Raw genomic sequence first — 57,671 nt, forward strand, 5'->3', positions numbered from 1 at the left:
TTACCGCTTTTTAGCCATCCGCTCTGTGTGCTGGTCCCCCGCTCCGGTCAGTGGACAACGTGTGAATCCATTTCCCCCGAGGCGTTAGCGGAGCATCCCCTGCTTATCTATAACGAAGATTTCGCGTTGAGCCGTCAGTTGCTTGAGCTGTTTAACCAGCACAACGTCAAACCCCGCATCGCGGTACGCAGTGGGCAGTGGGATTTTCTGGCGGCGATGGTGCAAGCCGGAGTCGGGATCGCCATTTTACCGGAGCCGATTTGCCAGCGATTGGATAAGCAGACGCTGCGCTGGATCCCTTTGGAGAGTGATTTACGCTGGCAGTTGGGCATGATTTGGCGCGAAGGTGTGTATCTGTCGCACAGCGCCCAGGCGTGGCTCAAATGCTGTGAAGGGTTCTGGCTAACGCAAGAGTCGTAACATGCCGGATGCGGCTTAACGCTTATCAGACCTACAATTGGATTCCGTAGGCCTGATAAGCGTAGCGCCATCAGGCACAACCGTTTATTCGTTCTCGATCAACAGCGCTTCCAGCAAATCCAGATCGTGCAGCAGTTTTTGCAGCGTCTCATTGCTGATTTCCCGCGTGGCGCGCAGGTGATAAAGTTCCGCGCGCTCGGAGCGCAGGGCCGCCAGACGGAAACGCCGCTCGAGGTTTTCTTCCTGCATCGAGCTTTCTGCGTCGTTGCGTCCGTCGACGCGTCGACGCAGGTTACCGATGACGCGTGAACTCACCTCGGTGAGCAACTGATTGTCGATGTTCTCTTCGGTATCTGCGGCCAGACGCTCCTCCATTTTCTGGATAGCGACAATCGCCACTTCCGCCGTGGCAGCGCGGGCAATTCGTTCCTCTTTCTGCTGCTGCGAGTGGTCTGCCACTTCCAGGTGTTGCAGCAGAAGCGGCAGCATCACCACGCCAACAAACAGCGAGAACAGAATCACGCCCGCGGCAAGGAAGATCAGCTCATATCGCGCCGGGAAGCCGCTACCATCCGGTAACAGCAGCGGAATGGAGAGCACACCGGCAAGAGTAATGGCCCCACGCACGCCCGCAAAGGAGGCGATCATGATTTCACGCGTCGTCCAGGAACCAAACTCCATCGGCTTTTTCTTCAGGAAGCGCAGACTAAACTTCTTCATCGTCCACAGCCAGCCAAAACGTACCAGCATCAGCGCCACGTAAATCAGCACGATATCGGTAAACAGCATCCAGATTTCAACATTCGGATCGGCTTCTGCCGCCGCCAAAGAAGACTCCAGAATCCCCGGCAACTGCAGTCCTAACAGCAAGAAAACCATGCCGTTAAACACAAACTCCAGCATCGCCCAGGTGCTGTTAGCACGTAAACGCATCGCCAGCGGCGCCCGGCGCATTACCCCGGAACGGGTGATGGTCATCCCGGCTGCGACCGCCGCGAGGATGCCGGAAACACCGATGTGTTCCGCAATCAGGTAAGACGCAAACGGCAGCAGGAACAGCAGAACGATTTGCGTTGCCGGTTCATCACCACCCCAGCGGCTGAGAAAACGCAGGGAGCGCCCGTACAGCCAACTGACGACAAAACCGGCCAGGATACCGCCAATTGCTACCTTGAAGAATTCAAGCGTTGCGCCACCAACTGTAAACACCATCGTGCCCATCGCCACGGCGACGGCAAATTTCAGTGACACCAGGCCGGAGGCGTCGTTCATCAACGCTTCGCCCTGCAGGATACCCATGATTTTCTTCGGTATGCGTCCCTCCCCCACTATGCCGGAAAGCGCAACGGCATCGGTTGGCGACAGGACAGCGGCCAGCGCAAAGGCCGGGATGAGAGGGATCCCCGGCACCAGCCAGTAAATCATAAAGCCAATCCCGACCACCGTGACCAGAACCAGCGCCAGCGCAAGGCCGAAGATCTCTCGCCCGTGCTCCAGAAACTCACGGGTTGGCGTCTTCCAGCCATCGGCGAAAAGCAGCGGCGGGATGAACAGAACCAGAAAAAGCTCAGGATCGAATTCCACATGCAAACCAAACGTCGGCCACGCCAGCAAGGCGCCGATGGCGATCTGCATAAGGGGTAAAGGGAGTTGGAATGGCAATACGCGAGTAAAAACCCCCGACAGCGAGACCACAAGGGTCATGATGAGTATGGTGAAAAAGATTTCCATGCGTTCCCTGTTTGCGATGTTTCTTATGATCAGTGATGAGAGGCGTCGTGCCTCAATTCTATCTACTTGAGAGTAACGCAAAAGACAACGAGAGTGTTGTGAAAATAAAAACGGGCGGCCAAAGCCACCCGTTTTCAGAATCTTCATCAAATGAGGATTAGATAGCCCAACCACCAGCGTAGAAGGCCACCAGCGCGATGGCGATGACCACTGTGCCGATGTTCAGTTTGCGCCATTCGCCAGAGACGATACGGCCAATCACCAGGGTAGCAAAGCCAATCATAATGCCGGTCACGATGTTACAGGTCAGCACGATAAATACGGCCGTTACCAGCCCCGCCATAGCGTCGACAAAGTCAGCAAAGTCGATTTTCGCTACGTTGCTCAACATCAGCAGGCCCACATACATCAGCGCAGGTGCCGTTGCATATACTGGTACAAGATAAGAGAGCGGAGACAGGAACAGGATCAGCAGGAACAGTACGCCAACGGTGATCGCCGTCAGGCCAGTTTTGCCGCCTGCCGCCGTACCCGCTGCGGATTCAATATAAACCGCCGCCGGTGCAGCGCCCACCAGGCCAGAGAACACGCTGCTCAGGGAGTCGGTGGTCAGCGCTTTGCCGCCGTCAATAATCTGTCCGTCTTTATCCAGCAGATTCGCCTGTCCGGCTACCGCACGGATGGTTCCGGTCGCATCGAAGACAGCGGTCATGACCAGCGCCAGCACGCTCGGCAGTACGATCGGGTTTAGTGCGCCCATAATATCCAGGCTACCGATCAGCGAGTTACCGTTTTCGTCGCTCAGAGACGGCATGGCAAAAATACCGGAGAAATGTACGGCCGGGTCGAAAATCAGACCCACTACGGAAATACCGATAATAGTCAGCAGGATACCGCCCGGTACTTTCAGTTTTTCGAGGCCAATAATCACCGCCAGACCTACCAGCGACATAATCACCGGGAAGGTATCGAAATCGCCCAGCGCAACCGGCAGGCCGTCCAGCGGGTTTTTAATAACCAGACCCACGCCGTTTGCCGCAATCAGCAGCAGGAACAGGCCGATACCAATCCCCGTACCGTGCGCAACACCCTGCGGTAGATTGCGCAGGATCCAGCTACGAATACCGGTCGCGGAAATGATGGTAAACAGGACACCCATCAGGAACACCGCACCCAGCGCAACAGGCACGCTGATATGTTGTCCCAGTACCAGGCTGAATGCGGTAAACGCCGTCAAAGAAATGGCGCAGCCAATCGCCAGCGGCAGGTTTGCCCACAGGCCCATCACAATAGAACCGACGCCCGCGACCAGACAGGTTGCCACAAATACAGCGGCAGGCGGGAATCCGGCTTTACCCAGCATCCCCGGAACCACGATAACGGAGTAGACCATGGCCAGGAACGTCGTTAATCCGGCAACGACTTCCTGACGAACGGTACTGCCGCGGAGCGAAATTTTAAACCAGGCGTCGAGTGAACCGCCGGTACGCGCTGAAGGCGTAGACATAGAAAACATCCCCTGAGAGTTTATTTTTTCGTCATTATGCGTGCTGGACAATCCACTGCCTGCTAAACGTTTTCTCCATGTGCCAGGTTTGCGTCAATAGGGGTGTCGCAAAAAAGCAAACGTTTAGCTCCGCGCATAAAAAACGGGTGGTAAAAAAAAGCAAACGATTATCCAGCGATCATACGCTGGTTTTCAACTGAACTTTGCCGCTTTTTACTCATTTCTTCTTATAACGCGCAATAAATAATCAGTCGATGCGCAAACGTTATCGTCAATGCGCAGTCTGGCAACAAAATTTGCGGAGTTATTACAACATTGGTGTTCCTTTTTCACGCAAACTTGCGCAAGAAAACCGGTGAAGATGCGGAAAATTTTTTGGCTAAAAAATCACCATTTCACTGGTAAATGGAGAGAGGTGGCTTACAATTACATTATCAACACAGACCGGAACCTCACCTAATGTGCTCGACTGAGGGGTGTTGATGTCGGGGGAAACCCTCCCGTGAACCAGCGGGATAGAGTGAAAGACAAAGACCGGAACCAAACTAAAGCGCCCTCTGTGGCGCTTTAGTTTTATATCCGTCAATCCATCAGATATTTCACATCAATCATCTTCCAGCAGACGCGCCCCGGTCCCCTTCTCGCCAAGCTGATCGCCTGGGTTACGCAACGGGCAATCGCTGCGCGACAAACAACCGCAACCAATACACCCATCCAGTTCATCGCGTAGCGCCACTAAAGTATGAATGCGTCGATCCAGCTCTTCACGCCATTGCGAAGAGAGCTGCTTCCACTCTTTAGCACTGAGCGAATGTCCTTCAGGTAATACGCCGAGCGCGTCACCGATCGTTGCCAACGGGATCCCGATGCGTTGAGCAATCTTGATAATCGCCACATAACGTAACACATCACGTCTGTATCGGCGCTGATTGCCGCTGTTGCGCATACTGCTGATTAACCCTTTGCTTTCATAGAAATGCAGGGTTGATACCGCTACGCCGCTACGCTTTGCGACTTCACCTGGCGTGAGCAGCGCTTTTATTCGGGGTAATTTCTTTTCCATAAATCGCTTTACCTCAAGTTAACTTGAGGAATTATACTCGCCCACAGACAAAACGACGAATCGAATACTGAAAAAGAGGCAGCCCTATGTCCCATCAGCAGATTATTCAGACCCTTATTGAATGGATTGACGACCATATCGATCAGCCGCTGAACATTGAGGCGGTGGCGAAAAAATCAGGTTACTCGAAGTGGTATTTACAGAGAATGTTCCGCACGGTGATGCGCCAGACGTTGGGTGACTATATCCGCCAGCGTCGACTCCTGCTGGCTGCTGTTGAACTGCGGACGACCGAGCGACCTATTTTCGATATCGCGATGGATCTTGGTTATGTATCACAACAAACCTTCTCCCGCGTGTTTCGCCGCGAGTTTGATCGTACCCCCAGCGATTACCGCCACCGCCTGTAAGATTATTGCCCGCTCTGCGTCAGTATGGCGGGCGACCGTTGTATCCAGTGCATGAACTCCTGTGGCGGCAGCGCCTTCGCAAAATACCAGCCCTGACAATACTGTACGCCACGTTCGCGCAGCCACTCGATTTGCTCAACCGTCTCTACCCCTTCCGCAATCATCTTCAGGTGTAAGCTTTGCGCCATTTCGATGATATGTTCGGCAATCAGGTGACTGGTGCTGTTGGTGGACAACGTACTAATAAATGATTTGTCGATCTTCAGGATATCGATATTCAACGCGGATAAATTGTGTAGATTGGAATATCCCGTCCCAAAATCATCAAACGCCACTTCATAACCCGCCTGACGAAACGCCTGGATTACCGCGGTCATTTTATCTACATCAATAAACCCGCGTTCCGTCACCTCGACTTTAATTTGCTGGGCCGCCACAGAGTACTCACGGTTTTTGTCGGTAATCAGGGCAATAAGTCGGGATGAATGAAAGTCAGAAGCAGAGAGGTTTATCGAGATATAAAGCTGAGGATGCGCCGAAAGAAAATATCCTAAATCGTTGAATACCTCTTCAATCACGTAATCCGTGATCCGCTCAATCATTCCCTCTTTTTCAGCCAGCGGAATAAACTCGGTTGGGCTCATTACTTCACCATCACAGCCCGGCCAGCGCAGCAGAGCCTCAGCCCCTACGCACTGGCCGTTTTCGATATCAATGATCGGCTGGTAGTGCAGACACAGTTGACGTTTTTTGATTGCTCGTTTTAACAAGCGGCGGGGAGATAAGTATTCCTGACGCGTGCGCCACCACATTAACAGCATCAGGATGCTGCAGATAATCCCGAAAGGAATCGTTAACGCAGCCTCATGATAGAAAATCGAATGTATGCGTTTATCCGAGGTCGACACAATAATCGCAATCGGGCGTTTTTCTGAATGCACTTTGGTGTAAAAGCGATCGTCCAACTGGAAGGTTGAGGCTTCACCGTGCACCAACGGCAATAACTGCGCAATAGGCGCCCCTTCGCTGGCAGAGAAAAAAGTACCCGTTACCGTGTCATACACGCCCCAGGACAGGTCCGGGTCATCTGACATAACTTCGCTGTAAGATAATGGGTTGATGACGACAACGTAGTTTCCACGTTGCATATACGTCATTCTGTAGCCAGCGAAAAAGGGGGTATCGCGATAGTAATAGATGGAGATGTCCGGCGTACGTTTATAGTCGGCGGTCGGCATAATATAGGCGACTGGCGGCGCCATCGACGTAGAGCACAAAAAATGATCGCCCTGCGCATAAATTAGCTCGCTGATATATAAACGACCACGAATAATATCTAGCATATTTTTCTGATGTGCCGGGGTACACATCTTACCTTGATACAACAGGGCCATATCTCGCGCTAAATCGGCTTGTTGGATCACCAATTCAGTTTTATTTAACACCAGTTGCGCAAAAGAGCGAAGTTGATTACGGGTTTCGGACATTGCCCGGATTTGAGCAAACCATAACGCCAGCACCACGGGGAGCAATACCACCATGAATGTTCCGAGGAACTTCAGTATCTTGCGTCGCGCACTGTGATTCATGTCAGCCCTGTTTCCCTGTTTCGTATATGCCAGAACCCATTAAGGCAAGATGCTATAAACACCGACTGATTAAGTTGCATGAATCTATCAGTATTAGCAACAGACTTCTCTATGTAAAAGTCTGATAATAGTTGATGATGATATTATTTTTCCGTAAGGCAAACTTAAAGTTATGCTTATTTCATAACGTTATTATCCCCAAGGAGTAATTTTTTATAAGCACTATCCTGGCTTTATTTAAGAAATTCATTAGATTTTTTTAACGATGAATTTAGGATAAATAAAACAGGTAATAAAAATACATCTTTAAGATTGATTATTTAGTATCGTTGCTTCCTTGAATATAACCACATATTTAACATGGTTATCGTCCTGCAAAAAATACGCCCAACACTGGTGAACAAACGAGCATATGTGATATAGTTCACAAAAATCATGTAACAGAAACGATGTTTCATTCATGTTATTGCCCGTCGATAGCCAGAGTACTACACCCTCGGTGAACACCCCCGCGCTGTCCTGGGCATCCAGACTTTCTGAGGACGTTTTTCATGGCAACGATAACAACTGGCGTGGTTCTTCTGCGGTGGCAATTACTCAGTGCAGTGCTGATGTTTTTAGCCAGTACGCTCAATATCCGTTTTCGTAAATCAGATTATATTGGCCTGGCCGTCATTAGCAGCGGTTTAGGGCTGGTTTTTGCCTGCTGGTTTGCGACCGGATTACTCGGCATAACCCTGGTGGATATGTCCGCAATCTGGAAGAACATTGAAACCGTAATGGTTGAAGTGATGAGCCATACACCGCCAGACTGGCCGATGGTGTTGAACTGATAACAGAATTGCATATGGCTACCCCAGTTCTGAGGTAGCCATAATTTTCAGCGAAAAGCAGAAGGATTAGAACGGAATATCGTCGTCGAAATCCATCGGCGGCTCATTAGACGGCGCTGCCGGAGCCGACTGCTGCTGCGGGCGAGACTGCGCGCCGCCGCTGAACTGATTGCCACCTTGCGGCTGCTGAGGCTGACCCCAACCACCCTGCTGCTGGCCGCCACCTGCCGGAGCCCCACCACCCTGACGACCGCCCAGCATTTGCATGGTGCCGCCAACGTTAACCACAACTTCAGTGGTGTACTTTTCTACGCCGGATTGATCGGTCCATTTGCGGGTACGCAACTGACCTTCGATATAGACCTGGGAACCTTTACGCAGATATTCGCTGGCAACTTCCGCCAGTTTGCCGAACAGCACCACACGGTGCCATTCAGTCTGCTCTTTCATTTCGCCGGTCGCTTTATCACGCCAGGATTCGGAAGTAGCCAGCGTAATGTTGGCAACTGCGCCACCATTCGGCATATAGCGTACTTCCGGGTCCTGGCCCAGATTACCGACGAGAATCACCTTGTTTACGCCTCTGCTGGCCATGATCGTGTCTCCTGAAAAACGTTACTGAATAAGTGTAAGCGCGGGATTGTAGCATTTCCAATAGCGCTTTTACTACGTTGCGAGATCGATTCCAGTAAACAACCCCAGACAGACATTGTTGCACAGGCATCTGCGTTTTGCATTCCAATACTGTATATCCATTCAGGTCAGGTTGTGTCATAATTAACCGTTTGTGATCGCCGGTAGCACCATGCAGCCAGGCAAAAAAGCGTTTAATCCGGGAAAGATGAATGGATAAGATCGAAGTTCGGGGCGCCCGCACCCATAATCTCAAAAACATCAACCTCGTCATCCCGCGCGACAAGCTGATTGTCGTCACCGGGCTTTCGGGCTCAGGCAAATCTTCGCTCGCTTTCGACACCTTGTACGCCGAAGGGCAGCGTCGTTACGTTGAATCGCTTTCCGCGTACGCGCGTCAGTTTCTGTCGCTGATGGAAAAGCCGGATGTCGACCACATTGAGGGGCTGTCTCCCGCCATCTCAATTGAACAAAAATCGACATCCCACAACCCGCGATCCACGGTAGGTACGATTACCGAAATTCACGACTATCTGCGTCTGCTGTTTGCCCGCGTTGGCGAACCGCGCTGCCCGGATCACGACGTTCCCCTGGCGGCCCAGACCGTTAGCCAGATGGTGGACAACGTTCTGTCGCAGCCGGAAGGCAAACGTCTGATGCTGCTGGCGCCGGTGATTAAGGAGCGTAAAGGCGAGCATACTAAAACGCTGGAAAACCTGGCAGGCCAGGGCTATATCCGCGCCCGTATCGACGGTGAAGTGTGCGACCTTTCCGATCCCCCCAAGCTTGAACTGCAAAAGAAACACACTATTGAAGTGGTGATTGACCGCTTTAAAGTCCGCGACGATCTCACCCAGCGACTGGCAGAATCCTTTGAAACCGCGCTGGAACTGTCCGGTGGTACGGCGGTGGTCGCCGATATGGACGATCCGAAAGCGGAAGAGTTGCTGTTCTCCGCCAACTTCGCCTGCCCGATCTGCGGCTACAGCATGCGCGAGCTGGAACCACGTCTGTTCTCGTTCAATAACCCAGCGGGCGCATGCCCGACCTGTGACGGTCTCGGCGTGCAGCAGTATTTCGATCCTGACCGGGTGATCCAAAATCCGGAACTGTCGCTGGCCGGTGGTGCTATCCGCGGCTGGGATCGCCGTAACTTCTATTACTTCCAGATGCTTAAGTCACTGGCGGAACACTATAAATTCGACGTCGAAGCCCCATGGGCCAGCCTGAACCCTGCCGTGCATAAAGTGGTGCTGTACGGTTCCGGCAAAGAGAATATCGAATTTAAATACATGAACGATCGCGGCGATACGTCCGTACGCCGCCATCCGTTCGAAGGCGTATTGCACAATATGGAGCGCCGTTATAAAGAGACGGAATCCAGCGCAGTACGTGAAGAATTAGCCAAGTTCATTAGCAACCGACCGTGCGCCAGCTGTGAGGGGACGCGTTTACGCCGGGAAGCCCGCCACGTATTTGTCGAAAATACGCCGCTGCCCGCGATTTCCGACATGAGCATCGGTCACGCCATGGATTTCTTCAACAACCTGAAGCTTGCGGGTCAGCGAGCGAAGATTGCAGAGAAAATTCTCAAAGAGATTGGCGATCGTCTGAAGTTCCTGGTCAACGTCGGCCTCAACTATCTGACGCTGTCGCGTTCAGCAGAAACGCTCTCCGGCGGCGAAGCCCAGCGTATTCGTCTGGCAAGCCAGATCGGCGCAGGTCTGGTCGGCGTAATGTATGTGCTGGATGAACCGTCTATCGGTCTGCATCAGCGCGATAACGAGCGTCTGTTGGGCACGCTTATCCACCTGCGTAATCTGGGCAATACCGTCATTGTGGTTGAGCACGATGAAGATGCGATTCGCGCCGCTGACCACGTCATCGACATCGGCCCCGGCGCGGGCGTTCACGGCGGCCAGGTGGTTGCCGAAGGTACGCTAAAAGATATCATGGCCGTGCCTGAGTCGCTGACCGGCCAGTACATGAGCGGTAAGCGCAAGATTGAAGTGCCGAAACAGCGCGTGGCGGCAGACCCGGAAAAAGTGTTGAAGCTGACCGGCGCGCGCGGTAACAACCTGAAAGATGTCACGCTGACGCTGCCGGTTGGTTTATTTACCTGCATTACCGGTGTTTCCGGTTCGGGTAAATCGACGCTAATTAACGACACGCTGTTCCCGATTGCACAGACGGCGCTGAACGGCGCCACGCTGGCTGAACCCGCGCCATATCGTGATGTTCAGGGCCTGGAACATTTCGACAAAGTGATCGACATTGACCAAAGCCCGATTGGCCGTACGCCGCGCTCTAACCCGGCAACCTACACCGGCGTGTTTACGCCAGTGCGCGAACTGTTTGCCGGCGTGCCGGAGTCGCGTGCGCGCGGTTATACTCCGGGTCGTTTCAGTTTTAACGTCCGCGGCGGACGCTGTGAAGCTTGTCAGGGCGACGGCGTGATCAAAGTCGAAATGCACTTCCTGCCGGATATCTACGTGCCGTGCGATCAGTGTAAAGGCAAGCGCTATAACCGCGAAACACTGGAGATTAAGTACAAGGGCAAGACTATCCACGAAGTGCTGGATATGACGATTGAAGAAGCGCGTGAGTTCTTCGATGCCGTTCCGGCGCTGGCGCGTAAGCTGCAAACGCTGATGGACGTGGGTCTGACGTACATTCGACTGGGTCAGTCCGCCACCACGCTCTCGGGCGGTGAAGCGCAGCGCGTGAAGCTGGCGCGTGAACTGTCCAAACGCGGTACCGGTCAAACGCTGTATATTCTCGATGAACCGACCACCGGTCTACATTTTGCGGATATTCAGCAACTGCTGGACGTGCTGCATCAACTCCGGGATCAGGGCAACACCATCGTAGTGATTGAGCACAATCTGGACGTGATAAAAACCGCTGACTGGATTGTCGATCTCGGTCCGGAAGGCGGCAGTGGCGGCGGGGAAATTCTGGTTTCAGGCACACCAGAAACGGTCGCTGAGTGTGAAGCCTCACACACGGCCCGTTTCCTCAAACCACTGTTGTAATCATGCCGATGGCGCTACGCTTATCAGGCCTACAAAATATGCATAATTGCTTGTAGGCCGGATAAGGCGCTGGCGCCTCATTGCGGAAAACAGATCAGGACTGCGCCAGTATCCGGCGTTTATCTTCCGGCAGCGTGTTTACGGCCTGCTGATAAGAGGCGTCTACCAGGTAGTAGATTTGCGAATCCGGCAGCGAGCCGTCCAGATACACCGTACTCCAGTGCGCCTTATTGAGATGCCGGCTTGGCCGTACATCGCTATGCTGCTGACGTAACAACTCTGCCAGTTCCGGGCTGGTTTTCAGTGACACCGCCGGGCGTTCTTCCACCTCTTTTACCATGGCAAAAAGCACATCTTCGACTTTGATTTGTGTGGCCTTCCAGTCACTGTGTACGCTCTGCTCGGCGCCCATTTTTGCCATGCAGTATTGCAGCAACTCCGAATTCGTCATCTTAATTCCCCTTACCAGCATATTGCCTAATGAGAACATCTTTTATTCAGTGTGCAGCAAGTCCGCAAAAGGTAAAAGCAGGTAACGCAAATTTGTTTAAAAAACCAACAATCGCAAGCAACGTCCTCAATACTCCGAGTTGACGATCACCTCTTCACCAAACGCGCCGGCCTGTGGCAACGGTTTATAAGTGGAGTTAGAAGCGCGTAAAATACGAATGCCGCGAATACCCACGTCTCGGGCGGCGGTAATGTCATTATCAGAGTCGCCGTAGAACATACGGATATTTTTATCCTGCAGCCACTGCGTTTTCGTATTCTGGCCCGGCTTATCACCGGCAAAAATGACCGGGTTCATATTGCCGGCCGGGATGTGAAAGTTATCGGACAGCGTTTTCGACACCGTTTCGGTCTTCGTCTGGCTACGCCCGGTTACGAAAAAGATGCTGTCGCCGCGACGCACGTGCATATCAATCAACTGACGCGCCACTTCTTTCGGAATGCTGAATTCGTCCCAGCCATTGTTCATTTTTTCCCAGAAGGCCGGATTTTTCAGGTAATCCTCACTGTCCGGAGAATACGTTTTTTTTCCGCGCCAGAAGCCTGGGCTGGAAAAGAGGACGGTGTCATCGATATCAAACCCGACGGCCATCGGCGGGCGTCCGGTCAGGCTGTTTTCAATTTGTGCCACGGAGACCCAGTGAATGGGTGCCTGCTCAGCGAGTTTTGCAACGTTGGTGCCTGGATTAAGCTGAGAGGGAGAGGAAACTAACGCCTGGGCCGGCTGATTTAGCGTGAACAATAAACAAACGGCACTCAGTGCCAACGTAAACTTGCGCATATTTTTCCCTAAGTAGTCAGTTAGTTATCATTTTTTTATTAACAACTGGTCAAAAAACTATCTGACCTTACCCCTTAGGGGGAGGGAAAGGAAGGATTTTCTCTGGTTTTGTCCTGGAAAAAGAGCATGATCACATTGGAAAACAGGCCAATAGCACGGTGAAAGAAAGTAGGCCGGATAAGGTGATTACACCGCCATCCGGCAATACAATGCCTGATGGCGCGACGCTTATCAGGCCTAAAAACCCGGTTACATGACGGCGGCAAATGCCTTCGCCACGCGTTGCACGTTACCGTGATTCAACCCGGCCACGCACATACGACCGCTGGCTATCAGGTACACACCGAACTCATCGCGCAGGCGATCGACCTGAGCAGCGCTGAGCCCGGTATAGCTGAACATCCCGCGCTGTTGCAGCAGGTAATCAAAGTTACGACCAGGGATCTCCGCATTCAATACGTTAACCAGCGCCTGGCGCATCGCCAGAATACGGGTACGCATCTCTTCGACTTCCGCCAGCCAGCTGGCTTTCAGCGCGTCATCACCCAACACCGCGGCCACGACCTGCGCACCAAAGTTTGGCGGGCTGGAATAGTTACGACGCACCGTCGCTTTTAGCTGCCCCAGAACGCGGCTGGCGGCATCAGCGTCTTCACAGACTACTGAAAGTCCGCCGACACGTTCGCCGTACAAAGAGAAAATCTTCGAGAATGAGTTGCTGACCAGTGCAGGTAATCCGGCGCTGGCAATGGCGCGGATCGCATAGGCATCGTCTTCCATTCCGCCGCCGAAACCCTGGTAAGCAATATCCAGGAACGGGATCAGATCGCGAGCTTTCAGGATCTCAATGACACCATCCCACTGCGCGGGGGTTAAATCCGCACCCGTCGGGTTATGGCAGCACGGATGCAGCAGTACGATGCTGCGCGCCGGTAAGGTGTTCAGCGTGGCCAGCAGGTCGTTGACACGCACGCCATTGGTGGTGTCGTCATACCAGGGGTAAGTACTTACTTCGAATCCAGCACCTTCAAAAATCGCGATGTGGTTTTCCCAGGTCGGATCGCTGACCCACACGGCAGAATCAGGGAAATAGCGTTTCAGGAAGTCTGCGCCAACCTTTAGCGCACCGGAGCCGCCCAGCGTCTGAATCGTTGCGACGCGCTGCTGCTGGAGAACCGGATGCTCTGCGCCAAACAGCAGCGGCGCAATAGTATGGCGATAAGTGTTCAGGCCTTCCATCGGCAGATACAGCGAAGCGCCATGCGGTTTGGCATTCAGTCGGGCTTCCGCTTCTGCCACCGCTTTAAGCTGAGGAATAATGCCGTCTTCGTTGTAGTACAGACCGATGCTGAGGTTCACTTTGTCGCTACGTGAATCTTCTTTGAAACGCTCCATGAGCGATAAAATCGGGTCGCCGGCGTAGGCGTCAACTTTTTGAAACACGTGTGGTTCTCCAGGTTTACAGGCAGGGGTTAAGAACACAATAAACCGGAAGCGGGAGAAGATCGAGAGGATGTTGAGAGGAATATTGCCGGATGGCGGCGTAACCGCCTTATCCGGCACATCATGAACTTAATCGATATACTTCATTGCCACCCTTGAGGTCAGGCGCGTGATAAGTTCGTAAGCACTTACTTTCGTCATTTCAGCAATGCGTTCAACGGGCAGGCCTTCACCCCACAGGATAACCGAATCGCCGGCTTTATCCTGCGCCTCAGGACCTAAATCGACGCAAATCATATCCATCGCGACGCGACCGACGATCGGCACTTCACGGCCATTGACCAGTACCGGTGTCCCAGACGGCGCAGCGCGCGGATAACCATCGCCATAGCCCATCGCCACCACGCCCAGACGCGTGTCGCGCTCGCTCAGCCAGGTTCCACCATAGCCAACCGGCTCGCCCGCTTTGTGTTCACGCACCGCAATCAGGCTGGAAGTGAGCGACATCACCGGCTGGCAGCCAAAATCGGCACCGATAGAGTGGTTTTCCAACGGCGATACGCCATACAGAATCAGCCCCGGACGCGCCCAGTCGAAGTGAGACTGCGGCCACAGCAGAATACCACCCGACGCGGCGATCGAACGCTGACCCGGTTTGCCTGCGCAAAAGCTATTGAAGATATCGAGCTGCTTTTCGGTCGCGCCGCACTCAGGCTCGTCCGCGCGCGCAAAGTGGCTGACGATATTGACCGGCTGGCGCACGTTTTCACATTGCGTCAAGCGCTGATAAAACGCCTCGGCCTGCTCCGGACGCACGCCCAGACGGTGCATTCCCGTGTCGAGCTTCATCCAGACGGTGACCGGTTCAGCCAGTACCGCGGCTTCCAGAGCTTCAAGCTGCTCCTGGTTGTGTACGGCAGTATGCAGACGCTGCGCGGAGATAGTCGGCAGATCGGAAGCATCAAAAAATCCTTCCAGCAGCAGGATGGGCTGCGTGATCCCTCCCGCTCGCAACCGCAGGGCTTCTTCAAGACGAGCGACACCAAAAGCGTCCGCATCGGGGAGCGTTCGCGCGGTCTCTAACAGACCATGGCCGTAAGCGTTCGCTTTCACGACCGCAACCAGTTTACTGGCTGGAGCCAGTTCACGCAGACGTTGCAGGTTGTGTCGCAGAGCGCGGCGGTTAATGACTACAGTTGCCGCTTGCATTTGTATTCCTTGATAAGTATTTGCTTGAGTAACCTGATTCAGTGTTGTTATTCGTCGTCGTACTGCGGGCCAGCATAGTTATCGAAGCGCGACCACTGACCGTTAAACGTCAGGCGCACCGTACCGATCGGGCCGTTACGCTGTTTACCGATAATGATCTCGGCGATGCCTTTCAGGTCGCTGTTTTCGTGATAAACCTCATCACGATAGATAAACATGATTAAATCGGCATCCTGCTCGATGGAGCCAGACTCACGCAGATCCGAGTTGACAGGACGCTTATCGGCGCGTTGTTCCAGAGAGCGGTTAAGCTGCGACAGCGCCACCACCGGCACATGCAGTTCTTTCGCTAACGCTTTCAGCGAGCGGGAAATTTCAGCAATTTCCAGCGTACGGTTGTCGGAGAGCGACGGCACGCGCATCAGCTGCAGGTAGTCGATCATGATAAGTCCGATACCACCGTGTTCGCGGGCGATACGACGGGCACGTGAGCGCACTTCCGTTGGCGTCAGGCCGGAGGAGTCATCAATATAGATGTTTCGTTTCTCCAGCAAAATACCCATTGTTCCGGAAATTCGCGCCCAGTCTTCATCATCCAGTTGACCGGTACGGATTTTGGTTTGGTCTACACGTGAGAGTGAGGCCAGGGAACGCATCATGATCTGTTCTGAGGGCATTTCAAGACTAAAGATAAGAACCGGCTTATCTTGCAGCATCGCCGCATTTTCGACGAGGTTCATTGCAAATGTCGTTTTACCCATCGACGGACGCGCGGCGACGATAATTAAGTCTGACGGCTGCAAACCAGCAGTCTTTTTATTGAGGTCGTCATAACCGGTGTTGACCCCGGTGACACCATCGTGTGGTTGCTGGAACAGTTGTTCGATACGCGCGACGGTAGCGTCGAGCACATCGGTAATATTTTTCGGACCTTCGTCTTTATTGGCGCGACTTTCAGCAATTTTAAAGACGCGGGATTCCGCGAGGTCCAGCAGATCTTCACTGGAACGGCCTTGCGGATCAAACCCGGCTTCCGCGATCTCGTTCGCCACCGAAATCATGTCACGTACAACGGCACGTTCGCGGACAATATCCGCATAGGCACTAATGTTCGCTGCACTTGGCGTATTTTTAGATAACTCAGCCAGGTAAGCAAAACCGCCGACGCTGTCCAGTTGTCCCTGAACTTCCAGCGATTCTGCAAGCGTGATCAGATCGATGGGTTTTCCCATCTCCTGCAGGCGATGCATTTCGGTGAAGATGTGCCGGTGCGGTCGGGTATAAAAATCTTCCGCCACCACACGCTCGGCCACATCGTCCCAGCGTTCGTTATCCAGCATTAAACCGCCCAACACCGACTGTTCCGCTTCAATCGAGTGCGGCGGTACTTTCAGCCCGGCGACCTGGGGATCGCGCTCACGAGCATCAGTCTGTTGTTTGTTGAAGGGTTTATTTCCTGCCATAGTGAATGGAGTTACCGAGATAATGATTGGGTCGAAAGATTACCACATTTCTTTTGGAGGAAGCATGGCAACACGTATTGAATTTCACAAGCATGGTGGCCCTGATGTACTCAAGGCTGTGGAGTTTACGCCCGTAGACCCGGCGGAAAATGAAATCCAGGTCGAGAACAAAGCGATTGGGATCAACTATATCGACACCTATATCCGCAGTGGTCTTTATCCGCCGCCTTCTCTGCCCAGCGGTCTGGGTACCGAAGCCGCAGGCGTGGTCAGTAAAGTCGGTAGCAAAGTGACGCACATTAAAGCCGGCGATCGCGTGGTTTACGCGCAGTCTCCCCTGGGCGCCTACAGTTCAGTGCATAACGTCCCGGCTGATAAAACCGCTATTTTGCCCAACGCTATCTCGTTTGAACAAGCTGCCGCCTCATTTCTTAAAGGGCTCACCGTTTTTTATCTGTTGCGTAAGACCTATGAAATTCAGCCCGATGAACCATTTTTGTTCCATGCGGCAGCAGGCGGCGTCGGTATGATTGCCTGCCAGTGGGCAAAAGCATTGGGTGCGAAGCTGATTGGCACTGTCGGTAATGCGCAAAAAGCGCAAATTGCGCTGCAGGCCGGCGCATGGCAGGTCATTAACTATCGTGAAGAGAGCATTGTAGAACGTGTAAAAGAGATCACTGGCGGTAAAAAAGTGCGGGTGGTGTATGACTCGGTGGGGAAAGATACCTGGGAAGCCTCACTGGATTGCCTGCAGCGCCGGGGGCTCATGGTCAGCTTTGGTAATGCTTCCGGACCGGTGACTGGCGTTAACTTAGGCATTCTGAATCAGAAAGGTTCGCTGTACGTGACTCGCCCTTCACTCCAGGGTTACATCACCAACCACCATGAATTAACCGAAGCCAGCAATGAGCTTTTCTCGCTGATTGCCAGCGGAGTGATCAAAGTGGATGTCGCACCGGGCCAGATGTTCGCACTGCACGACGCGCAGCGTGCTCATGAAGTGCTGGAAAGCCGGGCCACACAGGGGTCGAGTTTGTTGATCCCGTAACGCCCTCATTTCCGCTAAATAATTCAAGCCGCCAACAAACCTGCGGTTTGAATTATGAAGGGGGAAGAAAGAATTAGGGCTCCCCGTAGGAAGCCCTTTCTTTTTTTAGTTCGGCTGTATGTAGGGTACAGCTCGATGAATTCGTTAACCTGGCAATAGTGACAGATTTGATAATCAATTCCTATTTGCTTCTAAAGGCAATGTTGCAGGTTGTGACACACCGCTCAATACCTTAGTAAAATCGGCGGTTATTGCGCTGATACTGTGGGACTTTTGGCGCTTTTATCGCCTTGATAACCCACACCACGGCAACGGCCAATAACAGCCAGGGCAACAGTTTAATCATCAACGCAAATAGTCCGCCCAAAAACATCACCACAGTGGCTACCACCAATGCGGCCAGCACTCCCAGCAAAGATACGCCGGTGACCATCAGCATGATAAAAAATCCAATCACAAAAAGTAGTTCCAGCATGGCTTTCTCCCGAAATGAAATACTCTCCACAGCTTTACAAGAAACATGCCAAAATTAATATATTGATTTATAAAGCAAACGCCCCGCGACGAAGCGCAGGGCGTGGTGAAATTCACTAACTTTTGGCGAAAACTTAACGTTTGTCTGCCACCAGCTTCAGCGCATGTTCCAGAACCTCAATATCTGCCCCGGCTTTATGCGCATTTTCGCTCAGATAGCGACGCCACTGCCGTGCCCCAGGAATCCCCTGAAACAGTCCCAGCATATGGCGCGTGACATGCCCCAAATAGGTTCCTTTACTCAGTTCACGCTCAATATACGGATACATCGCACGCACTACGGCGACCGGATCGGCATCTTCGCTGGTGACAGCAAAAATCTCGCGGTCAACGGACGCCAGAATACCTGGGTTTTGATAAGCTTCGCGCCCCACCATCACGCCATCCATATGTTGCAGATGGATTTTCGCTTCTTCCAGCGATTTTATGCCACCGTTGATCGACATTGTCAGATGCGGAAAATCGCGCTTTAGCTGATAAACACGGTCATAATCCAGCGGTGGGATTTCGCGGTTTTCTTTCGGGCTTAGCCCGGACAGCCAGGCCTTGCGGGCGTGGATGATAAACATCTCACATTCACCGTTACCGGAGACCGTGTTGATGAAATCGCACAGGAATTCGTAGCTGTCCTGGTCATCAATACCGATACGGGTTTTCACCGTTACCGGAATCGATACCACATCGCGCATCGCTTTGACGCAATCAGCGACCAGTTGCGCATTTCCCATCAGACAGGCACCAAACATTCCATTCTGTACACGGTCGGAAGGGCAACCCACGTTGAGGTTAATTTCGTCATAGCCCCGTTGTTCAGCAAGCTTTGCGCACTGCGCCAGCGCAGCCGGATCGCTCCCGCCCAGTTGCAAAGCGACCGGATGTTCTTCTTCGCTATACGCCAGATAATCGCCTTTACCATGAATGATCGCCCCGGTGGTTACCATCTCCGTATAGAGCAGCGTCTGGCTGGACAGTAAGCGCAAAAAGTAGCGGCAATGTCTGTCCGTCCAGTCGAGCATCGGCGCGATAGAAAAACGATGAGCGGGAAAAGCGGTAGACTGAGATTCAGGCAGCATGGCGAATATTCAAGCATCCGGTTAAAAAAGGGGCGCTACTATAGCATAGACCGTTACGATAGTGAGCCACATCCTCGCAGTTCCCCCTCCCTGCTCCCCGACAAGCGCTATTTACGCCCCGGTTTTCCGTCGTGAGATCCAAAAAACTGCGGCGGATGGTCGACCCAACGATCCTCACGTGTGGCGGCATAAACCGGATTAAGCGGATAATAAATACGATTGTATTTTTTGTTCGCCTCACCCACGACCAGCAGACGTACCTCTTCACTGGTGTTATTGATAAAGGTGTGACACACGCCGGTGCCCGCCGGGAAACCGACGCTGTCGCCCGGTTCCAGCCTCCATAAATAACCGTTAATCCAGGCCTCAGGATATCCTTCCAGCACATAGATAAACTCTTCCTCATCGCTTTCAGCGTGCGGATACGAGGTGCGTCGGCCCGGCGGCAGGCGCTCATGATGAATGCCGAGTCGCCCTAACCCCAGCTTGCGGGCAAGCGGCGCACCTATGGAAAACAGCTCATCGCTATCGGGATAGGTGGAGTCATCAGCCCCCTCAACTTCACGCCAGTGACGAATACAATCGGGTCTTTTCATGATTATTTTCCAGTATTGCGATGGGTCAGGTATAGCACACCGCGGTGGATCTCGGTGTTTTAAACAGAACATGTTAAAGTAAGGGATTAACCTTGCACGCAAATCGAGGCGCCAAATGGACAAAACCACCACGCAGGAGTTATTGGCTCAAGCTGAAAAACTCTGTGCGCAACGCAACGTACGGCTTACGCCACAACGCCTCGAAGTGCTGCGCCTGATGAGCCTGCAGGAAGGCGCAATCAGCGCTTACGACCTACTTGACCTGTTGCGGGAAACCGAGCCGCAGGCCAAGCCGCCGACCGTGTATCGTGCGCTTGATTTTCTGCTGGAACAAGGGTTTGTGCACAAGGTGGAATCCACCAACAGCTATGTGCTTTGCCATCTGTTCGATCAGCCAACCCACAGTTCCGCAATGTTCATTTGCGACCGCTGTGGTGTGGTAAAAGAAGAGTGCGCGGAAGGCGTGGAAGACATCATGCATACGCTGGCAGCCAAAATGGGTTTTGCCCTGCGACATAACGTTATTGAAGCCCATGGACTGTGCCCGGCCTGTGTGGAGGTTGAGTCATGTCGTCACCCTGGCGAATGCCAGCATGACCATACGATTCAGGTGAAGAAGAAAGTTGGGCGTTAAGCGGGTGGGAGAGCGTACATCCTTGTACTCTCAGGAGGGAAGGGTTAATTACCAGCGGTAATCATTACGTTTTTCCCAATCGGTCACTTCTTTCTCCGCCTGATCTTTCGCGTAACCGTAACGCTCCTGGACTTTACCGACCAGTTGGTCACGTTTACCTTCAATGACCGTCATATCATCATCGGTCAGTTTGCCCCATTGCTCTTTCACTTTACCTTTAAACTGCTTCCAGTTACCGCCGACTTCGTCTTTATTCATCATCAAGTCCTCATCGTTAGGTTGTGAATAGCGAGAGTGCCATGTCCAGACACATGCTGTTTTTGCTGGACGTGAGAATAAGTGTAGTCAGGGATTCTGGGTTTTATTTACTATTCGGAATTTTTAACCATCCGCTCAGGCAAACCAGGTTCCATTACGCCAGTGACGCCGCCAGATAAAGGCCAGGGAAAGCCCACGCAGCGCGAGAAAAACGGTTAACGCCAGCCACAAACCATGATTTCCCAGCAACGGTAAAGCCAGTAGCGTTAATGCGAACCCTGCTGCGGCAACGGCCATACTGTTGCGCATTTCTGCAGCCCGTGTCGCTCCAATAAACATACCGTCGAGCAGATAACACCACACCCCCACCAGCGGCAAAACCACCTGCCAGAAAAGATAGCGATCGGCCAACTGTTGGATTTGCGGCAGCGAGGTCAGCAGCGCAACAATCTGCTCGCCAAACAGGGCATAAACCAGCGAAAACAGAATAGCCACAATACCGGACTGTCGACAGGCCGCCCGCCAGACATCAAGCAACTGGCTGCCATCCCTCGCCCCATAGGCCTGACCCGAATGCGCTTCCACAGCATAGGCAAATCCATCCAGCGCGTAGGCGGTAAACGTCAGCAGAGTCATCAGAACGGCGTTAACCGCGATGATGTCGCCTCCCAAACGCGCGCCCAGAACCGTAATGGCCCCAAAGCAGAGCTGTAGCAGCAGCGAACGCAGCATGATGTCGCGGTTGAGCGCCAGCAAACGACGGAAGTTACCACGCCACGCCAGCTTCAACATTGCCAGCGAAATTCCACGCATATGCAGGACTTTGCGTACCATCATCAGGCCAATCAGCAGCGTGGCATATTCGGCAATCACCGTCGCTAACGCCGCTCCCTGCACGTTCATATGCAGGCCCATTACCAGCCATAAATCGAGCACAATGTTAAGAATATTGCCGACAATCAACAGGATAACTGGCGCGCGCGCATACTGAACGCCAAGCAACCAGCCGAGCAGCACCAGATTCGCCAGCGATGCGGGTGCGCTTAACCAGCGGATTTCCAGGAAACGTCGGGCCTGCTCCAGTACCGCCTCACTTCCGCCGACAATATGCAGAGCCAGCTCGATAATCGGCGTCCGAAACAGTGCGATAAGCAGCCCCGCGCCCAGCGCCAGCAATAGCGGCTGCACCAACGCGCGCGCCAGCGCCTGCGGATTTTTCGCGCCAAATGCCTGCGCGGTAAGGCCGGTGGTACTCATGCGCAAAAAAAGCAGCAGCATAAAGAGAAAGCTGGTCGCCGTGGCGCCAACAGCAACGCCGCCAAGATAGACCGGACTATCCAGATGACCAATCACCGCGGTATCCACCAGTCCCAACAGGGGAACGGTGATATTGGAGAAGATCATCGGTAAGGCGAGGTACCAGAGTGCTTTATCAGAAGAGGTAAAGAAAGGCATACAGGAGAGCCTGAGAAGAAGTTAGATGTACTGAAAAAAGATGCAGTGTAGGCCCGGTAAGCGTAGCGCCACCGGGCAAGTTGCCGGATAGCGATATAAACGTCTTATCCGGCCTACAGGGAATCAACAGAAAATTACAACCATTCACCGTTACGAATGACGCCTACCGCCAACCCTTCAATAGTGAAGTTTTGCTCGCGCAGGTCGACAACAATAGGTTTAAATTCGCTGTTTTCTGGCAGGAGTTCAACCTTGTTGCCCTGCTTTTTCAGGCGCTTAACGGTGACTTCGTCGTCGATACGGGCAACAACAACCTGACCGTTACGCACATCCTGAGTTTTATGCACAGCCAGTAAATCACCGTCCATAATACCGATGTCTTTCATCGACATACCGCTAACGCGCAGCAGAAAATCGGCGTTCGGTTTGAACAGTGAAGGATCGACCTGATAGTGGCCTTCGATGTGCTGCTGCGCCAGCAGTGGCTCGCCTGCCGCTACGCGTCCGACAAGCGGTAACCCTTCTTCTTCTTCCTGCAGCAGTCGAATACCGCGCGATGCGCCGGATACAATTTCAAGGACGCCTTTACGCGCAAGCGCTTTCAGGTGTTCTTCAGCGGCGTTTGGGGAACGGAACCCCAAACGCTGCGCGATCTCCGCACGCGTCGGTGGCATACCTGTCTGGCTGATGTGATCCCTAATGAGATCAAACACCTCTTGCTGCCTGGCCGTTAACGCTTTCATTCCGCCCCCTGGGTGTATATACAGTTATGCTGTGAGTATATACAGCTAAAGGTGATTTTGGAACCGCAAACTGCACAAAAAACAGGAGATTTATGCAGTTGTGGAATCTTTATCGCAAATGCGACCACAACAGGATGCCCCAGGTGATCAGAGCGACAAAAATAGACAGCAATACCGCTGCCGAGCCCATATCTTTCGCCCGACCGGAAAGTTCGTGATACTCAGAGCCAATACGGTCAACCACCGCCTCAATCGCACTGTTGAGGATTTCAACGATCATCACCAGCATCACGGAACCAATCAACAGCACGCGGGTAATGGCGTCGACGTCCAGCCAGCAGGCGATGGCTACGCCCAACAGTACGGCAACGCTTTCCTGGCGGAATGCCGCCTCATTGATCCATGCGGCGCGAAAACCTTTCCAGGAATAGCCTGCAGCTTTGATAATTCGGGTGAATCCAGTGGTATTATTGGCCATCAAAAAGAACCTTTTTACATTATTAGCGTCAATGTCATTGTAACGTTACCCCGTTTGTTTCAGGGTGTGGCAAAGCAGCGCGAAGTATGACCGGATACACCAGAAATTCACTAAACTTTCTGATATCCTTGCAGCGCATTTGCATTATTAACCAGAGGCTTTACATCGTTTATGTCCGGCTGGCCACGAATTTACTACAAATTACTGAATTTACCATTAAGCGTCCTGGTAAAAAGCAAGTCTATTCCGGCAGAACCTGCCCCGGAATTGGGGCTCGATACTTCTCGTCCCATTATGTACGTCCTACCGTACAATTCAAAAGCAGACTTGCTGACGCTGCGTGCCCAATGTCTGGTGCACGATCTCCCGGATCCCCTGGAACCGCTGGAGATAGACGGAACTCTGCTGCCGCGCTACGTGTTTATTCACGGCGGCCCGCGCGTGTTCACCTATTACACGCCGAAAGAAGAGTCCATTAAGCTGTTCCATAACTATCTCGACTTGCACCGCAGCAATCCAGACCTGGATGTGCAAATGGTGCCAGTTTCGGTGATGTTTGGCCGTGCGCCTGGGCGTGAAAAAGGCGAGGTCAATCCGCCGCTGCGCATGCTGAACGGCGTACAGAAATTCTTTGCTGTGTCCTGGCTGGGTCGCGACAGTTTTGTCCGCTTCTCCCCGTCGGTCTCCCTGCGTCGCATGGCGGACGAACACGGTACGGATAAAATCATCGCTCAGAAGCTGGCTCGCGTGGCGCGCATGCACTTTGCTCGTCAGCGTCTGGCCGCAGTCGGCCCGCGCCTCCCTGCCCGCCAGGACCTGTTCAATAAACTGCTGGCCTCAAAAGCTATCGCTCGCGCGGTAGAAGATGAAGCGCGCAGTAAAAAAATCTCCCACGAAAAAGCGCAGCAAAATGCCATTGCGCTGATGGAAGAGATTGCCGCCAACTTCTCCTACGAGATGATTCGTCTGACAGACCGTATTCTGGGCTTTACCTGGAACCGTCTGTATCAGGGGATTAACGTTCACAATGCGGAGCGTGTACGTCAGTTGGCGCACGATGGGCACGAAATCGTCTATGTTCCGTGCCACCGCAGCCATATGGACTATATGCTGCTGTCGTACGTTCTGTACCACCAGGGGCTGGTTCCGCCGCACATCGCTGCCGGTATCAACCTGAACTTCTGGCCAGCAGGTCCGATTTTCCGTCGTCTGGGCGCGTTCTTTATTCGTCGTACCTTCAAGGGCAACAAGCTCTATTCCACCGTTTTCCGCGAATACCTGGGCGAGTTGTTCAGCCGCGGCTACTCGGTTGAATACTTTGTCGAAGGAGGCCGTTCACGCACCGGGCGTCTGCTCGACCCGAAAACCGGCACGCTGTCGATGACCATTCAGGCGATGCTACGCGGCGGTACGCGTCCGATTACCCTCGTACCCATCTACATCGGCTACGAGCACGTAATGGAAGTGGGCACGTACGCGAAAGAGCTGCGTGGCGCGACGAAAGAGAAAGAGAGTCTGCCGCAAATGCTGCGTGGCTTGAGCAAGCTGCGTAATCTGGGTCAGGGTTATGTCAACTTTGGCGAACCGATGCCATTGATGACTTACCTCAACCAGCATGTACCGGAGTGGCGTGAATCGATCGATCCTATCGAGTCCATCCGCCCGGCCTGGCTGACGCCGACGGTGAATAGCATTGCCGCCGATCTGATGGTACGCATTAACAATGCAGGCGCGGCCAATGCCATGAACCTGTGCTGTACCGCGCTGTTGGCCTCCCGCCAGCGCTCTCTGACCCGTGAGCAACTGACTGAACAGCTCGACTGCTATCTGAGTCTGCTGCGCAACGTGCCGTACGCGGCGGATGCTACGGTTCCTGCGCAGAGCGCCAGTGAATTGATCGACCATGCCTTACAGATGAATAAGTTTGAGGTCGAGAAAGACACCATCGGTGACATCATCATTCTGCCGCGCGAGCAGGCGGTATTGATGACGTATTACCGCAACAACATTGCGCATATGCTGGTTCTGCCTTCGTTGATGGCAGCCATTGTGACTCAGCATCGTCGTATTTCACGCGCCGCGCTACAGCAGCATATTGATGCGCTGTACCCGATGCTGAAAGCAGAGCTGTTCTTACGTTGGGAGCGTGATGAACTCGCCGGAGTGATTGACGAACTGGCCAGCGAAATGCAGCGCCAGGGACTGATCGCCCTGAACGATGACGAACTGCATATCAATCCGGCCCGCTCCCGTACGCTACAGCTGTTGGCGGCGGGTGCTCGCGAGACGTTGCAACGCTACGCCATTACCTTCTGGCTGCTGAGCGCGAACCCGTCTATCAACCGTGGCACGCTGGAGAAAGAGAGCCGCACCGTGGCGCAACGCCTCTCCGTACTGCACGGCATTAACGCGCCGGAATTCTTCGATAAAGCCGTGTTCAGCTCTCTGGTGCTGACGCTGCGTGACGAGGGATTCATCAGCGATACCGGAGATGCCGAACCGGAAGAGACGATGAAAATCTATCAGATGTTGGCCGAACTGGTCACGTCAGATGTGCGTCTGACCATCGAGAGCGCCACACAAGGCGAGTAAGCATAAAAAAACCGGTCGAAATGAAATGACCGGTTTTTTATTTTGCAGGCTAAGCCAAACTCAAAAATGCCAGTAGCTCATCGCCAGCCCTAAGAACAGCACCAGACCGACGTAGTTATTGTTCATAAACGCTTTAAAACAGGCATCACGCTCGCGATTGACGATCAGTTTCTGCTGATATACAAACAGCGCGCCAGCCACCAGCAGAGACCAGTAATAACCCAGTCCCAGCCCGTTTAGCCAACCCACCAGCGCCATCAGCACCAGTACGCCCACCTGCAGGATACCAATAATCAGCTTGTCGTTTTGACCGAACAGAATCGCGGTCGATTTAATGCCGATCTTCAGGTCATCATCGCGGTCAACCATCGCATACTGCGTGTCGTAGGCCACCGCCCAGAGAATATTGGCGAGGAACATCAGCCAGCAGCTCAGCGGTACGGACTCGCTCACGGCGGCGAACGCCATCGGGATCGACCAGCCAAACGCCGCCCCCAGCACCACCTGCGGCAGGTGCGTATAGCGCTTCATGAACGGGTAAACCCACGCCAGCGCTAACGCCGCAACGGACAACAAAATGGTCATCGTGTTGAGCGTCAAAACCAGCAGGAAGGCCAGCAGTACCAATACGACGAACAGCGTTCGGGCCTCTTTTTCAGTGACGGCCCCGCTCGGCAACGGGCGATTTGCGGTGCGTTTAACATGTCCGTCAAATTTCCTGTCGGCATAATCATTCACCACGCAGCCGGCGGCGCGCATTAACCAAACGCCAGCGACAAAAACCGCCAGGATCCACAATTGTGGCATGCCTGGGGTTGCCACCCACAATGCCCACAGCGTAGGCCAGAGCAGCAGTAAGGCACCGATTGGCTTATCCGTACGCATCAAGCGGTGAAATGCCAGCAGCTTATTCTGCGTCAGACTCCACTCCATCTTTATCTTCCTCTCAGTACAACGGCGATGCAGGTAGAAAAAGCTCGGTAAGCATCAGCGGCTTACCGCTCAGCCGCAGGCGGGAACGGCGCCCCCACAGAGCTGCATCGCGGCCAATCTCAATAAAATCTCGGGTCAATGTCGATGATGTAAACAGGTAACGTCCGAGCGGGGTTTTTCCCAGATTTTGTAAGGCCAGCTCAGGGCCGCACAAGGTTGATTCAGGCACCACGGTCCGCCCGGCAAGCCAGGGTTCACCATCCGCGCATAACAGGATCTCACGTAACCAATAACGGGACTCTTTAGGCAGCAGCGGCAGCTCTTCAGGCACCTCATTTTGCCCAACGAATGCTTCGCGAATCAACGTTACGGTGACCTGTTTTCCCTGCTGCTCAAAACGTTTAGTCATGGAATCTTCCAGTAACAACCAGTCGAGCAGTTGGGCGTCCAGCGCCGGGATCGCATCAAAATAACGCAGCGCACGCAGTTGCGTTAACGCAGGGTGTGGCATGCCTTACTCTCCGATTTATAACTTGAAGGCATTGTATCGCAGAAAATGCATTACGGGGTGAGCAAACACAATTAAGTGATCGCCAGAGCAACATAAGTGTAACAATTAGCACCGAAGGATAAAAAAAGGTGCGCCAGGAGACGCACCAGTTGTTGCAAAATCAACAATGCGGGGCGATGTTTACCCCTTGCCTTTTACACTGCTGATAAAGGTGGATCGGGCAGATTTGGATCCCAGACGCTCAGCTTCATCAAGCAGCTTCAGCGCTTTATCGACATCGCCTTTCGCAACGGCATCCTTAATGCCCTGGTTAAAATAACTTTCCGTGTCGTTCAGCATCGGCTCACTTTTCTTCACCGGTTGTGGCGCTGGAGCCGCAACGGCTGCTGCCGGAGCCGCATAGGTCACCGCAGGCGCGGCGGTATTGCCCACCGTGACAGGACCAGGGCCGGATGAGCCAAACAGCGGCCCGACCAGAACACTGGAGGAGGAGCTGGTTTTGACTTTCAGTTTCAGTAAACCGTCGGTGGTATGACGGGCGATCGGGTCTGGAATATCCGGAATAGCGTTACCTACGCCCTTGGCATAGGCTTTTGCTGGGTCAAGCAGGGTTGTGGTCTGCTGGAGATCTTTATCAGTGGTAAAGACCAAAACATAGAGTTTTTGCTGACCCAGCGCTGGCGTCAGACGCATTACCCCTTCCAGACGATCGGCACTCATCACGCCGGGCTCCTGGTAGGTAAAATAGCTGCTGGGGAAGAACGCAGATGGCGTCATGTTTTGGTCAAGAATTAATACGTTTGGCGCAAATACGCTGGTTTGTTTATTCACTTCACTGGACAGCGTCAGGGTGAGCTCGCCAATATTCGCCGGGACGCTATACGCAGCGACCGGGCCAGTAATACCGGCGACATCCAGACGCTGACCCGCTGTCGCAAGCGGCGAAGACTGGGTTTTGGATTGATCAACAGGCGTCCAGGTTAACTGCTGCAGCGCAGCAGTGGGAATAGATGGGGCCGCGGTGGTGTTCTGCGGAACAATATTCACATCGGCCAGGCTGATGCCAGGTGCGCTGGCAAATAACCCTGCAGATAAACAAAGGGCAACGAGACTTTTCTTCATTTTCATTGTTATCACCTCAGATAGCATGGGTTCAGCGGTGGCCAGGCAATAGCGCGCTAAACCGTAATCAAGAGGGGCTTGCGCCCCTCTTTCGGTCTTTACGTCAGGTTAGTGCTGAATTACCACCAGATTTCCATCTGGGCACCGAAGGACCACTCATCGTTGTCGCCACGGCTGGTTGTGCTGAGGCCAGAGTTCGTTGCCGCTGCGAATTTGGTTACGTCGTTACCATTTTTGATGTAACCCCACTCTTCATCCCATTTTGCATAGGTTGCGAAGACGCGGATTGCCGGACGAGACCAGATGCTGTCACCCGCCTGCCATTGTTGGGCCAGGGTGATTTTGTACTGGCTGTTGCGATCGCTGGTCTGCTGAGATTTGACGTTGTCGTAACCGACTTCCAGCAGGGTGCTCATGATTGGCGTCCATTTATACATCGGGCGAATACCGACGGTGTACCATTCGGTCCCCAGGTCGTTATCCATGTCGAGGTTCTGGTACATACCGACGTACATCAGGTCCCACTTGTCGCCCAGGGAGATTGCACCGTGGTCCAGCACGCGGAACAGGCTACCGTTGTTATTCACAACATTGTTGGCATAGTTGGTTTTAACGCCAGTAACGGGATCTTCAATGGTCGTAGTGGAAGAACCATAAGAACCCTGGTTCAGGCCTTTGCCCTGGGTGGTCATGGAATCTGTGGCGTACTGAACGACAAACTTGTTGTAGCCCTTGAGCATGCTCTGGGTATGTTCAGCGGTGAACATCCAACCATCTTTAGATGCGCCGTCCGCCAGCCTGTAATCATCGGTGGTATTCGCGCGACCATAGTCAACGCCCAGTTCCAACATCCCATCCGGGTTAGTTGCCAACTGCGCTAAACGAACGTCAAATACATCGTTCGCGGTGTCTTTGGTACGATCATAGATATTCTGGCTGCTGAAAGCGTATGAACCACCCGCTTCCTGTGAACGGCTCGCTGCCAAAGACAGTTTACCGAAGCCCAGATCGATGTTTTCAATACCGGCACCAGGACCTGAAATATCCCAGTAGTAGAAGTCGATCATGTGTACGTCATGACGCTGGTAGAAGCGCTTACCGGCCCAGATAGTGGAGCCTGGCAGCCATTCGATCAGGTTTTTACCCTGCACGTTTGCTTCACGGAATGCCGGGTCTGTGCCTTCCCAGTCATTCTGCTGTGCGACGGAGTAAGCAACGTTGGTGTCGAAGTAGAAGCTCTTATCGCCTTCTTTCCACACTTCCTGACCTAATTTGATTTCCGCATAGGTTTCACATTCGTTACCGAGACGGTATTTACTTTGTGCACCGGTTGCCTGGAAACACTGTTGTTCACCGCCACTCCCTGTCCAGCCAATACCGGAACGAGCGTAACCGTGGAAATCTACAGCCATTGCCTGAACAGACATAATGCCTGCTGCTACAGCAACCGCCAGAGGGAGTTTGCGCAGAGTAATCATCGTTCTATCTCCTGAGATCATTGCTTTTCTTTAAACGCGTCCCCCTTCGGGCTGCCTCTTTGTTGGCTGCGTTCTTTCACCCCAGTCGCGTACTCTTTGTACACTCCCGGGGATTCATTTACTTGCCGCCTCGATGTAGCTTCGAATGGCTTTGCGTTTCGTTTTTTATGGGGACCTTAAACGCCCGGCTCTTGATGCAACCGACGACATGCAGTGCCATCCTCACGGAACAGATGGCAACGCTCTGGCGGCAGGCCGATGGCGAATGTGGCACCCTCTTCTACCAACACCACGTCGTTCTGGCGGTAAACCAGGTTTTGACGGATGGCGGGGATCTGGATATGAATTTGAGTTTCGTGACCAAGCTGCTCGACCACCTGCACTTCACCTTCGAGGGTGACATCGGCGATATCACTGGGCAGCAGATGTTCCGGGCGGATACCTAAAGACATGTTGGCACCAACCTGTACCGCATGGCTGTCCACTGGTAGCCATATTTGCTGGCGGTTGGGCAGTTCAACCTGCACCTGATCGATGGCCGTCCCAGTGACTTTCACCGGCAGGAAGTTCATCTTCGGCGAACCAATAAAGCCCGCCACAAAGCGGTCAGCCGGATAGTGGTATAGCTCCAGCGGTTTGCCGACCTGCGCTACGCGACCGGCATCCAGCACCACAATTTTGTCGGCCAGCGTCATCGCTTCGACCTGATCGTGGGTGACGTAAATCATCGTGCGGCCCAGACGTTTATGCAGGCGGGAGATTTCAATACGCATTTGCACACGCAGAGCGGCGTCGAGGTTCGACAGCGGTTCATCCAGCAGGAATACGCGTGGCTCGGCAACCAGCGTTCGGCCAATCGCCACACGCTGACGTTGTCCGCCGGAAAGCGCTTTCGGTTTACGCTCCAGCAGGTGCGCCAGTTGCAGAACTTCCGCGACCTGATTCACGCGCTGATTCATCACCTCTTTTTTTGCGCCAGCCAGTTTGAGGCCAAACGACATGTTTTCTGCGACGGATAAATGGGGATACAACGCGTAGGACTGAAAGACCATGCCCACGCCGCGTTCGGCGGGGGGAATGTCGTTCATCCGGGTCTCCCCGATAAACAGGTCGCCACTGGTGATGGTTTCAAGTCCGGCGATCATACGCAGCAAGGTCGACTTACCGCAGCCTGACGGTCCGACAAACACCACGAATTCCCCTTCGTGAATGTCGAGATTGATATCTTTCGATACCACCACGTCACCCCAGGCTTTCGTTACATTTCGCAGCTGTACGCTCGCCATGCCCTTCTCCCTTCGTTACAACCTGTCATCGACAGCAACATTCATGATGGGCTGACTATGCGTGATCCCTTGACTGCGTGAATCCTCCACCCCCGGCTTTTTTATGGGGGAGGAGGCGGGAGGATGAGAGAACAGCGTCTGAGACCCGGGCCGTACGCCGCGGAGGAATTTCGTGATGCAGCCTGCAAAAATCAGTGGGTTTTTATGTGCGCCAGTACGCAATACTCACATTTATGTAACACAGATCACATAAAGAGCGGGTGGGGCGTAGGGGTAAGGAGGATGGAAAGAGGTTGTCGTATAAAGAAACTAGTAACCGTTAAGCCACCTCTGCAAAATCACCAAACAGGATGGGAACTATGAAAATCAAAACTGGCGCACGCATCCTCGCATTGTCTGCATTAACGACGATGATGTTTTCCGCCTCGGCTCTCGCCAAGATTGAAGAAGGTAAGCTGGTTATCTGGATTAACGGCGACAAAGGCTATAACGGCCTCGCTGAAGTGGGCAAAAAATTCGAGAAAGACACCGGTATCAAAGTCACCATTGAGCACCCGGACAAACTGGAAGAGAAGTTCCCACAGGTTGCCGCGACTGGCGACGGCCCGGACATCATCTTCTGGGCACATGACCGTTTTGGCGGCTACGCTCAGTCTGGCCTGCTGGCTGAAATCACCCCAGATAAAGCGTTCCAGGACAAACTCTATCCGTTCACCTGGGATGCCGTACGCTATAACGGCAAACTGATTGCCTACCCGATTGCGGTTGAAGCGCTGTCGCTGATTTACAACAAAGACCTCGTTCCGAACCCGCCAAAAACCTGGGAAGAAATTCCTGCGCTGGATAAAGAGCTGAAGGCGAAAGGAAAATCCGCGCTGATGTTCAACCTGCAAGAACCGTACTTCACCTGGCCGCTGATTGCCGCCGACGGCGGTTACGCGTTCAAGTTTGAAAACGGCAAGTACGACGTGAAAGACGTGGGCGTGGACAACGCGGGCGCAAAAGCGGGTCTGACCTTCCTGGTTGATCTGATCAAGAACAAACACATGAACGCGGATACCGATTACTCCATCGCCGAAGCGGCCTTTAACAAAGGTGACACCGCGATGACCATCAACGGTCCGTGGGCGTGGTCCAACATCGATAAGAGCAAGGTGAATTACGGCGTTGCCCTGCTGCCAACCTTCAAGGGTAAACCGTCCAAACCGTTCGTGGGCGTTCTGAGCGCAGGTATCAACGCTGCCAGCCCGAACAAAGAACTGGCAAAAGAGTTCCTCGAAAACTACCTGCTGACCGATCAGGGTCTGGATGAAGTGAATAAGGACAAACCGCTGGGCGCGGTTGCGCTGAAATCCTTCCAGGATCAGTTAGCGAAAGACCCGCGTATCGCGGCCACCATGGATAACGCCCAGAAAGGCGAGATCATGCCGAACATCCCGCAGATGTCCGCATTCTGGTATGCCGTTCGTACCGCAGTGATCAACGCAGCCAGCGGCCGTCAGACCGTCGATGCCGCGCTGAAAGATGCACAAGGTCGTATCACCAAGTAATACGGTTTCCCTTATTTCTTAGGGAATCAGGTTTATTGAATACGTTGTTACGCGAAATCATTCGCGCTACATCGAGGCGGCAAGGAGGCAAATCCCCAGGAGCTTACATAAGTAAGTGACTGGGGGGAGCTTCCGCAGCCAACAAAGAGGTAGTGCGAAGGATAAAGCGTAAAGAGGATTGATCCCCATGGATGTCATTAAAAAGAAACACTGGTGGCAAAGCGACCGGCTGAAATGGTCAGTGATGGGTCTGCTTGGGCTGCTGGTCGGTTACCTTGTTGTTTTGATGTATGCTCAGGGGGAGTACCTGTTTGCCATCATGACGCTGATTTTAAGCTCTGCTGGCCTGTATATTTTTGCTAACCGTAAAGCCTACGCCTGGCGCTATGTTTACCCAGGCGTTGCAGGGATGGGGCTGTTTGTCCTGTTTCCGCTAATTTGTACTATCGCAATTGCCTTTACCAACTACAGCAGCACCAACCAACTGACCTTTGAACGTGCTCAGGAAGTCCTGATGGACCGTTCTTATCAGGCGGGGAAAACCTACAACTTCGGCCTGTATCCGGCGGGTACGGAGTGGCAACTGGCCCTCACCGACGGAGAAACCGGCAAGAATTATCTCTCCGACGCCTTTAAATTTGGCGGCGAACAGAAACTGCAGTTGAAAGAAGCCGAGGCGCTGCCAGCGGGCGAACGTGCGACGCTGCGTGTCATTACGCAAAATCGCCAGGCGTTAACCCAACTCACCGCCATCCTGCCGGATGAAAGCAAAGTGATTATGAGTTCACTGCGCCAGTTTTCCGGCACGCAGCCACTCTATACGCTCGCTGATGACGGCACGCTTACCAACAGCCAAAGCGGCGTAAAATACCGCGCCAACAACGATATTGGTTATTATCAGGCAATTAACGCTGACGGTAGCTGGGGTAACGAAAAACTCAGCCCAGGCTATACCGTTGCCATCGGTTGGGACAACTTCACCCGCGTATTTACCGACGAAGGCATTCAGAAACCGTTCTTCGCCATCTTTGTCTGGACGGTGGTCTTCTCCGTTCTGACCGTGATCCTCACCGTGGCCGTGGGGATGGTACTGGCCTGTCTCGTACAGTGGGAGTCTCTCAAAGGCAAAGCGATTTACCGTGTCCTGCTGATTCTGCCGTATGCCGTACCGTCGTTTATTTCAATTCTGATTTTCAAAGGGCTGTTCAACCAGAGCTTCGGTGAAATCAACATGATGCTGAGCGCACTGTTTGGCATCAAACCGGCCTGGTTCAGCGACCCAACCACCGCGCGTTCGATGATTATTATCGTCAACACCTGGCTTGGTTACCCGTACATGATGATCCTGTGCATGGGTCTGCTTAAAGCGATCCCTGACGACCTGTATGAAGCGTCGGCGATGGATGGTGCAGGTCCGTTCCAGAACTTCTTTAAGATTACGTTGCCGCTGCTGATTAAGCCGCTGACGCCGCTGATGATCGCCAGCTTCGCCTTTAACTTTAACAACTTCGTGCTGATTCAACTGTTGACCAACGGTGGTCCAGACCGTCTTGGTACCACCACGCCAGCAGGCTATACCGACCTGCTCGTGAGCTACACCTACCGTATCGCCTTCGAAGGCGGCGGTGGTCAGGACTTCGGTCTGGCGGCGGCGATTGCCACGCTGATCTTCCTGCTGGTCGGTGCGCTGGCCATCGTGAACCTGAAAGCCACGCGTATGAAGTTTGATTAAGGGAGACAACGAACATGGCTATGGTACAACCCAAATCTCAGAAACTGCGTCTCTTAACAACGCACTTGCTGCTGCTGATTTTCATTGCAGCGATCATGTTCCCGCTGCTGATGGTTATCGCTATCTCGTTGCGTGAAGGTAACTTTGCCACCGGCAGCCTGATCCCGGAAAATATCTCCTGGGAACACTGGAAACTGGCGCTGGGCTTTAGCGTTGAGCATGCGGATGGCCGAGTGACGCCGCCGCCGTTCCCGGTGCTGTTATGGCTGTGGAACTCGGTGAAAGTAGCCACCATTACCGCGATCGGTATCGTGACGCTTTCCACCACCTGCGCTTACGCCTTTGCCCGTATGCGTTTCCCGGGCAAAGCAACCCTGCTGAAAGGGATGCTGATATTCCAGATGTTCCCGGCGGTGCTGTCTCTGGTCGCGTTGTATGCTTTGTTTGACCGCCTGGGCCAGTACATTCCGTTTATTGGTCTGAACACTCACGGCGGCGTGATCTTCGCCTATCTCGGCGGTATTGCGCTGCATGTGTGGACGATTAAGGGCTATTTCGAAACCATCGACGGTTCGCTGGAAGAAGCGGCCGCGCTGGATGGCGCAACGCCATGGCAGGCATTCCGCCTGGTGTTGCTGCCGCTTTCCGTTCCGATTCTGGCGGTCGTGTTTATTCTGTCTTTCATTGCCGCGATTACCGAAGTACCGGTCGCATCACTGCTGCTGCGTGATGTGAACAGCTATACCCTTGCGGTAGGTATGCAGCAGTACCTCAATCCACAGAACTATTTGTGGGGCGACTTTGCCGCCGCAGCTGTACTTTCAGCCATTCCGATCACTCTGGTGTTCCTGCTGGCACAGCGCTGGCTGGTCAACGGACTGACGGCGGGTGGTGTGAAAGGTTAAGTTTTACCGAAGTAACTGCCCGGCAACGGGCAATGCCACTGCAACCCTCAACTTATGTTATCCCAACCTGTGACTGTTATTCGGCGCTCTACGGAGCGCCCTTTTTTTATGTTATTTTGCATTACGCTTACGATTATTTCCTTTCGTGCCCCCCATCACTGCTAATCAATTTTTCGCCTGAAACTCGACAAATTAAACAGAATTAGTTTGGCGCAGGCGTTATCGTCATCGGCGTGATCAACCTAAGCTTTACCGTATTGGCGATCATGACGGTGGATAAATTTGAAGAACTGTGGGAACCCGCGGCGGAGAAAACCCAGCCAGCCTCTGCGCAGTAACCCTGACATGCAACACGCCGCAGCCCGAATGCGGCGAGTTGTTTTTTTACTCTCGCTTCAGCCGTTTGGAATTACACAGCCACAGGGTGATCACCAGCAGCAGGATCGCCGCAGAATAGATCAGCACATCCATCGGCGCTTTATGATCGACAATGATCAGCCGCACAATCGCAGTGATCCCGATATAGACAAAGTAGCGCAGCGGAAAGTGAAAACCTGACTGAAAGTACTTCACAATCAGCGCGATAAATTCAAAGTAGAGAAAGTAAACCACCAGCCCTTCCACCAGTTCATACTTGCTGGTTTGTTCCGGCGCGAACAGCACATCCGCCAGATGCAGCGTTTCTTTCCCGAGGAATACGACCAGGATCAGGCCCAGACTCAGCAACCCCAGATTCAACACGGTCTGTAAAATAGTGGAGATAAACTCCACGCGCGGACGAGATAGCGACGTCATAACAGCACCTCTTACTCAGTGGCAAGGTTCCTGTATAACGCAAAAATGTGACAGAGATCTACATTTTTTGTTTATATTTTGTGCAAGAAAGGTCAGCAGGGAATGATGTATGTCACGACACATTTCACAGGATGAATTATGCAGCTCAGACAATCCGCTGTTCGCAACGTTACCTGCGGTGAGAACGTGGTGATCTATGAACCCGCAAATCTCTACGACTGCACATTAGGGGACAACGTTTTTGTCGGACCATTTGTTGAAATCCAGGGTAATACGCAGATTGGCGCAGACAGCAAAATTCAGTCGCACACCTTCATCTGCGAATATGTCACCCTCGGCGCCCGCTGTTTTATCGGTCACGGCGTGATGTTCGCCAACGATATGTTTCGCGAAGGAAAACCCAATGCCGACCGCAACAGTTGGGGACGTATTACGATTGGCGACGATGTCTCGATCGGTAGCGGAGCGACCATTCTGGCGGTCACTATCTGTGATGGCGTGGTCGTCGGCGCGGGAAGCGTGGTGACCAAATCGATCACCGAGAAAGGCGTGTATGCGGGAAATCCGGCAAAATTATTACGTCGTTTATAGAGCCGGATAAGCGCAGGTCCCATCCGGCCATCTATCAGCGGAAGTTTTCACTCCTGTCGCTGGTCATGTCGTACAGACCAAACTTACGTCCAAGCTGCTGGCCGCCATCGCGTGTTAACGGCGTCCAACCAATCGCCGCACGGCTGCGGGTTGGGCCTGACGAGAACAGATCCAGCGGCACGGAAACGTACACCCCTTTGGTAAAATCACCCTCTCCGTACTCATCCGGCGAGGCGTCGGTGATGGTCGCATAGCCGCCCACCACTACGCCGCTGTCAAAGCGTTTCGCCACTTCCAGCGTTCCGCCCTTATCCCCCGCCAGATACTGCCCCACGCTGGCTTTCACCAGTACATCCTGGGCGAACGAAGGATTCCAGTAAGCCGTCAAATGCCCGGTCTTCACGCTGTAGTCGGTGAACTTCATCATGTCCTGCGCGCTGCGCCAGTCACGCTGTTTCACGTAGTTGGCATCTACACCAAACGCCCAGTTGCTGTCCAGCGGGCGATACAGCACTTCTGCCCCCGCTCCGCCGTACATAGTTTCCAGGTAGCCACCGTAAACCTGTCCGTAGAACCCGTTTCCGAGTGACTGGAAGTAGTTGGCCTGCAGATTATTCACGTAGACATCGTTTTGCACATACTCACGCACATGGGTACGCACGCGTGGTAAATGCGAATCCTGCGGCGGGTTGGTGTAGTTAAACTTGTCATAGTTATTGGCGAGGTTGGCGAACAAACTCCCGGTGGTCAGCAGATGATCGGTAACCCACAAATCCGCCGTTCCCATCACGCCCAACTGATACATATAGAAGTTTTCCGGGCCGCCCACCGACTGATTTAGCACCGGATCGATGTGGAAATTGAAGCGTGACTTATCAATATACCAGCCCTGCTCGGTCGTTTTCGGTACCTCGGGTTCGACGCGTTTTTGTGCCAGTTGAGTTTCATGGCCCAACGGCTCGCCTTCCAGATGGCGCTTGAGGCTGGAAACCTCCGTTTCGGTCGTCACCTGCGGCAAGTTAAGGCGATTTTCCGTAATGCGGATCGTGCGGATCCCATCGGGAAGATCGTTCATCACGATCCGGTTAGCACGCTCGATCCCTTCGCGCGAATCACGGTATTTCACCTGTTCACCCGTCACATACAGCGTATCGCCCTGCACCTGAATTTTAGGATCCGCCAGCCCGGCATTATATTTCAGCAGCGTTAACTGATTCGCCACCACCGAATGTTGCAGGATGGCATCCTGCGGCTGTGGTTGATATTTCGGGCGGGTATTGTCGTTATAGTTTGGTCGCAGATCGTTAAAGTTAGTCCGCAGCGTGACCCCAAACATCAAGGTGTTCCCGCGCTCATAGCTGAGGTTAACGTCGGCCCAATCGGTGACGCGATAAATAGCGCCGACGTTAAACTTGCTCTTCTGATCCAACTTGCCGGCAAAATCCTGCTGGTAATTATTACCTTCATACTCCAGTTTCAGGCGCAGCGGCTGCCAGGGAGTCTGATACTCTACGCCGCCAAACAGCGACGCCGGGCCGTGGAACATCTGGCTACCGTCAATAGAACCGGCCTGCTTGTAGCTGTTATCGCGATGGCAGAATTTATCACTGTATGAGCAAAACGGATTGCTAACGTTACCGCTGGTCCCGAGATATCCCCAACCAAGGCCGAGAGAGAAATCAAATGGGCCCCAGGCTTTGTTCGCCACCACATACTCCGCATCAAACAGGCCGGTACCACCGATATCCCGCGCGCCAACCGCCACCTGCGGCATCCAGTAGCTCTCTTCCCACAGGCGAAGTTTGAGATCAAAAGCCTTATCTTTATAAGTCTGATCGCCAGAAAACGACTCCACGCCGCTGTATTTTTTGGTACGCACATCGGTATAGCGCAGGGTGGTTTCCAGCCAGGGGAAGAGTTGTACCGACGCAGAGTAGTAACGGTATTGATCGTTATCGCGGTAGTTAAGGCTCATTTCGCCTTCACGCGCCATGCGTGCGGTTGGGGTTTGCAGCAGTCCCACGCCGCCAAAATCGGACTGGGAAGGTCCAATGGGCGCGGGCCAGGTTTCACCGTGGCAGGCAACGCTTACGCCCAGCGCCAGTAAGCTGAGCAGATAAGTTTTTCTCATTATTCGGGTATCCGCTGGGTCAGGGTGCGAAGAATGTCGGCATTGATTTCATCCGGGGTGCTGCGCCAGACAGCATCAGAGAGTCCGACAAAAATGATGCTGCCGGGCATCGGCTCAACGTGACGTTTGTTCCAGTAGGCGACCGGGACTTTTTGCGTGCGTCCGTCGGGATAGATGACCCAGGCATAGCTACGATCTGCGCCGCTGAGCCGACGTTGCCCATCGAGATAGCTGGCGATATCGCGCCCGGGCATAAACGGTTGTTTACCCGGATGACTTAGCAGGCCAAACAGCGTTATATCCGTTGGCTGCGGTCCGACCCACAGCGTGTAATTGCCCTGCAACGGCGGGTTGCCTCGCTCACTGACGCGCACAACATCCGGGTCGAGATTAATCTTCTGTCTGCCGGTCACTTTCAGCGCCTGAATTTGTTGGCGTAATGCGTTGATAGCCGCGGCATCGTCACCACTTTCTTCAGCGCTGAGCATCGCCAGACGAGCCAGTAATGCCTGCTGCTGACGCTCTGCTTCCGTCGTTGCCCGCTCTTCGCTGATAACCGCTCCTGGCCACCAGCTATTACTCAACCGCGGCTGCCCAACCAGGTCGAGCAGATGTTCGGCCCCGGTCAGCGTCTTTGGCTCTTCGCTGGCGGAGGTAAAGACCTTAACGCTACCCGCAGCAAAAACTGACGCTGCGCTCAGGCTCAATAGCAGCGCCACAACGGCTCGTTTCATCATGATTTTGCCGCCTTAATCAGCGTGGTTTTCACCGGGAAGTAACGTGCGCCAAGATACTGTTCCGATTGGCGAATCTGCCCTTCGCTGTCGATCCAGTAGCGGTTATGCCAGCGCGTTTGATCGGTGGTGACTTCTTCGTCAAGGATTCGTACTGGCGTATCTTCGCTACCAACCTTAATGGTGTCAGTGCCATCCCATTCGAAAACCGAGCGGGCGGTGGCATAGCGCACCTGCTGATGTTCGGTCCAGCCCATCGTGCGGGTCCACGTTGCCCCATCGACTATCTGGTTTGGTTTGATGAGCGGATCTGCCGCGAGATTATTCACCTCGATCAGGTTATCCCCGCCGAGATGCGTTTTCACCATGCGCCCAGACTGCGTGACGAGAATGGCCCGATCCTGAGTCACCCATTTCTGCTGTCCGTTTTCCGCGAACGCGAGTACCACAAACAGTTGTGGGCCGCCGTTGAGCTGCATGTACTGGCTGGCGTAGGGCATGTTTTTGATTTCATCGTCCGTCATCTGTACGCCGGGAGTACCAAACACGCTATCCCATAGCGAATGACCCAGCCCTTCGGTGGTGGCTGAGCACGCCTGTAATAACAGGCAAACCATTATCAGCGCTGGTCGCTTCACGACATTTCTCCGCAGCGGCAAAATAACCACACCGAAGTGTGGTTAGAATTAAACGTACCGGTATTACTGGGTACTGGTGGTTGTGGTGGTTGTGGTTCCGGTGTTAGAACCATCGCCGCCACCGGTTGCCGCAAGGGCAACCCCCACCGCAGAACTTACGGTGCTCGCGCTGGTTGCGGAGGAACTTCCTGCCGAAACCGACGCGGCAGCCGACCCTGCAGCCTCACCCACCTGAACGGGGGCAGCATAGACAGAAGTCGCCGCAAGCGCAGATATAGCCCAAAGGCCATACAGAACTTTTTTCATCACAAATTCCCTTCATTGTATGAATGGAGATTTACCCAAAAGAATTTCGGGCGAGATCGAGTATACACAAGCCAAAGTGTGCAAATTACGCCAGGCGGGAATTTAGGATAATTAGATAGCAAGAAATAAAATGATTAACGTCAGACAATTAAATCAATACAATCATAAATTTAAAATATAAAAACAAAAACACAACATCCGGTAATTCTGAAAAAACCAGAAACAAGATAACGTTGAATGAATTATTTTAGGATTAAGCTCAATAAAGGTGTAAAGCAAAAGCGTAGATATTCGGGAGCCAGATTATAAAAAAAGCCGATATTAATATCGCCTTTTTTTATAAGTAATCTGCAAATTCATTCGAATTGCAGCAAGGCGGCAAGCTCGTGAATCCCCGGGAGCATAGATAGCTATGCGACCGGGGTTAACGAACGCAGCCAACAGCGCTGCGGCTCGAAGGAAGAAGCAGATTAACGCCAGGACTTATAACGGTTAATCAAACCGTTAGTTGAGCAATCATGGCTGGTGATTTCTTTATCATCATTCAGCTCTGGCAGAATGCGATTCGCCAGCTGTTTGCCCAGCTCAACGCCCCACTGGTCAAAGGTGAAGATATTCAGGATCGCGCCCTGAGTGAAGATTTTGTGCTCGTACAGTGCAATCAGCGCACCCAAGCTGAACGGTGTGATTTCGCGCAGCAGGATGGAGTTAGTTGGACGGTTACCTTCGAACACTTTGAACGGCACAACGTGGTCAAGCGTTGCCGGATCTTTACCCTGGTCGCGGTATTCCTGCTCAACCACTTCACGAGATTTACCAAAAGCCAGCGCTTCGGTCTGGGCGAAGAAGTTAGACAGCAGTTTCGGATGGTGATCCGACAGCGGGTTGTGGGTGATTGCCGGAGCGATGAAATCGCACGGAACCATTTTGGTACCCTGATGAATCAGTTGGTAGAACGCATGCTGACCGTTAGTACCCGGCTCACCCCAGATGATTGGGCCTGTCTGGTAATCCACCGCATTGCCGTTACGGTCAACGTATTTACCGTTGGATTCCATATTGCCCTGCTGGAAGTAGGCCGCGAAACGGTGCATATACTGGTCGTACGGCAGAATCGCTTCGGTTTCAGCACCGAAGAAATTGTTGTACCAGATACCGATCAGCGCCAGCAGCACCGGCAGGTTTTTCTCCGCCGGAGTGGTGGAGAAGTGTTTGTCCATGGCGTGCGCGCCAGAAAGCAGCTCAACAAAGTTGTCGAAGCCCACAGAAAGGATGATGGACAGACCGATTGCAGACCACAGGGAGTAACGACCGCCAACCCAGTCCCAGAACTCGAACATATTGGCGGTATCAATACCGAACTCGCCAACCGCTTTACCGTTAGTGGAGAGCGCTGCGAAGTGTTTGGCAACGTGCTTGTTGTCGCCAGCGGTCGCCAGGAACCAGTCGCGCGCGCTGTGGGCGTTAGTCATGGTTTCCTGAGTGGTGAAGGTTTTGGAAGCGACCAGGAACAGCGTAGTCTCCGGATTCACTTTCTTCAGCACTTCGGCAATGTGCGTACCATCGACGTTAGACACAAAATGCATGTTCAGGTGATTTTTGTACGGGCGCAGCGCTTCGGTCACCATGAACGGGCCGAGGTCTGAACCGCCGATACCGATGTTCACGACATCAGTAATGGCTTTACCGGTATAGCCTTTCCAGCTTCCGGAGATAATCGCTTCAGAGAAGGATTTCATCTTCTCCAGCACCGCGTTCACTTCCGGCATCACATCTTTGCCGTCAACGATGATTGGAGTGTTGCTACGGTTGCGCAGCGCCACGTGCAGCACGGCACGATCTTCAGTGCGGTTAATTTTCTCACCGGAGAACATGGACTTGATGGCGCCTGCCAAATCGGTCTCTTTCGCCAGATCCTGCAGTTTAGCCAGCGTCTCTTCAGTGATGCGGTTTTTGGAGAAATCCACCAGCATCAGATCGTCAAACGTAGCGGAAAATTTAGCGAAACGATCGCTATCTTTCGCGAACAGATCCGCGATAGTAACGTCTTTCATCTCTTCAAAGTGTTTTTGTAGTGCCTGCCAGGCTGAGGTCTGCGTTGGATTGATGTTTTTCATTAGCAATACTCTTCTGATTTTGAGAATTGTGACTGAGATCGATTGTAACGCCAGTCACAGAAAAGTGTGATTGTTTTAATGCCATCGCCCTTGTATCCATCGAACCAGGGTAAAAAGTATAGATGTTATAAGCGCTGTTACTGAACGGAAACGCAGCATGAAAAATCCGCATAATCCCAGCGTTGACAGTGCAAGCTACACATTTTATTTATAAATACGGTATTTGCATTTGCGCCTGCACCGGTTTTCGTTCTGCCTTATGTGCCATGGTCGCTCTATTCATTCCCTGACACGAGGTAGTTATGACTGATGTAGTTGTCTCCAAGTTTGGCGGTACCAGCGTGGCGGATTTTGATGCCATGAATCGCAGCGCTGATGTGGTGCTTTCTGATGCTAACGTCCGTGTAGTGGTACTTTCCGCTTCCGCTGGAATTACCAACCTGCTGGTCGCACTGGCTGAAGGGCTGGAGCCAACCGAGCGCTTCGAAAAACTCGACGCCATTCGTCAAATTCAGTTCAATATTCTGGAACGCCTGCGTTATCCAAACGTAATTCGTGAAGAGATTGAACGTCTGCTGGAAAACATCACCACGCTGGCAGAAGCGGCGTCACTGGCGACCTCAACCGCCCTGACCGACGAACTGGTCAGCCACGGTGAACTGATGTCTACCCTGTTGTTCGTCGAAATCCTGCGTGAACGCAACGTGCAAGCGCAGTGGTTTGACGTGCGTAAAGTGATGCGCACCAACGATCGTTTTGGTCGCGCAGAACCCGACGTCGCGACGCTGGCTGAACTGGCAACGCTTCAGTTGGCCCCGCGTCTGAGCGAAGGTCTGGTAATCACTCAGGGTTTTATCGGCAGCGAAGGCAAAGGTCGCACCACCACGTTGGGGCGCGGCGGTAGCGATTATACAGCCGCCCTGCTGGCCGAAGCGCTGCACGCAACGCGCGTCGATATCTGGACCGATGTTCCTGGCATTTACACTACCGATCCGCGCGTTGTTCCTGCTGCGCAGCGTATTGATGAAATCGCTTTTGAAGAGGCCGCGGAAATGGCGACCTTTGGCGCGAAAGTGCTGCACCCGGCAACCCTGTTGCCGGCCGTACGTAGCGATATCCCGGTATTTGTTGGCTCCAGCAAGGATCCAAAAGCAGGCGGTACGCTGGTCTGCAATAAAACCGCGAATCCACCGCTGTTCCGTGCGCTGGCGCTACGCCGTAAGCAGACGCTGCTGACGCTGCATAGCCTGAATATGCTGCACTCTCGCGGCTTTTTAGCAGAAGTGTTCGGCATCCTTGCACGCCACAATATCTCGGTAGATTTAATTACCACATCTGAAGTCAGCGTAGCGCTGACGCTGGATACCACCGGTTCAACCTCCACCGGCGATACGCTGTTAACGCAGTCTCTGCTGATGGAACTGTCTGCCCTGTGCCGGGTTGAAGTCGAAGAAGGCCTGGCGCTGGTGGCGTTGATTGGCAACGACCTGTCCAAAGCCTGCGGCGTGGGTAAAGAGGTATTTGGTGTACTGGAACCGTTCAACATCCGCATGATTTGCTACGGCGCGTCCAGCCATAACCTGTGCTTCCTGGTGCCCGGTAGCGAAGCCGAACAGGTGGTACAGAAGCTACATCATAATTTGTTTGAATAATATTTCATCACGCGATAAACAATAACTATAGCCGGGCTCGAACCCGGCTTTTTTATAACAACACAACACATTTCAATCGCAAGGAAGATAACATGCTCGCTACTCTCACGCGGCTGTTCCCGTTATGGGCGCTGCTGCTCTCTGTTATTGCGTATTACACGCCCTCCACCTTTACGCCTGTCGGGCCATTCGTACCGTCGTTGCTGATGCTGATCATGTTCGGCATGGGCGTTCACCTGAAGGTGGACGACTTTAAACGCGTACTCTCACGCCCCGCACCTGTCGCGGCGGGTATTTTCCTGCACTATCTGGTGATGCCGCTCGCCGCATGGATTTTGGCGCTGGCATTTAATATGCCGCCGGAACTGTCGGCAGGGATGGTGCTGGTCGGTAGCGTCGCCAGCGGAACCGCATCGAACGTCATGATCTATCTGGCAAAAGGTGATGTGGCGCTCTCCGTGACTATTTCATCGGTTTCAACGCTGGTCGGCGTTGTCGCCACGCCGCTGCTGACACGGCTGTATGTCGACGCGCATATCCAGGTGGATGTGATGGGTATGCTGCTGAGTATTCTGCAGATCGTGGTCATTCCGATTGCTTTGGGGCTGGTCATTCACCATCTGTTCCCACGCGTCGTAAAAGCCGTGGAACCGTATCTGCCGGCGTTTTCTATGCTGTGCATCCTGGCGATCATCAGCGCCGTCGTGGCGGGGTCCGCCTCGCACATTGCGTCCGTCGGCTTTGTGGTGATTATCGCCGTGATCCTGCATAACACCATTGGCTTGCTCGGCGGCTACTGGGGCGGAAAACTGTTTGGTTTCGACGAGTCAACCTGTCGTACGTTGGCTATTGAAGTGGGCATGCAGAATTCAGGGCTTGCCGCTGCGCTGGGCAAAATCTACTTTGGCCCGCTTGCGGCGCTGCCCGGCGCGTTGTTCTCGGTCTGGCATAACCTTTCCGGTTCGCTGCTGGCAGGTTACTGGTCCGGTAAACCGATTAAAGAAAAAGAACGCCGCTAATTGACGGCGGCAGGCCGGATAGCGGCTAACACCTTATCCGGCCTACCCAGCCTCTGCACTTTGCCGTACACTGCGGATATCGGCTAACAGAGGGCACCCTTATGGCACTCCCCCGCATTACCCAAAAAGAGATGACCGAGCGCGAACAGCGTGAACTGAAAACGCTGCTCGACCGCGCGCGCATTGCGCATGGTCGGCTGCTGACCAACGCTGAGACCAACAGCATCAAGAAAGAGTACATCGATAAACTGATGGCCTTGCGCGAAGCAGAAGCTAAAAAAGCCCGCCAGTTGAAGAAAAAGCAGGCTTATAAACCGGATGCGGAAGCATCATTTTCCTGGTCAGCGAATACCCCAACGCGCGGCAGACGTTAACGCCCTTTCTTCTTACGCCCCGGCGAGGTAAAACGCTTCCCGTTTGCCGCCGGGCGCGATTTCTCTTTCTCAGCCGATTTTTCGATTTTCACCACCGGGCGCTTAATGCCTGCGGTTTTTGGCTTCGCTTTCGCCTTCGGTTTGGCTTCTGAGGACGAGTTCTCAATCAGCTTGAACAGGTCGATCAGTTCGTCATCCGTCAGGTCGCGCCATTCACCCAGCGGCAGGCCGGACAGACCAACGTTCATGATACGTGTACGCTCAAGCTTAGTAACTTCATAGCCAAAGTGCTCGCACATACGACGGATCTGGCGGTTCAGCCCCTGAATCAGCGTGATGCGAAACACAAATGGCGCTTCTTTCTTGACCTTACATTTCTTGGTGACGGTGCCAAGGATTGGCACACCGGCACTCATCCCACGGATAAAGTCATCAGTGACCGGCTTATCTACCGTCACCAGATACTCTTTTTCGTGATCGTTACCGGCACGCAGGATTTTATTCACCAGGTCGCCGTGGTTGGTCAGAAAGATAAGCCCCTGGGAATCTTTGTCCAGACGACCGATTGGGAACACGCGCTTGCTATGGTTAACAAAATCAACAATGTTGTCGCGTTCGCTGTCTTCAGTGGTGCTGACAATCCCTACCGGCTTGTTCAGCGCGATAAAAACCAGATCTTCCGCTTCACGCGGCTCAATCAACCGACCATTCACTTTTACGACGTCGCCAGGCATCACCTGATCGCCAATGGTGGCGCGTTTACCATTCAGGAAGACATTCCCTTGTTCGATAAAGCGATCCGCCTCGCGGCGCGAGCAGATTCCGCTTTCACTGATGTATTTATTTAATCGGATGGATGAGTCGGGCAGCATAATTTCTCCTTTGACAGCGAAATATACCCTACCTTGCGGGGGATAAAAAAGCAGAGCGTGAAAATGTGCTATCGCATCTGATTACGTAATGCCTGCGGGCTGATACCAAATCGTTTTTGAAAGTGGTAACGCAAAGAGTTTGCGCTGCCGAACCCGGTTTGCTGCGCGATCTGCTCAATACTGATATGGGATGTATTGAGCGCCTGCTGCGCACGGTTTAGCCGTTCATTCATCAGCCAACGTGCGGGAGTAAGCCCCGTTGACTCCTGAAATCGCCGCATCAACGTTCGGGGACTCATACCGACCTGGCTGGCCAGAGCGTCAAGAGTATGCTTCTGCGCGATATTGTTATGTAACCAGTCAAGCAAAAGACCAAAACGCTGGCTTTCCCGACTGCGGGCGACAGGACGCAATTGTTGCTGAGTCTGGCTGCCATCCCTGTGGGGCTGCAGCACCAGGCGACGGGCCACGTTATTGGCAATCTCAAGTCCAAAATCAGTGCGCACCACATGCAAACATAAATCAATCCCTGCCGCACTACCTGCCGAAGTGAGCACGTCGTGGTCACCGACATACAGGACATCTTCCACGACGTTGATGGCGGGAAAGCGTCGCTGGAGTTCACTGACGTAACGCCAGTGCGTCGTCGCCTTACGGTCATCCAGCAAACCTGCCGCAGCCAGAACAAATACACCAGAACAGATAGAGATGATTCGACAACCGCGTTGATGTGCTTCACGAAGCGCATCGCATAATGCTTCCGGGACCGGTGAACTCACTTCACGCCAGCCAGGAATGACAATAGTGTCTGCTTCCTGCAGCAATTCATATCCACCGTCCACCACGATACGAACCCCGCCAGTTGCCCTTAATTCACCTTGATCAACCGAAGCCACGGCAAAACGATACCAGCTCTCTCCCAGTTCAGGTCGCGGAAGCCCAAAAACTTCCACTGCGACGCCAAACTCGAAAGTACATAGCCCGTCATAAGCGAGTGCAACGACCAACGGGCGAGAAGATGTTGTCATGATCCTGGCGGAATCTGTCATGGTCAGAGGGTGTTTCGAGGTTAATTTTTTGATGAGATAAGAGGTAACACAACAGCTGATTTCACCACAAGAGAAAACAACAATATGAGTACCGTAACTGATATTCCAGCCGCTTCATCTGCACAAGCTATCGCCCATTTCCAGCAACGTCTGAATATGGAGACGGATTGTTCTGACGTTCATTCCGCGATGGCTGCTGACGACAAAGATTTTGTGCTTTTACATGTGGTGGGGAGTGCAGAGAGTTTTTCCCGTTGTCATATCCCTGGCGCGATTCATCTTCCTCATCGACAGATAAATACGGAATCCTTGAAAAAATGGCCACAGGACACACTGTTTGTCGTCTATTGCGCTGGCCCACACTGTAACGGGGCCGATCGCGCGGCGCTGAAGTTGGCGCAGCTAGGTCGACCGGTGAAAATAATGATTGGTGGTATTAAGGGCTGGGAGGACGAAGGCCTGGCGTTTGCCACTACGCAAAAGGACGCTGTTTCAATAGATTGATCGTTGTTAAGTCCGAACGGGCTTTTCCAACAGGAGGTTGTGGTTAACCCGTTCGGCTTTTCCCCCCTTCCAACATCGTGAGCCATATCAGTAAGGCGTTACGCTGATAGTGGTAGCATTAGCGCGGTTTGTAATTTTCTGATTACATGGAGAAATGATGGAACTGCTTTTATTGAGTAACTCGACGCTGCCGGGCAAAGGCTGGATGGAACATGCGCTACCGCTGATTGCTGAGCAGTTGAATGGTCGCCGTACGGCGGTGTTTATTCCGTTCGCTGGCGTGACGCAAACCTGGGATGAATACACGGCGAAAACGGCAGCCATCTTTGCGCCAATGGGCGTCAACGTTACTGGCATTCATACCGTTGCCGATCCGATCGCTGCCATTGAAAACGCAGAACTGGTGATTGTCGGCGGGGGTAACACCTTCCAGTTACTGAAAGAGAGCCGCGAACGCGGACTGCTGGCGCCGATTGTGGATGTCGTCAAACGCGGTGCGCTGTACATCGGCTGGAGCGCGGGTTCTAACCTCGCCTGCCAGACCATCCGCACCACCAACGACATGCCGATTGTCGATCCAAAAGGTTTTGATGCCCTGGGTCTGTTCCCGCTGCAGATTAACCCACATTTCACCAATGCGCTTCCGGAAGGCCACAAAGGCGAAACACGTGAACAGCGTATTCGCGAGCTGCTGGTTGTGGCACCAGAGCTGACGGTGATTGGTTTGCCGGAAGGAAACTGGATTAAGGTGAGTAACGGCCAGGCGGTTCTTGGCGGTCCGAACACTACTTACGTCTTTAAAGCAGGTGAAGACGCGGTTGCCCTCGAAGCAGGTCACTGCTTCTAACCGACGTTGCCGGATAACGGCATAAATGCCTTATCCGGCCAACCGGTCCACCTCACTCAATAATCGTCGCGCTCATCGTCCTCATCCGGCTGTTCCAGCACGCTATAGGCCACGGAACAAAACAGCGAGTTCAGACGCTGCATATCGCCCAGCAGCGCCAGGTGCAAGGAGCTGGTCTCGATGCTCTGCACGTTCTGCTGATGCAGACGGTCAACGTGCGCATGCGAATACCGACGGTTGAGAATACGGAAACGGTGCTTGCTACGGCGCAGACGACGGGCGCTGGTCACGTCACCAGAGAAGAACACCGACATCGCCAGTTGCAGATTGCTGAGCAGTTGATCGAAGAGCGCATCCAGCTCTTTCAATCCTTCCACGGAGAATGCGCGACGGGCAGCCAGCGACTTATCCGCTATCTCACTGCCCATACGTTCGACAATATCGGAAGCCTGCTCGAGGTTAAGCGACATTTCGATAATCTCCGCCCAACGGCGTGATTCCTCTTCCGCCAGTTCATCCTTTGGCATCCGCGCCAGATAGAGCTTGATTGCCGTGTATAGCACGTTAATGTCGTCCGCCATCCTGCGCAGCTCTTTCTCTTCACGCGGCTCGCCGTGCATCACCTTCTTCAGCCCGTCCATCATCTGCTCCATCGCGTCGCCGATGCGCAGAGCTTCACGAGCGGCATTGGCCAGGGCCAGCGTCGGCGTATCCAGCGCACTGACGTCCAGATGCTTGGGCTTCAAATGCGCATCCAGCTCCGGCTCATCGCGGATGATGCGCTTACAAAAACGCGCCATCGGTTCTGCGAACGGCACCATCGCCACGCAGCGCACCAGGTTGTAGAAGACATGGAAGTAAATAACCAGTTCAGATTTCGGCAGCGGCAGTTCATCCATCAGATTTGCCAACGGATGAACAAACGGCAGGATAATCAGGCTTCCCACCAGCTTAAACAGCAGGCTACCGAGCGCCACACGGCGGGCGGCGGCGTTAGCGGCGCTGTTATTAAGCATCGCCAGCAGGCCAGAGCCGAGGTTGGCGCCAATCACCAGACACAACGCCACCGGGAACGAGATAATGCCTGCCGCGGTCAGCGTTGCCGTTAGCAGCACCGCCGCAAGGCTGGAGTAACTGATAATCGCGAACATGGCGCCAATCAGCGCATCCAGCATAATATCGCCGGTGAGCGAGGCGAAAATAACCTGTACGCCGTTAGCCTGGGTGATCGGTGTTACCGCCTGCACAATCAGTTCCAGCGCCAGTAAAATCAACCCCAGTCCAATACCAACCCGCCCCAGTTGCCCCACACGGGACTGCTTACGTCCGAGAAAGAAGATCACGCCGATAAAAATCAGCAGTGGCGACAGCCAGGAGAGATCGAAGGTCAGGATACGCGCCATCAGCGCGGTCCCGACGTCGGCGCCGAGTACAATCACCAGCGCAGGGGTGAGCGCGACGAGGTCCTGAGCGACAAACGAGGTCACCAGCATGGTGGTGGCGTTGCTGCTTTGCACCAGCGCCGTCACGCCGATACCCGCACAAAAGGCGAGCGGCTTCTTTTCAACACTACGGCTGAGTACGGTACGCAAGCGGGCGCCGAAGACGCGCATCACGCCGGTGCGCACAATATGCGTACCCCAAACCAGCATAGAGACAGCAGAAAGCAGGTGTAACAGAGTTAGCACGGAATCAGGTTCTCCTTATCGTTATATGTTCCTGAGGTTCATAGCGATGACATAACACCTGATGACGCCACGCTTATCAGGCCGACAAAAATGTGCCATCCGGCAAGCAGTACCGATGAACGTTCTTTCAGTATAAGGGTTTAAACGTAATAAAGAGACAAGGCACTCATTGAGTGCCCTGTTTGTTGTAAATAAAGATGACAGTTTTGTGAATCAGTCAGCGTCATAGCCCAGATTAGGCGCTAACCAACGTTCGACTTCCGCCACGCTCATGCCTTTACGGAAGGCGTAATCTTCAACCTGATCGCGCTGGATTTGCGCCACGGCGTAGTACTTGCTGTCTGGATGACTGAAATACCAGCCGGAAACCGACGCACCTGGCCACATCGCGAAGGATTCGGTGAGCTTCATCCCGGTGTGCGCTTCTACATCCAGCAGTTCCCAGATGGTGGCCTTTTCGGTGTGTTCCGGGCAAGCCGGATAGCCCGGTGCCGGGCGAATTCCCTGGTAGTTTTCGCGGATCAGTTCCTCGTTACTGAGGTTCTCATTCGCCGCATAGCCCCAGTAGACTTTACGCACGCGCTCGTGCAGATATTCCGCGAACGCTTCCGCCAGGCGGTCGGCGATCGCTTTCACCATGATCTTGTTATAGTCGTCATGCTGGGCTTCGAAGGCGTCCGCCAGTGCATCTTCCTCCAGACCGCCGGTAACTGCGAAAGCACCGATGTAATCCGCTTTGCCGCTCAGTTTCGGCGCAACAAAGTCAGACAGGCAGTAGTTGGCGAAACCGACTTTTTCCGTCTGCTGGCGCAGGTGATGACTGACGTTGATGACGTGCGTACGCGTCTCGTCACGGTAAATCTCGATGTCGTCCCCCACGCGGTTAGCCGGGAACAAGCCCACCACGCCGCGCGGATTCAGGGTCTTCTCAGCGCTGAGTTTATCCAGCAGGTCATTGGCGTCTTTAAACAGACGTTTCGCCTCTTCTCCCACCACCTCATCTTCGAGGATGCGCGGGTATTTCCCGGCCAGCGACCAGGTCATAAAGAACGGCGTCCAGTCGATGTAGTTGCGCAGCGTTTCGATGCTGGCTTCAACGCTCTGTACGCCGAGGCGGTGCGCCACTGGCGGCGTGTAGTTTTCCCAGTCGAAGGCCAGATCGTTGTCGCGGGCAGCCTGTAACGTTACTGGTGGGGTCCGCGGTTTCTTACGCGCATGCTGGATACGCACGGTTTCGTACTCTTTACGCGTACGGGCGACAAAGTCATCGCGCTGAGTGTCAGAGAGGAGTGCGGCAACTACGCCAACGGTACGCGAGGCGTTCTGCACATAAACCGTCGGGCCACTGTAGTTCTGCTCGATTTTCACCGCCGTGTGCGCTTTTGAGGTGGTCGCGCCGCCAATCAGCAATGGAATAGTGAACCCCTGACGCTCCATCTCTTTCGCCACGTTGACCATTTCGTCCAGCGACGGGGTAATCAGCCCGGAAAGACCAATCAGATCGGCATTCACTTCACGTGCCGTTCTGAGGATTTTCTCCGCTGGCACCATCACGCCAAGATCGACGATTTCGTAGTTGTTACATTGCAGCACCACACCAACGATGTTTTTGCCGATATCGTGCACATCGCCCTTCACGGTCGCAATGACCATCTTGCCGTTGCTGGAGCCTTTCTCTTTGCTGGCCTCAATATACGGTTCGAGGTAGGCCACCGCCTGCTTCATCACGCGGGCGGATTTCACCACCTGCGGCAGGAACATTTTGCCCTCGCCAAACAGATCGCCAACCACGTTCATCCCGTCCATCAGCGGCCCTTCAATCACCTCGATCGGACGCGCGGCCTGCTGGCGAGCTTCTTCAGTATCCTGCTCAATAAATTCGGTAATGCCTTTCACCAGCGAATATTCGAGGCGCTTTTTCACGTCCCAACTGCGCCATTCCGCCATCTGGGCATTGGCAGTGTCATCAGTTTTGCTACCGCGATATTTCTCAGCCAGCTCCAGCAGACGCTCGGTGCCATCGTCACGACGGTTGAGGATCACATCTTCAACCGCATCGCGCAGCTCGGCGGGCAGGTCGTCGTAGATCGCCAGTTGTCCGGCGTTGACGATCCCCATGTCCATGCCGTTGCGAATGGCGTAGTAAAGGAATACCGCGTGAATGGCTTCACGAACCGGGTCGTTACCACGGAAGGAGAACGACACGTTGGAGACGCCACCGGAGATCAGCGCGTGCGGTAGTTCGCGTTTGATGTCCTCACAGGCGCCGATAAAGTCCTGGGCGTAGTTGTTGTGCTCATCAATCCCGGTCGCGACCGCAAAGATGTTCGGGTCGAAGATGATGTCTTCCGGCGGGAAGCCTACCTCTTCGGTAAGAATGTTGTACGCCCGCCGGCAAATCTCAATTTTACGCGCGCGGGTGTCGGCCTGCCCCTGCTCGTCAAAGGCCATCACCACCACTGCGGCACCGTAGCGTCGCAGCAACTTCGCGTGGTGGATAAAGGTCTCAACCCCCTCTTTCATCGAGATGGAGTTAACGATGCCTTTACCCTGAATGCACTTCAGCCCTTTTTCGATGACGTCCCATTTCGAGGAGTCGATCATAATCGGCACGCGGGCGATATCCGGCTCACCGGCGATAAGGTTGAGAAAACGCACCATCGCCGCTTCGGCGTCGAGCATCCCCTCATCCATGTTGATATCGATAATCTGTGCGCCGCTTTCCACCTGCTGACGGGCGACATCCAGCGCTTCGTTGTATTTCTCTTCTTTGATCAGTCGCTTAAATTTCGCCGAACCGGTGACGTTGGTACGCTCGCCGACGTTCACAAACAGGCTATCGTCGCCAATATTCAACGGTTCAAGGCCAGACAGACGGCAGGCTACCGGGATTTCCGGCAAGCGGCGCGGCGGCAAACCTTCCACTGCGCGGCTCATCGCGGCGATGTGTTCCGGCGTGGTGCCGCAGCAGCCGCCGACCACGTTGAGGAAGCCCGCTTGCGCCCACTCGCGTATTTGCGCCGCCATGGTGTCTGCATCAAGATCGTATTCGCCAAAGGCGTTCGGCAACCCGGCGTTCGGGTGCGCGGTAACATAGCATTCGGCAATGCGCGACAGCTCCTGCACGTACTGGCGCAACTCGTCCGGGCCTAAGGCGCAGTTCAGACCGAAGGTCAGCGCATCGGCGTGGCGCAGTGAGTTATAGAACGCTTCGGTTGTCTGACCGGAGAGCGTACGCCCGGAAGCATCGGTGATAGTGCCGGAGAGCATAATCGGCAACTCAACGCCCAGCGCTTCGAACTCGGTTTTAACCGCGAAAATAGCGGCTTTGGCGTTCAGGGTATCGAAGACGGTTTCAATCAGGATCAGGTCGCTGCCACCTTCCACCAGCGCTTTGGTGGATTCACGGTAGGCGGCCACCAGCTGATCAAAGGTAATATTGCGGTAAGCCGGGTCGTTGACGTCAGGCGAGATAGACGCCGTACGGTTGGTTGGGCCAAGCACGCCCGCGACATAGCGCGGCTTTTCCGGTGTGCGTGCCGTCCATTCGTCTGCCGCTGCGCGCGCCAGTTTGGCTGCTGCAAAGTTGATTTCCGCCGACAGGGATTCCATCTGGTAATCCGCCATGGCGATCGTCGTGGAGTTAAAGGTGTTGGTTTCGATGATATCCGCGCCCGCCTCAAAATAGGCGTTATGGATGGCGGCGATCACCTCAGGTTTGCTGAGCACCAACAGGTCGTTGTTGCCTTTCAGATCGCACGGCCAGTCGGCAAAGCGTTCGCCGCGGAAATCCTCTTCGCTCAGACGATATCCCTGGATCATGGTGCCCATACCGCCGTCCAGCACCAGAATACGTTCATTTAACTGCTGACGTAATTGTTCAACTTTGCTGCTCACACTCGCTCCCGACAACGCTCAACCAGACCGAAAAAAACTCAACAGACCATACTGGCACAAACCTGAGAGGTGGAAAAGAGAACAACGGCCAACATGAGACATGTTCAGCTTCACTCATCCGATCAGTACAGGAATTCTTGCATTATAATTGAATAAAACGAAAATGATTTCCACGATACAGAAAAGGAGTCCGCCATGGTTGCCACAATCCCCGCGAAACGCGGTAGAAAACCCGCCGCTGCTACTACGCCTGCAACCGGGCAGGTTCAGTCTCTGACCCGCGGCCTGAAGCTACTGGAGTGGATTGCGGAATCCAACGGCAGCGTGGCGCTAACCGAGCTGGCACAGCAGGCCGGCTTGCCAAACTCCACGACTCACCGTTTGTTGACCACCATGCAGCAGCAAGGATTTGTCCGTCAGGTGGGTGAATTAGGCCACTGGGCCGTGGGTGCGCATGCGTTTATCGTCGGCAGCAGCTTTTTGCAAAGCCGTAATTTGCTGGCGATTGTCCACCCGATCCTGCGCAAGCTGATGGAAGACTCCGGCGAGACGGTAAACCTTGCCGTGCTGGATCAAAGCGACCATCAGGCCATTATTATCGACCAGGTGCAGTGTACCCAGCTGATGCGCATGTCCGCGCCTATCGGCGGCAAACTGCCGATGCACGCCTCCGGTGCGGGTAAGGCGTTTTTATCCCAACTGAGTGAAGAACAGGTGACTGGCCTGCTGCACCGTAAAGGGCTGCACGCATACACCCACGCCACGCTGGTGTCGCCGGTGCATCTGAAAGAGGATTTAGCCCAGACGCGCAAGCGCGGCTACTCCTTTGATGATGAGGAGCATGCGCTGGGTCTGCGCTGCGTGGCGTCGTGCATTTATGATGAACACCGTGAGCCGTTTGCCGCTATTTCCATCTCCGGACCCATTTCGCGCATTACCGACGATCGAGTGACCGAGTTTGGCGCCATGGCGATCAAAGCGGCGAAAGAAGTCACGCTGGCATACGGCGGATTTCGTTAAGAAAGGGTTGCCGGACATCAAGCCGCAAATCTGATGCAAAACCGCTGTTTGCGCCGGTAGGCGTAAACATCTTCCACGTGTCCTTCACGGATCCGCGTTTGCAGACCTCGCCAGTAGTCGGCACTGAACAGATCAGCATGCATCTCTTCAAATAGCGGCCCGATACGCGGGTCAGCGCATAGCCAGTGACGAAACTCTTCCGGGAAGACATCCCCCGGCGATACGCTATACCACGGTTCAGCGCTCATCTCATCTTCCGGGTAGCGCGGCGGCGGGATATGGCGGAAATTCACCTCCGTCATGTAGCAAATTTCATCGTAGTCGTAGAACACCACGCGCCCGTGGCGAGTCACGCCGAAGTTCTTAAACAGCATATCGCCGGGGAAAATATTGGCGGCGGCCAGCTGACGAATGGCATTGCCGTACTCTTCAATTGCATCGCGCAGTTGCTGGCCTTCGACCTGCTCCAGCCAGATATTGAGCGGCACCATCCGTCGTTCGATATACAAATGGCGAATGACAATCTGCTCGCCGAGATCGGTAATTTTTTCCGGGGCTTCCTGTAGCAACAGCGCCATCAGCGACGGATCGATTTGCCGTTTATCCAGCACAAAGTTCTCGAACTCCTGAGTATCAGCCATCCGCCCGACACGATCGTGCTCCTTGACCAGTTGATAACAGGCGCGGACGTGGGCAGCCGACATCTCTTTTTGCGGCGCAAATTTGTCTTTGATGACTTTAAAGACGCGGTCGAAGCCCGGCAAGGTAAACACCAGCATCACCATGCCGCGGATCCCCGGCGCTTCGATAAATTGCTCATCGCAATGGGCAAGATAGAGCAGATATTCGCGGTAACTTTCGGTCTTCGCGTGTTTCTGACAGCCGATCGCCATATACAATTCAGCGGTGGTTTTACCGGGCAGGATCTCGCGCAGCCACTCCACTAACGCGGCGGGCAGCGGGGCGTATACCATAAAATACGAGCGGGCGAAGCCAAACACGATACTGGCTTCCGCCGTCGTGGTCAGGCAGGTATCGACAAACAGTTCGCCTTCGTCAGTACGGTGAATTGGCAGTAAAAACGGCAGCGTCCCGGAAGGGGTATTCAACTTCCCGACCAGCCAGGCGGCCTTGTTGCGATAAAACAGTTCGTTCGCCACCTGCAAATGACTGCGCTGCAACAGATCCGCCCCCAGCGTTTCGGTCAGGTGTTCGATGATGTAGTGGATATCCCGATGTCTGTTCTGCCACGGCAGACGCAAGGGCAGATCGCTGAGGACGCGCGTAAGCAGCCACTCCCAACCGGTATCGGGAAAAAAGTCTTTCGCCAACGGGCGTGGGATCGTGCGAAAACGGCGCTCTGGCTGAGAGCTGAAAATAAACAGTCGCTCGGGAGTCAGCGAGCGGTGGTCAAATAACCGGCAATAGACGGAGTTAAAGAAACTCTCCGCAATCTCGAAGCGTGGATAATCTGGCAATAGCCGGGTGTAATGCTCTTTCACGCGAAGTAAAAAATCCGCGTCGGTACTTTTGCCATCAGTAATGCAGCGCAGTTGCTCCACCACCAGACCCACATGATGATCGTAAAGGTGGATACGGCTTTTCATCGCCTGCTGAACCGCGTGCCAGTCGGCATGTTCAAAACGCTGCTGCGCGCCGGATGTCACTTCCAGAAAACGCCCGTACTGGGCGTCGAAACCTTGCAAAATCGTCTGAGCAATCAGTAATTCCAGGCCACGCGTCATCAATTTCTCCCATCCGGCACAATGTCATGCCGGATGGCGCGTTCGCTTATCCGGCCTACATCCCTTCGTAGGCCCGGTAAGCGCAGCGCCACCGGGCATTGATCAAAACTGCGATTCTTCAGTCGAGCCGGTCAGCG

At 53.7% G+C, this 57,671-nt stretch carries 51 protein-coding genes (2 of these 51 cut by a window edge); 17 read left to right on the top strand and 34 right to left on the bottom strand.

Features of this window, described 5'->3' with window-relative positions; genetic code table 11:
* A protein-coding gene (locus HV311_RS23275) for a LysR family transcriptional regulator (protein ID WP_016155366.1) crosses the window boundary here: on the top strand, positions 1-420 show its end. 471 nt of this gene lie to the left of the window's left edge; only the last 420 of its 891 coding nucleotides appear in the window; its start codon lies beyond the left edge, outside the window; the stop codon is at positions 418-420.
* Between the two features lie 84 nt (positions 421-504).
* Here HV311_RS23275 and HV311_RS23280 read toward each other — a convergent pair whose 3' ends face one another.
* From HV311_RS23280 to soxR, 3 genes are all read right to left on the bottom strand, one after another.
* Entirely contained in the window at positions 505-2,151 is a 1,647-nt protein-coding gene (locus HV311_RS23280) for a Na+/H+ antiporter (protein ID WP_016155365.1), read from the bottom strand.
* A 157-nt stretch (positions 2,152-2,308) separates the two neighbouring features.
* Positions 2,309-3,658 (bottom strand): guanine/hypoxanthine transporter GhxP, encoded by a 1,350-nt coding sequence (gene ghxP / locus HV311_RS23285; RefSeq protein ID WP_016155449.1) that lies wholly within the window; start codon positions 3,656-3,658, stop codon positions 2,309-2,311.
* 604 nt (positions 3,659-4,262) lie between these two features.
* Positions 4,263-4,721 (bottom strand): redox-sensitive transcriptional activator SoxR, encoded by a 459-nt coding sequence (gene soxR / locus HV311_RS23290; protein ID WP_016155363.1) that lies wholly within the window; start codon positions 4,719-4,721, stop codon positions 4,263-4,265.
* Positions 4,722-4,807: 86 nt separating this feature from the next.
* On the opposite strand from soxR, the gene soxS reads away from it, so the two are divergent.
* On the top strand, positions 4,808-5,131 hold the full coding sequence (gene soxS, locus HV311_RS23295; RefSeq protein WP_016155362.1) for a superoxide response transcriptional regulator SoxS: 324 nt from the start codon (positions 4,808-4,810) through the stop codon (positions 5,129-5,131).
* Between the two features lie 2 nt (positions 5,132-5,133).
* Here the strand turns inward: soxS and HV311_RS23300 are convergent, their stop codons facing one another.
* Positions 5,134-6,720, bottom strand: a complete 1,587-nt coding sequence (locus HV311_RS23300) for an EAL domain-containing protein (RefSeq protein WP_016155448.1) — start codon at positions 6,718-6,720, stop codon at positions 5,134-5,136.
* 551 nt (positions 6,721-7,271) lie between these two features.
* Here HV311_RS23300 and HV311_RS23305 point away from each other — a divergent pair.
* Positions 7,272-7,553 (top strand): YjcB family protein, encoded by a 282-nt coding sequence (locus HV311_RS23305; protein ID WP_016155360.1) that lies wholly within the window; start codon positions 7,272-7,274, stop codon positions 7,551-7,553.
* Positions 7,554-7,619: 66 nt separating this feature from the next.
* On the opposite strand, the gene ssb1 is transcribed toward HV311_RS23305, so the two are convergent.
* Positions 7,620-8,147 (bottom strand): single-stranded DNA-binding protein SSB1, encoded by a 528-nt coding sequence (gene ssb1 / locus HV311_RS23310; protein ID WP_016155359.1) that lies wholly within the window; start codon positions 8,145-8,147, stop codon positions 7,620-7,622.
* A 251-nt stretch (positions 8,148-8,398) separates the two neighbouring features.
* On the opposite strand from ssb1, the gene uvrA reads away from it, so the two are divergent.
* On the top strand, positions 8,399-11,221 hold the full coding sequence (gene uvrA, locus HV311_RS23315; protein ID WP_016155358.1) for an excinuclease ABC subunit UvrA: 2,823 nt from the start codon (positions 8,399-8,401) through the stop codon (positions 11,219-11,221).
* A 94-nt stretch (positions 11,222-11,315) separates the two neighbouring features.
* Here uvrA and HV311_RS23320 read toward each other — a convergent pair whose 3' ends face one another.
* The 5 genes from HV311_RS23320 to dnaB form a co-directional block, all read right to left on the bottom strand.
* Positions 11,316-11,672, bottom strand: coding sequence for an MmcQ/YjbR family DNA-binding protein (locus HV311_RS23320; protein WP_016155357.1), 357 nt, complete (start codon positions 11,670-11,672; stop codon positions 11,316-11,318).
* A gap of 126 nt (positions 11,673-11,798) precedes the next feature.
* Positions 11,799-12,512 carry an acid phosphatase AphA gene (gene aphA, locus HV311_RS23325; RefSeq protein WP_003826615.1) on the bottom strand — a complete coding sequence of 238 codons (714 nt, stop codon included), beginning with the start codon at positions 12,510-12,512 and terminating at the stop codon, positions 11,799-11,801.
* A 249-nt stretch (positions 12,513-12,761) separates the two neighbouring features.
* Entirely contained in the window at positions 12,762-13,955 is a 1,194-nt protein-coding gene (tyrB, locus tag HV311_RS23330) for an aromatic amino acid transaminase (protein WP_191220526.1), read from the bottom strand.
* Between the two features lie 129 nt (positions 13,956-14,084).
* Positions 14,085-15,164: an alanine racemase gene (alr, locus tag HV311_RS23335; RefSeq protein ID WP_016155354.1), complete on the bottom strand. Its 1,080-nt coding sequence runs from the start codon at positions 15,162-15,164 to the stop codon at positions 14,085-14,087.
* Between the two features lie 47 nt (positions 15,165-15,211).
* On the bottom strand, positions 15,212-16,627 hold the full coding sequence (dnaB, locus tag HV311_RS23340; RefSeq protein ID WP_003826610.1) for a replicative DNA helicase: 1,416 nt from the start codon (positions 16,625-16,627) through the stop codon (positions 15,212-15,214).
* 64 nt (positions 16,628-16,691) lie between these two features.
* On the opposite strand from dnaB, the gene HV311_RS23345 reads away from it, so the two are divergent.
* Positions 16,692-17,675: a quinone oxidoreductase gene (locus HV311_RS23345; RefSeq protein WP_131380486.1), complete on the top strand. Its 984-nt coding sequence runs from the start codon at positions 16,692-16,694 to the stop codon at positions 17,673-17,675.
* Positions 17,676-17,907: 232 nt separating this feature from the next.
* On the opposite strand, the gene pspG is transcribed toward HV311_RS23345, so the two are convergent.
* From pspG to HV311_RS23360, 3 genes are all read right to left on the bottom strand, one after another.
* Positions 17,908-18,150 (bottom strand): envelope stress response protein PspG, encoded by a 243-nt coding sequence (gene pspG, locus HV311_RS23350; RefSeq protein WP_016155352.1) that lies wholly within the window; start codon positions 18,148-18,150, stop codon positions 17,908-17,910.
* Positions 18,151-18,283: 133 nt separating this feature from the next.
* The gene (dusA, locus tag HV311_RS23355; RefSeq protein WP_016155444.1) at positions 18,284-19,282 is read right to left on the bottom strand and encodes a tRNA dihydrouridine(20/20a) synthase DusA; all 999 of its coding nucleotides are present in this window, start codon (positions 19,280-19,282) and stop codon (positions 18,284-18,286) included.
* 107 nt (positions 19,283-19,389) lie between these two features.
* The gene (locus HV311_RS23360; RefSeq protein ID WP_019077868.1) at positions 19,390-19,878 is read right to left on the bottom strand and encodes a cupin domain-containing protein; all 489 of its coding nucleotides are present in this window, start codon (positions 19,876-19,878) and stop codon (positions 19,390-19,392) included.
* 115 nt (positions 19,879-19,993) lie between these two features.
* On the opposite strand from HV311_RS23360, the gene zur reads away from it, so the two are divergent.
* A complete protein-coding gene (zur, locus tag HV311_RS23365; protein ID WP_003031709.1) occupies positions 19,994-20,512 on the top strand; it encodes a zinc uptake transcriptional repressor Zur in 519 nt (172 codons plus the stop codon).
* A 48-nt stretch (positions 20,513-20,560) separates the two neighbouring features.
* On the opposite strand, the gene HV311_RS23370 is transcribed toward zur, so the two are convergent.
* From HV311_RS23370 to HV311_RS23385, 4 genes are all read right to left on the bottom strand, one after another.
* Positions 20,561-20,770 carry a CsbD family protein gene (locus tag HV311_RS23370; protein ID WP_019077869.1) on the bottom strand — a complete coding sequence of 70 codons (210 nt, stop codon included), beginning with the start codon at positions 20,768-20,770 and terminating at the stop codon, positions 20,561-20,563.
* Positions 20,771-20,905: 135 nt separating this feature from the next.
* Positions 20,906-22,225 (bottom strand): MATE family efflux transporter DinF, encoded by a 1,320-nt coding sequence (dinF, locus tag HV311_RS23375; RefSeq protein WP_191220527.1) that lies wholly within the window; start codon positions 22,223-22,225, stop codon positions 20,906-20,908.
* A 134-nt stretch (positions 22,226-22,359) separates the two neighbouring features.
* Positions 22,360-22,968: a transcriptional repressor LexA gene (gene lexA, locus HV311_RS23380; protein ID WP_003826596.1), complete on the bottom strand. Its 609-nt coding sequence runs from the start codon at positions 22,966-22,968 to the stop codon at positions 22,360-22,362.
* Positions 22,969-23,077: 109 nt separating this feature from the next.
* Positions 23,078-23,446 (bottom strand): diacylglycerol kinase, encoded by a 369-nt coding sequence (locus HV311_RS23385; protein WP_003826594.1) that lies wholly within the window; start codon positions 23,444-23,446, stop codon positions 23,078-23,080.
* A 171-nt stretch (positions 23,447-23,617) separates the two neighbouring features.
* Here HV311_RS23385 and plsB point away from each other — a divergent pair, with 171 nt between their 5' ends.
* Positions 23,618-26,038, top strand: coding sequence for a glycerol-3-phosphate 1-O-acyltransferase PlsB (gene plsB, locus HV311_RS23390; protein ID WP_075848858.1), 2,421 nt, complete (start codon positions 23,618-23,620; stop codon positions 26,036-26,038).
* A 60-nt stretch (positions 26,039-26,098) separates the two neighbouring features.
* Here the strand turns inward: plsB and ubiA are convergent, their stop codons facing one another.
* From ubiA to malK, 5 genes are all read right to left on the bottom strand, one after another.
* Positions 26,099-26,971, bottom strand: coding sequence for a 4-hydroxybenzoate octaprenyltransferase (gene ubiA / locus HV311_RS23395; protein ID WP_003826589.1), 873 nt, complete (start codon positions 26,969-26,971; stop codon positions 26,099-26,101).
* A gap of 13 nt (positions 26,972-26,984) precedes the next feature.
* The gene (gene ubiC / locus HV311_RS23400; protein WP_016155346.1) at positions 26,985-27,482 is read right to left on the bottom strand and encodes a chorismate lyase; all 498 of its coding nucleotides are present in this window, start codon (positions 27,480-27,482) and stop codon (positions 26,985-26,987) included.
* Between the two features lie 180 nt (positions 27,483-27,662).
* The gene (gene malM / locus HV311_RS23405; RefSeq protein ID WP_016155345.1) at positions 27,663-28,610 is read right to left on the bottom strand and encodes a maltose operon protein MalM; all 948 of its coding nucleotides are present in this window, start codon (positions 28,608-28,610) and stop codon (positions 27,663-27,665) included.
* Positions 28,611-28,723: 113 nt separating this feature from the next.
* Positions 28,724-30,082 carry a maltoporin gene (locus HV311_RS23410; protein WP_016155344.1) on the bottom strand — a complete coding sequence of 453 codons (1,359 nt, stop codon included), beginning with the start codon at positions 30,080-30,082 and terminating at the stop codon, positions 28,724-28,726.
* A 176-nt stretch (positions 30,083-30,258) separates the two neighbouring features.
* Positions 30,259-31,368, bottom strand: coding sequence for a maltose/maltodextrin ABC transporter ATP-binding protein MalK (malK, locus tag HV311_RS23415; protein ID WP_016155343.1), 1,110 nt, complete (start codon positions 31,366-31,368; stop codon positions 30,259-30,261).
* 359 nt (positions 31,369-31,727) lie between these two features.
* Between malK and malE the strand changes: the two genes are divergently transcribed.
* From malE to malG, 3 genes are all read left to right on the top strand, one after another.
* The gene (gene malE / locus HV311_RS23420) at positions 31,728-32,918 is read left to right on the top strand and encodes a maltose/maltodextrin ABC transporter substrate-binding protein MalE (RefSeq protein ID WP_016155342.1); all 1,191 of its coding nucleotides are present in this window, start codon (positions 31,728-31,730) and stop codon (positions 32,916-32,918) included.
* 187 nt (positions 32,919-33,105) lie between these two features.
* Positions 33,106-34,650 (top strand): maltose ABC transporter permease MalF, encoded by a 1,545-nt coding sequence (gene malF / locus HV311_RS23425; RefSeq protein ID WP_047499540.1) that lies wholly within the window; start codon positions 33,106-33,108, stop codon positions 34,648-34,650.
* Positions 34,651-34,664: 14 nt separating this feature from the next.
* Positions 34,665-35,555 (top strand): maltose ABC transporter permease MalG, encoded by an 891-nt coding sequence (malG, locus tag HV311_RS23430; RefSeq protein ID WP_016155340.1) that lies wholly within the window; start codon positions 34,665-34,667, stop codon positions 35,553-35,555.
* Between the two features lie 384 nt (positions 35,556-35,939).
* On the opposite strand, the gene psiE is transcribed toward malG, so the two are convergent.
* Positions 35,940-36,350: a phosphate-starvation-inducible protein PsiE gene (gene psiE, locus HV311_RS23435; RefSeq protein ID WP_003031674.1), complete on the bottom strand. Its 411-nt coding sequence runs from the start codon at positions 36,348-36,350 to the stop codon at positions 35,940-35,942.
* A gap of 138 nt (positions 36,351-36,488) precedes the next feature.
* Here psiE and HV311_RS23440 point away from each other — a divergent pair, with 138 nt between their 5' ends.
* Positions 36,489-36,941, top strand: coding sequence for an acyltransferase (locus HV311_RS23440; protein WP_016155439.1), 453 nt, complete (start codon positions 36,489-36,491; stop codon positions 36,939-36,941).
* 34 nt (positions 36,942-36,975) lie between these two features.
* Here HV311_RS23440 and HV311_RS23445 read toward each other — a convergent pair whose 3' ends face one another.
* The 5 genes from HV311_RS23445 to pgi form a co-directional block, all read right to left on the bottom strand.
* Positions 36,976-39,072 carry a YjbH domain-containing protein gene (locus HV311_RS23445; RefSeq protein WP_094761853.1) on the bottom strand — a complete coding sequence of 699 codons (2,097 nt, stop codon included), beginning with the start codon at positions 39,070-39,072 and terminating at the stop codon, positions 36,976-36,978.
* Entirely contained in the window at positions 39,072-39,809 is a 738-nt protein-coding gene (locus HV311_RS23450; RefSeq protein WP_046275309.1) for a capsule biosynthesis GfcC family protein, read from the bottom strand. Before HV311_RS23450 ends, HV311_RS23445 begins: the two co-directional genes overlap by 1 nt.
* Positions 39,806-40,444, bottom strand: coding sequence for a YjbF family lipoprotein (locus HV311_RS23455; RefSeq protein ID WP_046275310.1), 639 nt, complete (start codon positions 40,442-40,444; stop codon positions 39,806-39,808). The genes HV311_RS23450 and HV311_RS23455 overlap by 4 nt, the downstream gene beginning before the upstream one ends.
* Before the next feature lie 63 nt (positions 40,445-40,507).
* Entirely contained in the window at positions 40,508-40,750 is a 243-nt protein-coding gene (yjbE, locus tag HV311_RS23460; protein ID WP_016155435.1) for an exopolysaccharide production protein YjbE, read from the bottom strand.
* Between the two features lie 470 nt (positions 40,751-41,220).
* Positions 41,221-42,867: a glucose-6-phosphate isomerase gene (pgi, locus tag HV311_RS23465; protein WP_016155434.1), complete on the bottom strand. Its 1,647-nt coding sequence runs from the start codon at positions 42,865-42,867 to the stop codon at positions 41,221-41,223.
* 302 nt (positions 42,868-43,169) lie between these two features.
* On the opposite strand from pgi, the gene lysC reads away from it, so the two are divergent.
* From lysC to HV311_RS23480, 3 genes are all read left to right on the top strand, one after another.
* Positions 43,170-44,519, top strand: a complete 1,350-nt coding sequence (lysC, locus tag HV311_RS23470; RefSeq protein WP_047357742.1) for a lysine-sensitive aspartokinase 3 — start codon at positions 43,170-43,172, stop codon at positions 44,517-44,519.
* 92 nt (positions 44,520-44,611) lie between these two features.
* Entirely contained in the window at positions 44,612-45,538 is a 927-nt protein-coding gene (gene panS / locus HV311_RS23475) for a ketopantoate/pantoate/pantothenate transporter PanS (protein ID WP_016155332.1), read from the top strand.
* Positions 45,539-45,639: 101 nt separating this feature from the next.
* On the top strand, positions 45,640-45,912 hold the full coding sequence (locus tag HV311_RS23480; protein WP_003826541.1) for a DUF3811 domain-containing protein: 273 nt from the start codon (positions 45,640-45,642) through the stop codon (positions 45,910-45,912).
* On the opposite strand, the gene rluF is transcribed toward HV311_RS23480, so the two are convergent.
* Both rluF and ftrA read right to left on the bottom strand, forming a co-directional pair.
* Positions 45,909-46,784: a 23S rRNA pseudouridine(2604) synthase RluF gene (gene rluF / locus HV311_RS23485; RefSeq protein ID WP_016155331.1), complete on the bottom strand. Its 876-nt coding sequence runs from the start codon at positions 46,782-46,784 to the stop codon at positions 45,909-45,911. The two genes, HV311_RS23480 and rluF, sit on opposite strands and share 4 nt — an antisense overlap.
* Positions 46,785-46,852: 68 nt before the next feature.
* Positions 46,853-47,833, bottom strand: a complete 981-nt coding sequence (ftrA, locus tag HV311_RS23490) for a transcriptional regulator FtrA (protein WP_191220528.1) — start codon at positions 47,831-47,833, stop codon at positions 46,853-46,855.
* An 84-nt stretch (positions 47,834-47,917) separates the two neighbouring features.
* Between ftrA and HV311_RS23495 the strand changes: the two genes are divergently transcribed.
* Positions 47,918-48,337: a rhodanese-like domain-containing protein gene (locus HV311_RS23495; RefSeq protein WP_016155329.1), complete on the top strand. Its 420-nt coding sequence runs from the start codon at positions 47,918-47,920 to the stop codon at positions 48,335-48,337.
* 157 nt (positions 48,338-48,494) lie between these two features.
* Positions 48,495-49,184, top strand: coding sequence for a dipeptidase PepE (pepE, locus tag HV311_RS23500; protein ID WP_016155430.1), 690 nt, complete (start codon positions 48,495-48,497; stop codon positions 49,182-49,184).
* 56 nt (positions 49,185-49,240) lie between these two features.
* Here pepE and HV311_RS23505 read toward each other — a convergent pair whose 3' ends face one another.
* Together HV311_RS23505 and metH are read right to left on the bottom strand one after the other, a co-directional pair.
* Positions 49,241-50,872, bottom strand: coding sequence for a Na/Pi cotransporter family protein (locus tag HV311_RS23505; RefSeq protein WP_016155327.1), 1,632 nt, complete (start codon positions 50,870-50,872; stop codon positions 49,241-49,243).
* 213 nt (positions 50,873-51,085) lie between these two features.
* Positions 51,086-54,769: a methionine synthase gene (metH, locus tag HV311_RS23510; RefSeq protein ID WP_191220529.1), complete on the bottom strand. Its 3,684-nt coding sequence runs from the start codon at positions 54,767-54,769 to the stop codon at positions 51,086-51,088.
* 195 nt (positions 54,770-54,964) lie between these two features.
* Here metH and iclR point away from each other — a divergent pair, with 195 nt between their 5' ends.
* Positions 54,965-55,789, top strand: coding sequence for a glyoxylate bypass operon transcriptional repressor IclR (iclR, locus tag HV311_RS23515; protein WP_047357748.1), 825 nt, complete (start codon positions 54,965-54,967; stop codon positions 55,787-55,789).
* 17 nt (positions 55,790-55,806) lie between these two features.
* On the opposite strand, the gene aceK is transcribed toward iclR, so the two are convergent.
* Positions 55,807-57,534 carry a bifunctional isocitrate dehydrogenase kinase/phosphatase gene (gene aceK, locus HV311_RS23520; RefSeq protein WP_191220530.1) on the bottom strand — a complete coding sequence of 576 codons (1,728 nt, stop codon included), beginning with the start codon at positions 57,532-57,534 and terminating at the stop codon, positions 55,807-55,809.
* Positions 57,535-57,636: 102 nt separating this feature from the next.
* A protein-coding gene (aceA, locus tag HV311_RS23525; protein ID WP_016155323.1) for an isocitrate lyase crosses the window boundary here: on the bottom strand, positions 57,637-57,671 show its end. The gene runs 1,270 nt beyond the window's last position; 35 of the gene's 1,305 nt are visible here — the last part of the coding sequence; the start codon falls outside the window, past its right edge; the stop codon is at positions 57,637-57,639.

Source organism: Citrobacter sp. RHBSTW-00881 (assembly GCF_013728515.1).
Classification (GTDB): domain Bacteria; phylum Pseudomonadota; class Gammaproteobacteria; order Enterobacterales; family Enterobacteriaceae; genus Citrobacter; species Citrobacter braakii.

Coding starts and splice junctions, on each gene's coding strand:
- HV311_RS23280 (WP_016155365.1), bottom strand. CDS start 2,151: ATGGAAATCTTTTTCACCATACTCATCATGACCCTTGTGGTCTCGCTG.
- ghxP (WP_016155449.1), bottom strand. CDS start 3,658: ATGTCTACGCCTTCAGCGCGTACCGGCGGTTCACTCGACGCCTGGTTT.
- soxR (WP_016155363.1), bottom strand. CDS start 4,721: ATGGAAAAGAAATTACCCCGAATAAAAGCGCTGCTCACGCCAGGTGAA.
- soxS (WP_016155362.1), top strand. CDS start 4,808: ATGTCCCATCAGCAGATTATTCAGACCCTTATTGAATGGATTGACGAC.
- HV311_RS23300 (WP_016155448.1), bottom strand. CDS start 6,720: ATGAATCACAGTGCGCGACGCAAGATACTGAAGTTCCTCGGAACATTC.
- HV311_RS23305 (WP_016155360.1), top strand. CDS start 7,272: ATGGCAACGATAACAACTGGCGTGGTTCTTCTGCGGTGGCAATTACTC.
- ssb1 (WP_016155359.1), bottom strand. CDS start 8,147: ATGGCCAGCAGAGGCGTAAACAAGGTGATTCTCGTCGGTAATCTGGGC.
- uvrA (WP_016155358.1), top strand. CDS start 8,399: ATGGATAAGATCGAAGTTCGGGGCGCCCGCACCCATAATCTCAAAAAC.
- HV311_RS23320 (WP_016155357.1), bottom strand. CDS start 11,672: ATGACGAATTCGGAGTTGCTGCAATACTGCATGGCAAAAATGGGCGCC.
- aphA (WP_003826615.1), bottom strand. CDS start 12,512: ATGCGCAAGTTTACGTTGGCACTGAGTGCCGTTTGTTTATTGTTCACG.
- alr (WP_016155354.1), bottom strand. CDS start 15,164: ATGCAAGCGGCAACTGTAGTCATTAACCGCCGCGCTCTGCGACACAAC.
- dnaB (WP_003826610.1), bottom strand. CDS start 16,627: ATGGCAGGAAATAAACCCTTCAACAAACAACAGACTGATGCTCGTGAG.
- HV311_RS23345 (WP_131380486.1), top strand. CDS start 16,692: ATGGCAACACGTATTGAATTTCACAAGCATGGTGGCCCTGATGTACTC.
- pspG (WP_016155352.1), bottom strand. CDS start 18,150: ATGCTGGAACTACTTTTTGTGATTGGATTTTTTATCATGCTGATGGTC.
- dusA (WP_016155444.1), bottom strand. CDS start 19,282: ATGCTGCCTGAATCTCAGTCTACCGCTTTTCCCGCTCATCGTTTTTCT.
- HV311_RS23360 (WP_019077868.1), bottom strand. CDS start 19,878: ATGAAAAGACCCGATTGTATTCGTCACTGGCGTGAAGTTGAGGGGGCT.
- zur (WP_003031709.1), top strand. CDS start 19,994: ATGGACAAAACCACCACGCAGGAGTTATTGGCTCAAGCTGAAAAACTC.
- HV311_RS23370 (WP_019077869.1), bottom strand. CDS start 20,770: ATGAATAAAGACGAAGTCGGCGGTAACTGGAAGCAGTTTAAAGGTAAA.
- dinF (WP_191220527.1), bottom strand. CDS start 22,225: ATGCCTTTCTTTACCTCTTCTGATAAAGCACTCTGGTACCTCGCCTTA.
- lexA (WP_003826596.1), bottom strand. CDS start 22,968: ATGAAAGCGTTAACGGCCAGGCAGCAAGAGGTGTTTGATCTCATTAGG.
- HV311_RS23385 (WP_003826594.1), bottom strand. CDS start 23,446: ATGGCCAATAATACCACTGGATTCACCCGAATTATCAAAGCTGCAGGC.
- plsB (WP_075848858.1), top strand. CDS start 23,618: ATGTCCGGCTGGCCACGAATTTACTACAAATTACTGAATTTACCATTA.
- ubiA (WP_003826589.1), bottom strand. CDS start 26,971: ATGGAGTGGAGTCTGACGCAGAATAAGCTGCTGGCATTTCACCGCTTG.
- ubiC (WP_016155346.1), bottom strand. CDS start 27,482: ATGCCACACCCTGCGTTAACGCAACTGCGTGCGCTGCGTTATTTTGAT.
- malM (WP_016155345.1), bottom strand. CDS start 28,610: ATGAAAATGAAGAAAAGTCTCGTTGCCCTTTGTTTATCTGCAGGGTTA.
- HV311_RS23410 (WP_016155344.1), bottom strand. CDS start 30,082: ATGATTACTCTGCGCAAACTCCCTCTGGCGGTTGCTGTAGCAGCAGGC.
- malK (WP_016155343.1), bottom strand. CDS start 31,368: ATGGCGAGCGTACAGCTGCGAAATGTAACGAAAGCCTGGGGTGACGTG.
- malE (WP_016155342.1), top strand. CDS start 31,728: ATGAAAATCAAAACTGGCGCACGCATCCTCGCATTGTCTGCATTAACG.
- malF (WP_047499540.1), top strand. CDS start 33,106: ATGGATGTCATTAAAAAGAAACACTGGTGGCAAAGCGACCGGCTGAAA.
- malG (WP_016155340.1), top strand. CDS start 34,665: ATGGCTATGGTACAACCCAAATCTCAGAAACTGCGTCTCTTAACAACG.
- psiE (WP_003031674.1), bottom strand. CDS start 36,350: ATGACGTCGCTATCTCGTCCGCGCGTGGAGTTTATCTCCACTATTTTA.
- HV311_RS23440 (WP_016155439.1), top strand. CDS start 36,489: ATGCAGCTCAGACAATCCGCTGTTCGCAACGTTACCTGCGGTGAGAAC.
- HV311_RS23445 (WP_094761853.1), bottom strand. CDS start 39,072: ATGAGAAAAACTTATCTGCTCAGCTTACTGGCGCTGGGCGTAAGCGTT.
- HV311_RS23450 (WP_046275309.1), bottom strand. CDS start 39,809: ATGATGAAACGAGCCGTTGTGGCGCTGCTATTGAGCCTGAGCGCAGCG.
- yjbE (WP_016155435.1), bottom strand. CDS start 40,750: ATGAAAAAAGTTCTGTATGGCCTTTGGGCTATATCTGCGCTTGCGGCG.
- pgi (WP_016155434.1), bottom strand. CDS start 42,867: ATGAAAAACATCAATCCAACGCAGACCTCAGCCTGGCAGGCACTACAA.
- lysC (WP_047357742.1), top strand. CDS start 43,170: ATGACTGATGTAGTTGTCTCCAAGTTTGGCGGTACCAGCGTGGCGGAT.
- panS (WP_016155332.1), top strand. CDS start 44,612: ATGCTCGCTACTCTCACGCGGCTGTTCCCGTTATGGGCGCTGCTGCTC.
- HV311_RS23480 (WP_003826541.1), top strand. CDS start 45,640: ATGGCACTCCCCCGCATTACCCAAAAAGAGATGACCGAGCGCGAACAG.
- rluF (WP_016155331.1), bottom strand. CDS start 46,784: ATGCTGCCCGACTCATCCATCCGATTAAATAAATACATCAGTGAAAGC.
- ftrA (WP_191220528.1), bottom strand. CDS start 47,833: ATGACAGATTCCGCCAGGATCATGACAACATCTTCTCGCCCGTTGGTC.
- HV311_RS23495 (WP_016155329.1), top strand. CDS start 47,918: ATGAGTACCGTAACTGATATTCCAGCCGCTTCATCTGCACAAGCTATC.
- pepE (WP_016155430.1), top strand. CDS start 48,495: ATGGAACTGCTTTTATTGAGTAACTCGACGCTGCCGGGCAAAGGCTGG.
- iclR (WP_047357748.1), top strand. CDS start 54,965: ATGGTTGCCACAATCCCCGCGAAACGCGGTAGAAAACCCGCCGCTGCT.
- aceK (WP_191220530.1), bottom strand. CDS start 57,534: ATGACGCGTGGCCTGGAATTACTGATTGCTCAGACGATTTTGCAAGGT.